The organism is Sphingomonas sp. CFBP 8765, from assembly GCF_014841445.1.
GTDB lineage: Bacteria > Pseudomonadota > Alphaproteobacteria > Sphingomonadales > Sphingomonadaceae > Sphingomonas > Sphingomonas aerolata.
Window position 1 is genome coordinate 509,115 of record NZ_JACYTY010000002.1, and the last position, 56,109, is coordinate 565,223.

52 protein-coding genes and 1 pseudogene (2 of these 53 running past the window's edge) are annotated in these 56,109 nt (G+C 67.9%); 23 read left to right on the forward strand and 30 right to left on the reverse strand.

The features are described from left to right. From IFT87_RS06970 to IFT87_RS06985, 4 genes are all read right to left on the reverse strand, one after another. Positions 1–345, reverse strand: partial view of a hypothetical protein gene (locus tag IFT87_RS06970; RefSeq protein ID WP_052380808.1) — the 5' end (the start) only. It extends 2,091 nt beyond the left edge of the window; the window shows 345 of its 2,436 coding nt (coding positions 1–345); it begins with the start codon at positions 343–345; its stop codon lies beyond the left edge, outside the window. Between the two features lie 53 nt (positions 346–398). Then, positions 399–1,703, reverse strand: a complete 1,305-nt coding sequence (gene pncB / locus IFT87_RS06975; RefSeq protein WP_037528844.1) for a nicotinate phosphoribosyltransferase — start codon at positions 1,701–1,703, stop codon at positions 399–401. A gap of 21 nt (positions 1,704–1,724) precedes the next feature. Continuing rightward, entirely contained in the window at positions 1,725–2,384 is a 660-nt protein-coding gene (locus IFT87_RS06980; protein WP_192007938.1) for a dTMP kinase, read from the reverse strand. Between the two features lie 142 nt (positions 2,385–2,526). Further along, on the reverse strand, positions 2,527–2,805 hold the full coding sequence (locus tag IFT87_RS06985; RefSeq protein WP_031439230.1) for a chorismate mutase: 279 nt from the start codon (positions 2,803–2,805) through the stop codon (positions 2,527–2,529). Positions 2,806–2,906: 101 nt separating this feature from the next. Here IFT87_RS06985 and IFT87_RS06990 point away from each other — a divergent pair, with 101 nt between their 5' ends. Further along, positions 2,907–3,935, forward strand: a complete 1,029-nt coding sequence (locus IFT87_RS06990) for a polyprenyl synthetase family protein (protein WP_192007939.1) — start codon at positions 2,907–2,909, stop codon at positions 3,933–3,935. A gap of 78 nt (positions 3,936–4,013) precedes the next feature. Here IFT87_RS06990 and IFT87_RS06995 read toward each other — a convergent pair whose 3' ends face one another. The 3 genes from IFT87_RS06995 to mutS all read right to left on the reverse strand — a co-directional run bounded on the left by IFT87_RS06995 (position 4,014) and on the right by mutS (position 8,149). Beyond that, a complete protein-coding gene (locus IFT87_RS06995) occupies positions 4,014–4,442 on the reverse strand; it encodes a glycine zipper 2TM domain-containing protein (protein WP_192007940.1) in 429 nt (142 codons plus the stop codon). Between the two features lie 52 nt (positions 4,443–4,494). Further along, complete coding sequence (locus tag IFT87_RS07000) at positions 4,495–5,478, reverse strand: cation diffusion facilitator family transporter (protein WP_192007941.1); 984 nt, start codon at positions 5,476–5,478, stop codon at positions 4,495–4,497. A 91-nt stretch (positions 5,479–5,569) separates the two neighbouring features. After that, on the reverse strand, positions 5,570–8,149 hold the full coding sequence (gene mutS, locus IFT87_RS07005; protein WP_192008184.1) for a DNA mismatch repair protein MutS: 2,580 nt from the start codon (positions 8,147–8,149) through the stop codon (positions 5,570–5,572). A gap of 151 nt (positions 8,150–8,300) precedes the next feature. On the opposite strand from mutS, the gene IFT87_RS07010 reads away from it, so the two are divergent. Then, positions 8,301–10,559, forward strand: a complete 2,259-nt coding sequence (locus IFT87_RS07010; RefSeq protein ID WP_031394701.1) for an NADP-dependent malic enzyme — start codon at positions 8,301–8,303, stop codon at positions 10,557–10,559. A gap of 161 nt (positions 10,560–10,720) precedes the next feature. On the opposite strand, the gene IFT87_RS07015 is transcribed toward IFT87_RS07010, so the two are convergent. Continuing rightward, positions 10,721–11,509 (reverse strand): SDR family oxidoreductase, encoded by a 789-nt coding sequence (locus IFT87_RS07015; RefSeq protein WP_159512323.1) that lies wholly within the window; start codon positions 11,507–11,509, stop codon positions 10,721–10,723. A gap of 344 nt (positions 11,510–11,853) precedes the next feature. Between IFT87_RS07015 and IFT87_RS07020 the strand changes: the two genes are divergently transcribed. Then, complete coding sequence (locus IFT87_RS07020; protein WP_192007942.1) at positions 11,854–12,468, forward strand: CHAP domain-containing protein; 615 nt, start codon at positions 11,854–11,856, stop codon at positions 12,466–12,468. Positions 12,469–12,481: 13 nt separating this feature from the next. Here the strand turns inward: IFT87_RS07020 and msrB are convergent, their stop codons facing one another. From msrB to IFT87_RS07040, 4 genes are all read right to left on the reverse strand, one after another. Then, positions 12,482–12,988: a peptide-methionine (R)-S-oxide reductase MsrB gene (msrB, locus tag IFT87_RS07025; RefSeq protein ID WP_192007943.1), complete on the reverse strand. Its 507-nt coding sequence runs from the start codon at positions 12,986–12,988 to the stop codon at positions 12,482–12,484. A 62-nt stretch (positions 12,989–13,050) separates the two neighbouring features. Next, on the reverse strand, positions 13,051–14,253 hold the full coding sequence (locus IFT87_RS07030; protein ID WP_342211141.1) for a cytochrome P450: 1,203 nt from the start codon (positions 14,251–14,253) through the stop codon (positions 13,051–13,053). Between the two features lie 142 nt (positions 14,254–14,395). Beyond that, the gene (locus IFT87_RS07035) at positions 14,396–15,628 is read right to left on the reverse strand and encodes an ABC transporter permease (protein ID WP_037528832.1); all 1,233 of its coding nucleotides are present in this window, start codon (positions 15,626–15,628) and stop codon (positions 14,396–14,398) included. Continuing rightward, on the reverse strand, positions 15,625–16,542 hold the full coding sequence (locus IFT87_RS07040; RefSeq protein ID WP_037528830.1) for an ABC transporter ATP-binding protein: 918 nt from the start codon (positions 16,540–16,542) through the stop codon (positions 15,625–15,627). The genes IFT87_RS07035 and IFT87_RS07040 overlap by 4 nt, the downstream gene beginning before the upstream one ends. Before the next feature lie 38 nt (positions 16,543–16,580). On the opposite strand from IFT87_RS07040, the gene queG reads away from it, so the two are divergent. After that, positions 16,581–17,732, forward strand: a complete 1,152-nt coding sequence (gene queG, locus IFT87_RS07045; RefSeq protein ID WP_037528828.1) for a tRNA epoxyqueuosine(34) reductase QueG — start codon at positions 16,581–16,583, stop codon at positions 17,730–17,732. A 125-nt stretch (positions 17,733–17,857) separates the two neighbouring features. Next, the gene (locus IFT87_RS07050; protein WP_249403233.1) at positions 17,858–18,844 is read left to right on the forward strand and encodes an MlaA family lipoprotein; all 987 of its coding nucleotides are present in this window, start codon (positions 17,858–17,860) and stop codon (positions 18,842–18,844) included. 5 nt (positions 18,845–18,849) lie between these two features. On the opposite strand, the gene IFT87_RS07055 is transcribed toward IFT87_RS07050, so the two are convergent. The 3 genes from IFT87_RS07055 to IFT87_RS07065 all read right to left on the reverse strand — a co-directional run bounded on the left by IFT87_RS07055 (position 18,850) and on the right by IFT87_RS07065 (position 20,568). Continuing rightward, the gene (locus IFT87_RS07055) at positions 18,850–19,191 is read right to left on the reverse strand and encodes a hypothetical protein (protein ID WP_192008188.1); all 342 of its coding nucleotides are present in this window, start codon (positions 19,189–19,191) and stop codon (positions 18,850–18,852) included. A 65-nt stretch (positions 19,192–19,256) separates the two neighbouring features. Further along, positions 19,257–19,955, reverse strand: coding sequence for an EI24 domain-containing protein (locus tag IFT87_RS07060; RefSeq protein WP_192007944.1), 699 nt, complete (start codon positions 19,953–19,955; stop codon positions 19,257–19,259). A gap of 49 nt (positions 19,956–20,004) precedes the next feature. Further along, positions 20,005–20,568: a helix-turn-helix domain-containing protein gene (locus IFT87_RS07065; RefSeq protein ID WP_031394722.1), complete on the reverse strand. Its 564-nt coding sequence runs from the start codon at positions 20,566–20,568 to the stop codon at positions 20,005–20,007. 144 nt (positions 20,569–20,712) lie between these two features. Between IFT87_RS07065 and IFT87_RS07070 the strand changes: the two are divergent. The 3 genes and pseudogenes from IFT87_RS07070 to IFT87_RS07080 all read left to right on the forward strand — a co-directional run. Next, a pseudogene (locus IFT87_RS07070) lies at positions 20,713–21,198 on the forward strand (DUF6456 domain-containing protein); the annotation flags it as partial. 73 nt (positions 21,199–21,271) lie between these two features. Next, positions 21,272–22,213, forward strand: coding sequence for a diaminopimelate epimerase (dapF, locus tag IFT87_RS07075; RefSeq protein WP_192007946.1), 942 nt, complete (start codon positions 21,272–21,274; stop codon positions 22,211–22,213). Positions 22,214–22,297: 84 nt separating this feature from the next. Then, on the forward strand, positions 22,298–22,852 hold the full coding sequence (locus IFT87_RS07080) for a fasciclin domain-containing protein (RefSeq protein WP_031395557.1): 555 nt from the start codon (positions 22,298–22,300) through the stop codon (positions 22,850–22,852). Positions 22,853–23,034: 182 nt separating this feature from the next. On the opposite strand, the gene IFT87_RS07085 is transcribed toward IFT87_RS07080, so the two are convergent. Then, positions 23,035–24,300: a NupC/NupG family nucleoside CNT transporter gene (locus tag IFT87_RS07085; RefSeq protein ID WP_031440507.1), complete on the reverse strand. Its 1,266-nt coding sequence runs from the start codon at positions 24,298–24,300 to the stop codon at positions 23,035–23,037. 174 nt (positions 24,301–24,474) lie between these two features. Here IFT87_RS07085 and IFT87_RS07090 point away from each other — a divergent pair, with 174 nt between their 5' ends. The 6 genes from IFT87_RS07090 (at position 24,475) to IFT87_RS07115 (ending at position 28,462) form a co-directional block, all read left to right on the forward strand. Next, positions 24,475–25,119, forward strand: a complete 645-nt coding sequence (locus IFT87_RS07090) for a queuosine precursor transporter (RefSeq protein WP_031440508.1) — start codon at positions 24,475–24,477, stop codon at positions 25,117–25,119. A gap of 132 nt (positions 25,120–25,251) precedes the next feature. Continuing rightward, positions 25,252–26,169 carry an acetylglutamate kinase gene (argB, locus tag IFT87_RS07095; protein ID WP_031440509.1) on the forward strand — a complete coding sequence of 306 codons (918 nt, stop codon included), beginning with the start codon at positions 25,252–25,254 and terminating at the stop codon, positions 26,167–26,169. Positions 26,170–26,348: 179 nt separating this feature from the next. After that, on the forward strand, positions 26,349–26,651 hold the full coding sequence (locus IFT87_RS07100; protein ID WP_031395935.1) for a YggT family protein: 303 nt from the start codon (positions 26,349–26,351) through the stop codon (positions 26,649–26,651). Further along, on the forward strand, positions 26,648–26,944 hold the full coding sequence (locus IFT87_RS07105; protein ID WP_192007947.1) for a DUF167 family protein: 297 nt from the start codon (positions 26,648–26,650) through the stop codon (positions 26,942–26,944). Before IFT87_RS07100 ends, IFT87_RS07105 begins: the two co-directional genes overlap by 4 nt. Before the next feature lie 10 nt (positions 26,945–26,954). Beyond that, the gene (gene folD / locus IFT87_RS07110; protein ID WP_037532630.1) at positions 26,955–27,845 is read left to right on the forward strand and encodes a bifunctional methylenetetrahydrofolate dehydrogenase/methenyltetrahydrofolate cyclohydrolase FolD; all 891 of its coding nucleotides are present in this window, start codon (positions 26,955–26,957) and stop codon (positions 27,843–27,845) included. Beyond that, positions 27,842–28,462 (forward strand): MarC family protein, encoded by a 621-nt coding sequence (locus IFT87_RS07115; protein WP_031440980.1) that lies wholly within the window; start codon positions 27,842–27,844, stop codon positions 28,460–28,462. Before folD ends, IFT87_RS07115 begins: the two co-directional genes overlap by 4 nt. A 1,263-nt stretch (positions 28,463–29,725) precedes the next feature. Here IFT87_RS07115 and IFT87_RS07120 read toward each other — a convergent pair. Then, entirely contained in the window at positions 29,726–31,516 is a 1,791-nt protein-coding gene (locus IFT87_RS07120; RefSeq protein WP_192007949.1) for an AcrB/AcrD/AcrF family protein, read from the reverse strand. Between the two features lie 112 nt (positions 31,517–31,628). On the opposite strand from IFT87_RS07120, the gene IFT87_RS07125 reads away from it, so the two are divergent. After that, positions 31,629–32,033 carry a GtrA family protein gene (locus IFT87_RS07125; protein ID WP_236701591.1) on the forward strand — a complete coding sequence of 135 codons (405 nt, stop codon included), beginning with the start codon at positions 31,629–31,631 and terminating at the stop codon, positions 32,031–32,033. A 16-nt stretch (positions 32,034–32,049) separates the two neighbouring features. Then, positions 32,050–32,778, forward strand: coding sequence for a class I SAM-dependent methyltransferase (locus IFT87_RS07130; RefSeq protein WP_056406929.1), 729 nt, complete (start codon positions 32,050–32,052; stop codon positions 32,776–32,778). 36 nt (positions 32,779–32,814) lie between these two features. Here the strand turns inward: IFT87_RS07130 and IFT87_RS07135 are convergent, their stop codons facing one another. The 4 genes from IFT87_RS07135 to IFT87_RS07150 all read right to left on the reverse strand — a co-directional run bounded on the left by IFT87_RS07135 (position 32,815) and on the right by IFT87_RS07150 (position 39,097). Continuing rightward, a complete protein-coding gene (locus IFT87_RS07135) occupies positions 32,815–33,054 on the reverse strand; it encodes a hypothetical protein (RefSeq protein ID WP_192007950.1) in 240 nt (79 codons plus the stop codon). Positions 33,055–33,698: 644 nt separating this feature from the next. Continuing rightward, a complete protein-coding gene (locus tag IFT87_RS07140; protein WP_192007951.1) occupies positions 33,699–34,691 on the reverse strand; it encodes a glycosyltransferase family 2 protein in 993 nt (330 codons plus the stop codon). 62 nt (positions 34,692–34,753) lie between these two features. Continuing rightward, entirely contained in the window at positions 34,754–36,565 is a 1,812-nt protein-coding gene (locus IFT87_RS07145; protein WP_192007952.1) for a DUF885 domain-containing protein, read from the reverse strand. Positions 36,566–36,976: 411 nt separating this feature from the next. Next, positions 36,977–39,097, reverse strand: coding sequence for a RelA/SpoT family protein (locus IFT87_RS07150; protein WP_192007953.1), 2,121 nt, complete (start codon positions 39,095–39,097; stop codon positions 36,977–36,979). Positions 39,098–39,333: 236 nt separating this feature from the next. Here IFT87_RS07150 and IFT87_RS07155 point away from each other — a divergent pair, with 236 nt between their 5' ends. Then, entirely contained in the window at positions 39,334–39,735 is a 402-nt protein-coding gene (locus IFT87_RS07155; protein ID WP_042467067.1) for a winged helix-turn-helix transcriptional regulator, read from the forward strand. Between the two features lie 4 nt (positions 39,736–39,739). Here IFT87_RS07155 and IFT87_RS07160 read toward each other — a convergent pair whose 3' ends face one another. Further along, positions 39,740–40,168, reverse strand: a complete 429-nt coding sequence (locus IFT87_RS07160; RefSeq protein ID WP_031440658.1) for an acyl-CoA thioesterase — start codon at positions 40,166–40,168, stop codon at positions 39,740–39,742. A 428-nt stretch (positions 40,169–40,596) separates the two neighbouring features. After that, on the reverse strand, positions 40,597–41,805 hold the full coding sequence (locus IFT87_RS07165; protein WP_166746410.1) for an LL-diaminopimelate aminotransferase: 1,209 nt from the start codon (positions 41,803–41,805) through the stop codon (positions 40,597–40,599). Positions 41,806–42,195: 390 nt separating this feature from the next. On the opposite strand from IFT87_RS07165, the gene IFT87_RS07170 reads away from it, so the two are divergent. From IFT87_RS07170 to clpS, 3 genes are all read left to right on the forward strand, one after another. Continuing rightward, a complete protein-coding gene (locus IFT87_RS07170; protein ID WP_192007955.1) occupies positions 42,196–43,953 on the forward strand; it encodes a PHA/PHB synthase family protein in 1,758 nt (585 codons plus the stop codon). 133 nt (positions 43,954–44,086) lie between these two features. Beyond that, positions 44,087–44,995: a phasin family protein gene (phaP, locus tag IFT87_RS07175; protein WP_249403263.1), complete on the forward strand. Its 909-nt coding sequence runs from the start codon at positions 44,087–44,089 to the stop codon at positions 44,993–44,995. A gap of 236 nt (positions 44,996–45,231) precedes the next feature. Further along, positions 45,232–45,618, forward strand: coding sequence for an ATP-dependent Clp protease adapter ClpS (gene clpS / locus IFT87_RS07180; protein WP_037530933.1), 387 nt, complete (start codon positions 45,232–45,234; stop codon positions 45,616–45,618). Between the two features lie 54 nt (positions 45,619–45,672). Here clpS and IFT87_RS07185 read toward each other — a convergent pair whose 3' ends face one another. After that, positions 45,673–46,461, reverse strand: a complete 789-nt coding sequence (locus IFT87_RS07185) for a Crp/Fnr family transcriptional regulator (RefSeq protein ID WP_081874263.1) — start codon at positions 46,459–46,461, stop codon at positions 45,673–45,675. 121 nt (positions 46,462–46,582) lie between these two features. Between IFT87_RS07185 and murA the strand changes: the two genes are divergently transcribed. Beyond that, complete coding sequence (murA, locus tag IFT87_RS07190; protein WP_031440515.1) at positions 46,583–47,866, forward strand: UDP-N-acetylglucosamine 1-carboxyvinyltransferase; 1,284 nt, start codon at positions 46,583–46,585, stop codon at positions 47,864–47,866. Between the two features lie 118 nt (positions 47,867–47,984). On the opposite strand, the gene IFT87_RS07195 is transcribed toward murA, so the two are convergent. The 6 genes from IFT87_RS07195 to lgt all read right to left on the reverse strand — a co-directional run bounded on the left by IFT87_RS07195 (position 47,985) and on the right by lgt (position 53,797). Next, entirely contained in the window at positions 47,985–48,503 is a 519-nt protein-coding gene (locus IFT87_RS07195) for a phosphoribosyltransferase (protein WP_031440516.1), read from the reverse strand. Between the two features lie 198 nt (positions 48,504–48,701). Beyond that, positions 48,702–50,045, reverse strand: a complete 1,344-nt coding sequence (locus IFT87_RS07200; protein ID WP_373928262.1) for a cystathionine gamma-synthase family protein — start codon at positions 50,043–50,045, stop codon at positions 48,702–48,704. A 76-nt stretch (positions 50,046–50,121) separates the two neighbouring features. After that, positions 50,122–50,892 carry a peptidoglycan editing factor PgeF gene (gene pgeF, locus IFT87_RS07205; RefSeq protein WP_192007958.1) on the reverse strand — a complete coding sequence of 257 codons (771 nt, stop codon included), beginning with the start codon at positions 50,890–50,892 and terminating at the stop codon, positions 50,122–50,124. A 302-nt stretch (positions 50,893–51,194) separates the two neighbouring features. Beyond that, positions 51,195–51,704 (reverse strand): GNAT family N-acetyltransferase, encoded by a 510-nt coding sequence (locus tag IFT87_RS07210; RefSeq protein WP_192007959.1) that lies wholly within the window; start codon positions 51,702–51,704, stop codon positions 51,195–51,197. Then, entirely contained in the window at positions 51,701–52,753 is a 1,053-nt protein-coding gene (locus IFT87_RS07215) for a class I SAM-dependent methyltransferase (protein WP_192007960.1), read from the reverse strand. The genes IFT87_RS07210 and IFT87_RS07215 overlap by 4 nt, the downstream gene beginning before the upstream one ends. A 135-nt stretch (positions 52,754–52,888) precedes the next feature. Further along, positions 52,889–53,797, reverse strand: coding sequence for a prolipoprotein diacylglyceryl transferase (gene lgt / locus IFT87_RS07220; RefSeq protein WP_426290286.1), 909 nt, complete (start codon positions 53,795–53,797; stop codon positions 52,889–52,891). Between the two features lie 94 nt (positions 53,798–53,891). Here lgt and IFT87_RS07225 point away from each other — a divergent pair, with 94 nt between their 5' ends. Both IFT87_RS07225 and IFT87_RS07230 read left to right on the forward strand, forming a co-directional pair. Next, a complete protein-coding gene (locus IFT87_RS07225) occupies positions 53,892–55,580 on the forward strand; it encodes a class I adenylate-forming enzyme family protein (protein WP_192007962.1) in 1,689 nt (562 codons plus the stop codon). Between the two features lie 345 nt (positions 55,581–55,925). Continuing rightward, positions 55,926–56,109, forward strand: the beginning of a protein-coding gene (locus tag IFT87_RS07230; protein ID WP_192007963.1) for a xanthine dehydrogenase family protein molybdopterin-binding subunit. 2,009 nt of this gene lie beyond the right edge of the window; the window shows 184 of its 2,193 coding nt (coding positions 1–184); its start codon is at positions 55,926–55,928; the stop codon falls past the right edge of the window.

Sequence of the window (56,109 nt, forward strand, 5' to 3'; positions counted from 1 at the left end):
AGTCTTTTTCTTCCGCTCCCACGTCTTGGCCTGCGTGAACCAGTTTTTGGGGGGCGGATTGGTCGCGCCGCGCAAGAATGCGGCCACCAGCAGGTAATGGACACCCTGATCACGGGGTAAATCCGCACTCACCGCGATCCGGTCGCCTTCGCTGAGATTGGGCACCTGCCCGATCGGCAACCTCGTCGCACCGTGCGTCACCATGACGTTCAGCGCCGGACCAGACAGGTCGAAGGCCGCGGGGTCAGCCTGTGCCGGGGTGAGCGGCAGCAGCGCGGCGAAGAGCAGCGCGATGCGTCCCGACCAGGTAATCGACGCGCCGAGGGGGAATCGCGAAACAGCCATGGGCGCTACCCGTGGCGGCAGGGCATGGCCATTTTAGGGCGGTGGCGCAGGGTCTAGACCGCGACCTTCGCGTTCGTGCGGCCCTCGTCGCCGAAGATTCGCAGGTACCGGGCAATCTCGCCCGGATCGCCGGTCGCCTTGGCCGGATTGTCCGACAGCTTGACCGCCGGGCGTCCATTGGCCTGCGTGACCTTGGCAACCAGCGAAATCGGCTCGAGTCCGGCCATGCCATCGGGGTCGCACCCTCGGAAGTCGTTGGTCAGATTGGTCCCCCAGCCAAAACTCATCCGCACCCGGCCGTGGAAATGCCGATAAGTCTCTTCGATCGTGTCGACATCCATGCCGTCCGAAAAGATCAGCAGTCTCGTTTTAGGGTCGCGACCCTGTGCCTTCCACCAGGCAATGATCGCTTCGCCACCGGCGATCGGGGGTGCACTGTCGGGGCGGAAGCCCGTCCAGTCGGCGACCCAGTCGGGCGCGTTCGCGAGGAACGCGCTCGTTCCGAACGCGTCGGGCAACGCGATCAGCAGATTGCCGCCATAATGGCGTCGCCAGTCATCGAGCACCCGGTAGGGCGCATCCGCTATCCCCCGGTCGTCGTCGGCCAGTGCGGCATAGACCATCGGCAATTCATGCGCGTTGGTGCCGATGGCTTCCAGATCGTTATCCATCGCCAGCAAGACGTTCGACGTGCCGATGAAACGGCTGCCAAGCCCTTCCTTAAGCGCCTCGACGCACCAGCGTTGCCACAGGAAGCCATGGCGGCGGCGCGTACCGAAGTCGGACAGGACCAGATCGGGCAGATCCCTCAGCCGTTCGACCTTGTCCCATAATTTGGCCTTCGCGCGCGCATAGATCACGTCGAGCGCGAAACGTCCGCGATCGCGTACCGCCACGCGTGCGCGCAATTCATTGATGATCGCAAGCGCGGGGATTTCCCACATCGTCGTTTCCGCCCAGCAGCCCTCGAACCGCAGCTCGAACTGTCCGTCGACGGTCCGCAGATCGTATTCGGGCAGCCGGAAGGCGGCAAGCCACTGCAGGAATTCGGACGCAAACATGCGATCCTGGCCATAGAAGCTGTTCCCAGCGAGCCAGATCAGCTCCTTCTTCCCGAACCGCACGGTACGCGCATGATCGAGTTGCGCGCGCAGTTCGCCTTCGTCGATGATGTCCGCCAGCCGCACGCTCGTCGTGCGGTTGATCAGGGTAAAGGTCGTCTGCACCTTGGGGTGAAGGTGACGGATCATCTGCAACATCAGCAGCTTGTAGAAGTCGGTATCGAGCAGGCTGCGGACGATCGGGTCGAGCCTGAACCCGTGATCGTAGGTACGCGTGGCAATATCGGTGACGGCCATGCCGATCTCCTTCCGGGGCGTTCAGCGCAGCAATGCAACGATATCGCGTGCAATGTCCGCTGGCAGTCGCGACGCGCCAGCTTCGACCGTCGATACGGTCGCCCAGCGGCCGAGCAGGCCTGCCGCCGCCATCGCGGCATAGTTGATGCGGACGCGGTCCTGGAGCCCGGTATCCGCTTCATACGCGTCGAACGCATCGTCGGTGTAAGAGCGCTTGCGCTTCTGGCGGATCAGCCCGCGCGCAATGTCAGCCGGCGTATCGAGATAGACGGACAGATCGGGCATCGGCAGGGCGAAGCTGCGCGTCTCGAGATCCGCAATCCAGGCCATCATCGTATCCGCCTCGTCGACCGGCACCTGCGCCGCCTGATACGCCATGTTCGACGCGATATAGCGGTCGAACACGACGACGTCGTTCGCCGCCATCGTTGCCATCAGGTGATCGCGCGATTCCATCCGGTCGAGCGCGTAGAGCACGGCGGCGGCCTTTGGTGACGTGCCGCGTGGCAGCGTGCCCGCGAGCATCGCCCCCAGCGCCCAGCCGCCGACCGTGTCCGGATAGCGCGGGAACGAAATGACCGCGGCGCTGCGTCCGGCGGCCTGCAACTGCTCGACGACCAGTGCGGAGGCCGTGGCCTTACCGGCGCCGTCGGCGCCTTCGATAGCGAGGAGGAAGCTCATCGCGCTCCCCTAACCGACCCGCGCGTGCAGGTCGATAAAGCTGTGCTGTAGCAAATTATACGGGGCCGTGCGGTCTGGCGGAGACGCCGCGCCGCCTTGGCGATGCCGTGCAGTGCTCAAGCTGCTGTCACCGCCCAGCGTGTCATTCGCAAAGTTTCTGGTGGTGGCGGATCACCTCGTCGATGATGAACCGTAAAAACTTTTCGGAGAATTCCGGATCGAGCTGGGCTTCCTCGGCGAGCCGACGCAACCGCGCAATCTGACGCTCTTCACGTCCGGGATCGGCGGCCGGCAGCCCGTGCTCCGCCTTGTGCCGGCCAACCGCCTGCGTCACCTTAAACCGCTCGGCAAGCATATGAATCAGTGCCGCATCGATGTTGTCGATGCTCTGGCGATAGCCGCTCAGCAGGTCGTCGGGCATCGTGTAACCTCCACCTATTGCCGTCGCCTGCCTTTTGGTGAGGGTTTGCCGAGCCGGCAAGGGTTGCTTTGCGAGGCGGTAGCCGTCAGAGGCACGGGCAGATGAGCGCCACCGTCCACCGCCTCGACTCCCCTCGTTCGAATCCCGGGCCACAGCCTTCGCTGGACCCGATGGTCAAGCTCGTCACCACCGACATGGACCAGGTCAATGCGGTGATCGTCGCGCGCATGACCTCCGATATTCCGTTGATCCCCGAATTGGCGGGTCATCTGATCGCGGGCGGGGGCAAGCGGATGCGCCCGATGCTGACGCTCGCGAGTGCACAGCTGCTGGACTATGCCGGGACGCAGCATCACCTGCTCGCGGCGGCCGTCGAATTCATCCACACCGCGACGTTGCTGCATGACGACGTCGTCGATGGCTCCGACCTGCGGCGTGGGAACCGCACCGCGAACATCATCTGGGGCAATCCTGCGAGCGTACTGGTCGGCGACTTCCTGTTCAGCCGCAGCTTCGAACTCATGGTCGAGGCGGGCAGCCTGAAGGCGCTCAAGATCCTCTCATCGACCAGCGCAGTCATCGCCGAGGGCGAGGTCAACCAGCTGACGGCGGCCCGCCGCGTCGATCTGGGCGAGGAGCGCTATCTCGACATCATCGGCGCGAAGACCGCGGCGCTGTTCGCTGCCGCCTGCCGAATCGCTGCCGTGGTGGCCGATCGGCCCGAGAATGAAGAGGCGGCACTCGACGCCTATGGCCGCAACCTCGGGATCGCCTTCCAGCTTGTCGACGACGCGATCGACTATGTCTCGGATGCGGATACGATGGGCAAGGATGCGGGCGACGATTTCCGCGAAGGCAAGATGACCCTGCCGGTGATCCTCGCTTATGCGCGCGGATCGGTCGAGGATCGTCAATTCTGGAAGGATGCGGTCGAGGGGCGTCGCGACACCGATGCCGACCTGCAGCATGCCGTGCGTCTGATCCGGGCAACCCGCGCGATCGACGACACGTTTGCGCGGGCGCGGCATTATGGTCAGCGGGCGATCGATTCGATTGCGGGCTTTGCCAATGGCGAGGCGAAGGACGCGATGATCGAGGCCGTCGAGTTTGCGGTGGCTCGCGCTTATTAAGTTCAACCGGCTGAGGCAGACACAATAACGGCGGCCGATCGCTCGGCCGCCGCATCTTCGTTTACCGAGCAAAAAAGCTCAGCGGCACTTGACGTTACCGCGGTCGACCGACCGTCCGAGCAGTGCGCCGCCACCGGCACCCGCCAGCGTTCCGAGCGTGCCGCCGCCGATCAGATTGGCAAGAACACCACCACCGAGCGCGCCGATCACAAGCCCGGTCGTGCCATCGTTGCGCTTGCAATAGGCCCGGCCATCGTTGCCGCGATAGATGCGATCATTGCGGCCGAGACGACGCTCGCGGTAATTGCCGTTCTGATAGCTGCGCGACGGATCCCAGTTGCGATCGTCACCGCGCCAGTTGCGGTCGTTGCCGCGGCGCGAATCATTCCCCCGGCGGTCGTCATGGCCCCGGCGGTCGTCATGACGCTGAGCAGCGGCTTCGACAGGCACCATTGCGGGGGCGACCACGGCGACGGACATCAGCGCGGCGATAACATACTTCTTCATCGGGTATTACTCCAGAACTATACTAGGATAACCCGCGCAACGCCCCAAAGGTTCATATCACCGCGTGGCGCGTCATCGAGCATGGCTGACCGTCGCCCGTCTCGACCTGCAACGTGGCATGGCCGATCCCGAAACGCTCCTGCAGCATCGTGCGGGTCGAGGTGAGGAACGGATCGCCGGGATGGCCGCCCGGCATGACGAGGTGCGCGGTCAGGACGGGCTCCGTCGTGCTCATCGGCCAGATGTGCAGATCATGGATCGCCGTCACGCCGGGCAGGGTGCATAGCGCCTCGTCGACCTGGTCGAATTCGATCCCGCGCGGTACCGCGGACAGCGCCATTTCGACGGTCTCGCGCAGCAATCCCCAGGTTTGCCAGAAGATCAGGACCGCGATGACGATGGAGACCGCCGGGTCGATCCAGGAGATCCCGGTCTGCCAGATCAGCACGCCCGCGATCACGACCCCCGCCGATACCAGCGCGTCCGCGGCCATGTGCAGATAGGCGCCACGGATGTTGACGTCCCCCTTGCGACCGCGCGCGAACATCCAGGCGGTGATCGCGTTCACCGCGATGCCGATCCCGGCCACCATCGATACGGTCAGGCCCGCCGTGGGCGTCGGATCTGCGAAACGCTGTGTCGCCTCGAGCAGGATCGCCCCGAGCGCGACGAGCAACAGCAGCGCATTGGTCAACGCCGCAAGGATCGTCGATCCCTTCAGCCCATAGGTAAAGCGCTTGGTCGGCTCGGTTCGCGCGAGCATCGTCCCGCCCCAGGCGACGACCAGGCCCAGCACATCGGAGAGATTATGCCCGGCGTCCGCGAGCAGCGAAACCGAGTTGATCCGCAATCCGACCAAGGCCTCGACCGCGACAAACGCCACGTTGAGTCCGATCCCGACCGCAAACGCGCGGTCGAACGATGCCGGAGCATGGCTGTGTGCATGTGCGTGCCCATGTCCTGCATGCCCGTGTGCATGCCCGTGCCCGTGTCCGCCCAAAGCCCATGCTCCAATGATTCGGCCGGCGCGTAGCATCCGTCTTGCATGTGATACTAGGACGCCGCGCGATGGGATTGCAGGCCGGGGGCAAGTATCGGCAATACAGTGGTTTTCGCCGGGTTTGCGCTCAGCCCTCGGTCGCGAGCGCCTTCAACCGGTAAAGCGCGCCGAGCGCGTCGCGCGGGCTCATCGCATCGATGTCGAGCTTCGCCAGGTCTTCGCGCAGCACGTCGCACGCCACCTCCTCGATCTGCGCGGCGGCCGCGAACAGCGGAAGATCATCCAGCCCCGCCGCCAGGCCGCCAGTTTTGGCACGCCCGGCTTCCAGCTTGGCAAGCACCGCTTTCGCCCGCTGCACGGTGACCGGCGGCATGCCGGCGAGGCGCGCGACGGCCAGACCGTAGCTGCGATCCGCCGGCCCGTCGGCGAGTTCGTGGAGCAGGACGAGTTCGCCCTTCCACTCGCGCGCGCGAACGTGATGCAGCGACAGCGCCTCGCAGCGTTCGGCAAGCCGGGTCAGCTCGTGATAATGCGTCGCGAACAGGCAGCGGCATCGATTGTCCTCGTGGATCGCCTCGACCACGGCCCAGGCGATCGCGAGGCCGTCATAGGTGGAGGTGCCGCGACCGACTTCGTCGAGGATCACGAAGCTGCGCGGCGTCGCCTGTGCGAGGATGGCGGCGGTTTCGACCATTTCGACCATGAAGGTCGAGCGGCCGCGCGCGAGATTGTCCGACGCGCCGACGCGACTGAACAATCGGTCGACGAGACCCAGCGTGGCCTTGGTCGCCGGCACATAGCTTCCGGCCTGCGCCAGGACCGCGATCAGTGCATTCTGGCGCAGGAAGGTCGATTTGCCGCCCATGTTCGGGCCCGTGACGAGCCACAGTCGCGAGGATTCCGACAGGTTGCAGTCGTTGGCGACGAACCGGTCGCCCGACTTGGCGACGGCGGCTTCGACTACCGGGTGTCGGCCTCCTTCGATCTCGAAACAGGCATGGTCGACCAGGATCGGGCGCGACCATTGCCCCTCGGCTGCGCGCTCGGCGAGACCGGCGGCGACATCGAGCCGGGCGAGCGCGTCGGCAGTCGCGGCGATCGCCTCGCGGCCGACGAGCGCCCGCGCGGTAAGATCCTCGAGATGGGCCGACTCCGCCGCCGTGGCATGCGCACCCGCCTGCGACACTTTCGTTGCGACATCGTGCAGCGCGGGCGTGTTGAAGCGTACGACACCTGCGAGGGTCTGGCGGTGCGTGAAACCGCTGTCGGGCTTCATCAGCGAATCGGCAGCTCGTGCAGGGACCTCGACATGATAGCCGAGCACGCCATTGTGGCGGATCTTGAGCGCGGACACGCCGGTCGAGGTGCGAAACTCGGCCTCCAGTGCGGCGATCGCGCGGCGTCCCCCAGCGCCGGTATCGCGCAGGTCGTCGAGAGCGGCGTCATATCCCGCCGCGATATACCCCCCGTCAGAGGCTTCGATCGGTGGCGATGGTACGAGCGCACGCTTGAGCAGGTCGATCAGGCTGCCATGCCCGCGCAACAGCGGTGCGACGTCGCTGAGCAGGCGCGGCGGATCGGTAAGTGCATCGAGCCGCTCCCCCAGGTTCCAGGCGCCGTCGAGACCGTCGCGCAACTGGCCAAGATCGCGCGGTGATCCTCGACCCGCGGCGAGGCGGCCGAGCGCCCGGCCGATGTCCGGCAGCGCGCGCAGCGTCGCGCGCAACCGTTCGCGCAGCGCCTGGTCGTCATGGAACAGCCGGACAAGGTCGAGCCGCGCGTCGATCGCGGCCTTGTCCATCAGGGGCGCTCCGAGATCGGCACCGAGAAGCCGCGCACCGGCACCGGTGACGGTACGATCGACCGCGTCGAGCAGGCTTCCCTTGCGGACGCCGCCGGTGGTGCAGGTCAGTTCGAGGCTTTCCCGCGTCGCGGCGTCGATCGCCATCACCTGTGCTGCCCGCCCGATTCGCGGCGGCCGCAGGAAGGGCAGCGCGCCCTTCGCATTATGTTCGAGATACGCGATCAGACCGCCCGCCGCGGCCAGTGCGGCCCGCCCGAACTGTCCGAAGCCGTCGAGGGTCGCGACGCCGTAGATCCGCTTGAGCCGTGCCTCGCCCGCACCGCTATCGAAATCGCTCCTGGGGCGCAGCGTCGTGGCGGCCTCTGCGAAACCGCTCGCCTCGGCGACGACGATCTCGGCCGCGGCAAGTCGCGCAAGTTCGGCCCCGATCGCGTCATCGGCGACGTCGATGACCTCGAACCGGCCGGTGGACACGTCGGCCGCGGCAATCGCGACGGATCCCCCGGCTTCACCGATCGCCACGCACCAATTGTCGCTGCGCGCGTCGAGCAAGGCTTCCTCGGTCAGCGTGCCCGCGGTCACGACGCGCACGATCGCGCGGGCGACCAGCGCCTTCGATCCGCCGCGCGCCTTCGCCTCAGCCGGACTCTCGACCTGTTCGGCGATCGCGACGCGGTGCCCGGCCTTGATCAGTCGCTGGAGATAGGCGGTGGCCGCGTGGACTGGTACGCCGCACATCGGGATCGGCTTGCCCTCATGCTCGCCGCGGGCGGTCAGCGCGATGTCGAGCACCGCCGCGGCGATGCGCGCATCGTCCATGAACAGCTCGAAAAAATCGCCCATGCGGTAGAACAGCAGGCAATCCTGCGCCTCGGCCTTGAGGCCGAGATACTGCGTCATCATCGGGGTAGCGGCGGGAGTGGACATCGGCGCGGGGTAGCGAAAACCGTCCGCACGTCCAATAGCACTGCGAAGGGTTCCCAAGGGGTGACGAACAGCCACGCGTTCCGTAAAGGCAGGGGCTCCCCCTGCAGATACCCCCGAGGCCCCGCTTATGTCCGACGACAATAATCTCCAGTTCTCCGAACGCGAAGCGCTGCTGTTCCATTCGGAAGGCCGTCCCGGGAAGCTCGAGATCATTGCGTCCAAACCGATGGCGACGCAGCGCGACCTCGCGCTCGCCTATTCGCCCGGCGTGGCGATTCCGGTGCAGGCGATCGCCGACGATCCCTCGACCGCCTATGACTATACCGCCAAGGGCAATCTGGTCGCGGTGATCTCGAACGGGACCGCGATCCTCGGCATGGGCAATCTCGGCGCGCTTGCGTCGAAGCCGGTGATGGAGGGCAAGGCGGTACTCTTCAAGCGCTTCGCCGACGTCGATTCGATCGACATCGAGCTGAAGACCGAGGATGTCGATCGCTTCATCGACGCGGTCGAGCTGATGGAGCCGACTTTCGGCGGCATCAACCTCGAGGACATCAAGGCGCCAGAATGCTTCATCATCGAGCAGACGCTGCGCGAGCGGATGAATATCCCCGTATTTCATGATGATCAGCACGGCACGGCGATCATCTGTGCAGCCGGGCTGATCAACGCCTGCCTCGTGACCGGGCGCAAGCTTGGCGACATCAAGCTGGTCGTCAACGGCGCGGGCGCGGCGGCGATCGCGTGCACCGAGCTGATGAAGGCGATGGGCGTACGGCCCGACAACGTCATCATGTGCGACCGTACCGGCGTGATCTACCAGGGTCGCGACGATGTGAACCAGTGGCAGTCGGCACATGCCACGACCAGCAGCGCGCGGACGCTGACCGAGGCGCTGGTCGGCGCGGACGTGTTCCTCGGCCTGTCGGCGGCAGGCGCGCTCAAGCCCGAGATGGTCAAGGACATGGCGGCCGCGCCGATCATCTTCGCGATGGCCAATCCCGAGCCCGAGATTCGCCCGGAACTGGCGATGGCTGCGCGCCCCGACGCGATCGTCGCGACGGGACGGTCGGATTATCCGAACCAGGTCAATAACGTGCTGTGCTTCCCGTTCATCTTCCGCGGTGCGCTCGACGTCCGCGCGACGGGGATCAACGACGCGATGAAGATCGCCGCAGCCAATGCGATCGCCGAGCTTGCGCGCGAGCGTGTGCCCGAGGAGGTCGCGCTGGCGTACGGCGTCAGCCACAGCTTCGGCCCTGCCTATATCATCCCTGCGCCGTTCGATCCGCGGCTGATGGAGGTCGTTCCCGTCGCGGTCGCCAAGGCGGCGATGGCATCGGGCGTCGCGACCAAGCCGATTCTCGACATCGAGGCGTATCGCCAGTCGCTGCGCGCACGTCTCAACCCGACCACCTCGGTGCTGTCGATGGCCTATGAGGGCGCGCGGGCGCATCCCAAGCGCGTGATCTTCGCCGAGGGCGAGGAAGAGGTCGTGCTGCGCGCGGCGATCGCGTTCAAGGAGGGCGGCTATGGCACCCCGGTGCTGGTCGGCCGCGACGACGTTCCGGACCGGTTGCGCGCGCTGGGCGTCACCGATCCCGAGAGCTTCGAGCTGCACAACAGCCGCGTCTCGCCGCTCGTGCCGAAGATGGTCGAGCTGCTCTATGCCCGGCTCCAGCGTCGCGGCTATCTGCGGCGCGACTGCGAGCGGATGGTGAACCAGGATCGCAACATCTTCGGTGCGCTGCTGCTGCAGCTCGGCGAAGGCGATGCGATGATCACCGGCATCACGCGCACGTACGGCGAGACGATGCGCCAGATCTACCGCGTGATCGATCCGGCCGCGGGCAAGACGCCGTTCGGCATCCACCTGCTCGTCGGGCAGAGCCACACGGTGTTCATCGCCGACACCACGGTGAATGAGCGCCCGACCGCCGAACAGCTCGCCGATTTCGCCGAGCAGACCGCAGCGGTCGCACGTCGCATGGGGCATGAGCCGCGCGTCGCGTTCCTGAGCTATTCGAACTTCGGCAATCCGAAGGGCGAGTGGCTCGACAATATCCGCGACGCGGTGACGGTTCTCGACGGCCGTCAGGTCGGATTCGAATATGAGGGCGAGATGGCGCCGGACGTGGCGCTCAACCCGAAGCAGCTGGCGAACTATCCGTTCGCGCGACTGTCCGGGCCGGCGAACGTGCTGATCATGCCGGGTCTTCAGTCGGCGCATATCTCGGCCAAGCTGCTGCGCGAGCTTGGTGGTGATTCGGTGATCGGGCCGATGCTGATCGGCATGGAGAAGCCGGTGCAGGTCGCGCCGATGACGAGCACGGCGAGCGAGCTGGTGACGCTGGCGGTGCTCGCCGCGGGTGGGATTGCTCGGTGAACTCTCCCTCTCCCCTTGGGGGAGAGGGAAGGGGCCCGCGGCACTTGCCGTGGGAAGGGTGAGGGGTTTGAGGCTCGGACGGTGAGTCCCAACTGTCCCTTACCCTCCCACCGCTGCGCGGCGGGCCCCTCCCTCTCCCCCGAGGGGAGAGGGGTTTGTGATCAAGCGTCGATGCTCGTGCCTAGCGAGGCGTGGACGAGGCCGCCGTCGACGGTGATGGTCTCGCCGATCACGTAATCGCCGGCGCGGCTGGCGAGGTAGATTGCGGCGCCGGCCATGTCTTCGTCGACGCCGACCCGCTTGGCCGGGATCCCTTGCGCGACAGCGTCGCCGTGATCGCGGGCGGCCTTGTTCATGTCGCTGGCGAACGCACCGGGGGCGATCGAGGTGACGTTGATCGAATCGGTCACGAGCCGCGCGGCCATGCGCTTGGTCAGATAGATCAGCGCTGATTTCGACGCGTGATAGCTGTAAGTTTCCCACGGGTTTAGGCGCTGGCCGTCGATCGAGGTGATGTTGATGACCTTGGCCGGCCGATCGCGCGATCCTGACGCCTTGAGCGCTGCGTGAAGCGCCTGGGTCAGGAAGAAGGGCGATTTGACGTTGAGGTCCATGACCTTGTCCCAGCCAACTTCCGAAAACTCCTCGAACGGCACGCCCCAGGCCGCACCCGCATTGTTGACGAGGATGTCGAGCCGGCTCTCATGCTCGGCGAACTGCGCCGCGAGCGCCTTGCAGCCGGCGACGGTCGAGACGTCCTGCGGCAGCGCGATGCAGTTGGGGCCAAGTTCGGCCGCCGCGGCTTCGCAGACATCCGCCTTGCGCGACGAGATATAGACCTTGGCGCCCTGTGCGATGAAGCCCGCCGCGATCATCTTGCCGATGCCGCGGCTGCCGCCGGTGATCAGCGCGACGCGGCCGTCGAGACGGAACAGGGTGGTCGTATCCATGCGGCATCCTCCAGAGATTTTTGCGACTGGTATCGCCGCGCTGCGTGCGTAGCAAACCCGTTTTTCGAATCGCCGTGGTTTGACGAGGTGGTGCGCCGTACTGTTAGCGCAAAGCCGGCCCTCCTGCGCTCTCTTGATGGGTGCGGGACTAACGATCCCGGCCCGCATGCGCGTGTCCGCTACATCGACGGCAGAGCATCGGAAAAGGGCGGCATAGTCGGCTAAAAAAGGGGCTCGTCGGCGCGGCAACACGCTTCGTCGGATATGGTTCCGCGACGCCTTTCAATTAAATCCGCACTCCCGTAGCCAGACTGTGACGAACGGGTTTTGACCGGGGGGTCTCGATGAATTTCAAGGCGTTAGCAGCGCGTTTTGCGCTGGTGGTATCGTGCGGCCTGATGACGGCCACACCGGCAGCGGCCCAGTTCTGGCAGTGCGTGACCTTTGCCCGCTCGGTGTCGGGCATCGAGATCCGTGGCAATGCGAACACCTGGTGGAGCCAGGCCGAGGGCCGTTACGAGCGTGGCCATGCACCAAAGGCCGGTGCCGTCCTTGCTTTCTCGCCCACCTCGCGGATGCGCGTCGGCCATGTCGCAATGGTCTCGAAGGTCGTCAGCGACCGCGAAGTGCTCTTGACCCATGCCAACTGGTCGCGCCGCGGTGCGATCGAAACCAATGTCCGCGCGATCGACGTGTCCGACGCGGGTGACTGGAGCATGGTCAAGGTCTGGTACGGGCCGCAGGGCGATCTCGGTACCTCGGCCTATCCGACCAAGGGCTTCATCTATTCAGGCCATGCACCGCGTGGCGACATGCTCGACGCCCCCGCCCAGCCGTCGCTCCAGATGGTCAGCGTGCCGAGCGCAACGCAGCGTGCCAACGCTGCTCAGCTCGCCACGGTGCAGCATGGCCCGACCGACCCGCGCGGCATCTTCACGCTCGTAAACGACGCGGGCTGAACCAGTTAAGCGATTACTGGGCCGCCATCGCCCGGAACGTCAGCGCATCGCCGTTCATGCAATAGCGCTTTCCCGTCGGCTTGGGGCCGTCGTCGAACACATGGCCGAGATGCCCGCCGCAGCGTCGGCAATGCACCTCGGTCCGCGCCATCCCGAGCGTCGAATCGACCCGGGTCCGCACGGCATTGGGCAAGGGCTGCCAGAAGCTCGGCCATCCCGTCCCGCTCTCGAACTTGGTCTTTGACGAAAAGGCGGGCAGCGCGCAGCCGGCACAGGAAAAGATCCCGGCGCGATGTTCGCCGTTGAGCGGGCTCGAATAGGGTCGCTCGGTTCCTTCCTTGCGCAGCACGTTATAGGCATCCGGCGACAGCTTCTTGCGCCACTGCGCGTCGCTCAGTGTGACCTCGAAGCGTTCGGCGGCCTGGGCGGACTGCGACGAGCAGCCCCAGAGGGCAAAGCCCGCCGCGCCGGCGCCGGCGAGCGTGAGGAACGTGCGGCGATCGGGCGATGTGTGTGTCATGGTCATGATATAAGTACGAACCTTGCCGCGAACAGGATGCGCGCGGAGGCGGGCGATGAAAGTCAGTAGCGGCTGATCTCGACCGGGAGCGAACGATAGCCGTGGACGAAACACGCGGCGACCCGGGTGGGGGCGCCGACCACGTTGATCCGCATTCGGCGCTTCGCCATTTCCTCGAGCAGGATCGCGAGCTGCATCTCGGCGAGCCTCGCCCCGACGCAACGGTGGATGCCGTGGCCGAAGGCGAGATGACGGCGCGCATTGGGACGGTCGACGCGGATCGCGTCGGCATCATCCCCGAACACGCTCTCGTCGCGATTCGCCGACAGATACCACAGGGCCAGCTTGTCGCCGGCCTTGATCGACTGGCCCTGCAGTTCGGTATCCTGCGTTGCGGTGCGCCGCATGTGCGCGAGCGGCGTCTGCCAGCGGAGGATCTCGCTCACGGCGTTGGGAATGAGCGCCGGATCCGCTTCGAGCATGGCGCGGGCGTCGGGAAATGCGTCGAGGCCATAGGCCAGCGCCGACATCGAGTTGCGGGTCGTGTCATTGCCCCCGACGATCAGGAGGATCAGGTTTCCGATGAATTCGTGATGCTCCATATGCGCCATCGCATCCGAATGGATCATCATCGAGATCAGGTCGGGGGTCGGCGGCCGGTCGATCTTGGCGTTCCAGAGAGTCTGGAAATAGGCCCCGCAATCAAACATATGCGCGAGCCGCTGCTTGCGCGTCTCCTCGTTCTTGACGAGTTCGATGTCGCCCGCCCAGTCCGACCACAAGGTCAGCTTGCGCCGATCCTCCCAGGGGAAGTCGAACAGGATGGCCAGCATCTGCGTCGTCAGTTCGATCGCGACGCGGTCCACCCAGTCGAACGGCGTGTTCCAGTCGAGCCCGTCGAGGATCTCCGCGGTGCGCCGGCGGATGTCGGGCGACATGCGGGTCATCTCGCTCGGCGTGAAGGCGGGCGCCACCGTGCGGCGCTGGCTGGTGTGGATCGGGCGATCGCGCGCGATGAACATCGGCATGCGAACGTCGCGATCGCGGTCAAAATCGGCGAGCGTGATGCCGCCGGCTTCGGAGGAGTAGAGGTCGGGCAGCGACTCGACCTCGACGATCCCCCGGTAGTTCGAGACCGACCAATAGGGGCCGTAATCCGAGCTCGCGACATGGTGGACCGGGGCATGCGCGCGAAGGTGGCGGAAGGGGGCGTGCCAGACATCGTCGCGGTAGAGGTCCGCGCGACTGACATCGAGCGGGTCGATCGGGGGTTTTCCGGCTGCCGCCCCGTTGGTTACGGGGCCGCCAAGCGGAGCCGTCGTGATGTCCCCTGCAAGCGTCGCCACCCATCACTCTCCTGTTTTCGGGCAGGAGACCAATTACTGACAGCGATGTCAACAACCTGTGTCAGTGCGGTTTCGCGCGGCGCCAGAAGGGCCGGGCGCTGCCCGACTGGAGCACGCCGCGGCGGAACAGTCGTGCGCCAACGACGATGAAGATCGTCACCCACAAGGCCTGCCAGGCCAAGGCGGCGACGTGCGGCCAGAGCTCGGGCGAATTGGCCGCGTGCCCGGCCATCGCGAAGGGCGAGGAGAGCGGGAAGAGCTCGGCGAGCGTCGCGATCCAGCTGCCGGGGCGCGAGACCGCGGCGGACGAGAGACCGAACATCGCGACCTGAAGGATCGTGATCGGCAGCGACAGCATCTGGATCTCGCGCATCGTCGAGGCCTGCGCGCCGACGCCGAGAAACACTGATCCCAGAAGCAAATAGGCCATGGTGAAATAGCCCGCGAAGAGCAGCGCGAACATCGGCCCGCCGACCGCGGGGCGGAGATCGCCGATCGCCGCCGCCGCGCCTGCGGGAAGCAATGTAGTGACCTGTCCGACGACGGTTCCCCAGAAGGCGACGAACAGCACCGCGACGCCGAACATGCCGATCAGCTTGCCGAAGAACACCGATTCGAGCGGGACCGCGGCGGCGAGCACCTCGATCACCTTGTTGTTGCGCTCCTCGGCCATCGTCCCGACGACCTGGCCGGAGAGGAACAGCGTCAGGAAGAAGATCCCGAACACCGCGAAGAACGCCGACTGATGCTGGCCGCCGACCGATCCGCGCGACCGCGTGATCCGGGTCTTGGTCACGTCGATGGGGGGCAGCGTGCCGCCCGCCTGTTGCGCCGCGAGCGTGGTCTGCGCGAGCGTCGCGAGATAGCCCGCGGCGCGGTCGCCGCGGGGACCATAGAGGATCTGCGGCGCCGCGAGCGGGCCGTAAAGCACTGCGGCGGCGTCGATATCGTTGCGATCGAAGGCGTTGCGCGCCTGTGCCGCAGGATCGGCGGCGGCGGCCGGCTGGGTGGTCAGGTCGGGCGGTCCCTCGCCTGGCCGGAAGATGCCGCGCAGCCGCGTGTCGGCCTCGGCCATCATACGCGACTCGGCGGCGGGGAGGATCGCGATGATCTGCGCCTTGTCCTGCGCGCCGTCGGTCACGCTGGCCGCGCCGAGCCCGCCGACCGCCCCGAAGGCGCCCATGATGAGCGGCGCGAACAGGAAGAGCAGGAAGATCGGGGTGAAGACGGTTGCGGTGAAATCGCGGCGGGCGATGGTGAAGGTCTGGCGCAGCGTGCGGCGGAAGCGGGTCATGGCTGCGCCTCCTGCTGGCCGACGATTCGCACGAACGCCTCGTGCAGCCCGGGGCGTTCGATCGAGAGCCCGGAAATGCCGTATCCCGCGTCGATCAGCCGGACCAGCAGCGTCTCGATCCCGCCGCCCGGCAGTTCGAACCGCCAGCCGTCGCGATCGGGCAGTGCGTCGGGGGGCAGCACGCCGCGGATCGCGGGGTCGGGACGGTGCGGGGTGTAGTGCACGCGCTGGGGCAGGACGCCGCGCGCGTCGTCGACGGTCCCCTCGAACCGGCGCTTGCCGCCGGCGATGATCGCCAGCCGGTCGCACAGCCGTTCCGCATGGCTCATGATATGCGTCGAGAACAGGATCGTCGCGCCGCGATCGCGCTCGACAAGGATAAGCTTTTCAAGACGTTCCTGATTGACCGGATCGAGCCCGGAAAAGGGTTCGTCGAGCACGAGCAGATCGGGCTGGTGGACGACCGAGCCGAGCAGCTGGACGAGCTGCGCCATGCCCTTCGACAATTTGCGGATCTTCTCGTCGACCGCATGGCCGAGCCCCGCCCCCTCCATCAGCGTGACCGCGCGCGCACGTCCGGTCTTCCAGTCGAGACCGCGCAGCGCGCCCATGAACGCGATCGCCTCGCGCGCCTTCATCGCGGGATAAAGTCCCCGTTCCTCCGGCAGATAGCCGACATGATCCGAGGCGTCGCGCGGGCTGTCGAAGCCCAGCAGCGTGCGGTGGCCTTCATCGGGCTCGATGATCCCGAGCAGCATGCGCAGCGTCGTGGTCTTGCCCGCGCCGTTCGGGCCGAGCACGCCGTAGATCGCGCCGGTCGGCACGGCGATGTCGACGCCGTCGACCACCCGCCGGTCGCCGAAGCGCTTGACCAGCCCGCTGGCCTTGACCGCCCATTCCTCGCCCACGCGCAAACTTCCTTCAAGCCGAGCGGCTGTGGTAGCGGGCGGACGTGCCCGACGACAAGCCATCCGACCTCGAATCGCGCGTGAAGGCCAAGGCGGCCGAACTGGGCTTTGCGGCGTGCGGGATCGCGCGCGCGGATGCGGCGCCGCTGGCGGGCGAACGGCTGCACCAGTGGCTGGCCGAAGGGCGGCATGGCGACATGATCTGGATGGAGGAGCGGCGCGATCAGCGGGCGAGCCCCGCCGGGCTGTGGCCCGCGGTGCGCAGTGTCATCGCGCTGGGCATGAGCTATGCGCCGAAGGACGATCCGCTGCGGCTGGCGGAGCAAGGCGAGGTCGGCCGGATCTCGGTCTATGCGCAGGGCGCGGATTATCACGACGTCATCAAGCGGCAGCTGAAGGCGCTCGGCCGGTGGCTCGCAAGCGACGCGGTCGGTGTCGAATATCCGTTCGATCTCAAGGTGTTCGTCGACACCGCCCCGGTGATGGAGAAGCCGCTCGCGGAGGCGGCGGGGCTGGGGTGGCAGGGCAAGCACACCAATCTGGTCAGCCGGAAAGAGGGCAGCTGGCTGTTCCTCGGTGCGATCTACACGACGCTCGAACTGAAGGGCGATGCCGCGGGTCGGGATCTGTGCGGGAGCTGTGACGCGTGCCAGCGCGCATGCCCGACCGATGCGTTTCCGGCGCCCTACAGGCTCGATGCGCGGCGTTGCATCTCGTATCTGACGATCGAGCATGCGGGGGTAATTCCTGAGGAATTCCGGGCGGGTATCGGCAACCGCATCTATGGCTGCGACGATTGCCTGGCGGTGTGCCCGTGGAACAAGTTCGCCGCCGCCGCGAACGCCAATCTCGCCTTTGCGCCGCGTGCCGAGTTGGTCGCGCCCGAGATCGCCGATCTGATCGCGCTCGACGATGCGGGATTCCGCCAGGTCTTTGCCGGATCGCCGATCAAGCGGATCGGGCGCGACAAGATGGTCCGCAACGCGTTGATCGCTGCGGGGAATAGTGGCGATCCGGCCTTGTCGGAGGGCGTCGCGGCGTTGCTGGGCGACCCGGCGCCGGTGGTCCGCGGGACGGCGGTGTGGGCGTTGTCGCGACTCGACGCGGTGCGATTCGCGGCCGAGAAGGCGGATCGTCGTGGCGGCGAAAATGACGACGGCGTCCGCGCGGAATGGGACCGGGCGAACTTAAGCTGACGCGGGCCAAGTGACGCGCGACAGGGGAAATTATTCACGAACGCCGGTGTAGGGGCGCGCATTCGAGACTTGCCTTGCGGGGGCAATGCGGACAGCGGTGGCGGTCCAAGGGGCGATGATTGCATATGTTGGCATTTTCCACTGCTACGATGGTCGCCGCGCTGGCGGTGCAGGCCGTCGACCCGCTGCCCGTCGCGCCGGTCCCGGTCGCGCCGTCGCCGGTGGTCGCGGACGAGCAGCGCGTGCCGGTATCGCCCGTCGTGCCGGTATCGCCGCCCGTGGTGCCCGTAGCGCCGGTTGCAGCGCCCCAGACCGCCCCGGTTCCCGCGCCCGTGCCCGCCGAGCCGAACGCGCAGAAGGACATCGTCGTCGTCGGGCAGACGCGCGATCCCGGCGATCCGTTGCGTGGCGTGAATGCGCAGGCGTTCGGCGCGACGCAGGCGGTCGACAGCGCGGTCGTGGGACCCGTGGCGCGGGTCTACAAGCGCAAGGTGCCGAGCCCGATCCGCAAGGGTATTCACAATTTTCTCTATAACTTGCGCGAGCCGATCGTGTTCGTGAACTTCCTGCTGCAGTTCAAGCCGGGCAAGGCGGCGGAGACGGTCGGGCGGTTCGTGATCAATTCGACGGTCGGCGCGGCGGGGGTCATCGACGTCGCCAAGAAGCGGCCGTTCCGGCTGCCGCGCCGGTCGAACGGCTTTGCCAACACATTGGGCTATCACGGCATCGGCAACGGGCCGTTCCTGTTCCTGCCGCTGGTCGGGCCGACGACGGTGCGCGACCTGATCGGCGGGACGCTCGACCGGTTGCTGCTGCCCACCGCGATCGGGTCGCCGTTCACCGATGCGAGCTACACGGTGCCGGCCGGCGTGCTCGGCGCGCTCGACCACCGCGCCGATTTCGACGAAACTCTCAAGTGTTTGCATGACGATGTGGGCGATCCCTATGCATCGTCGCGCGCCTTCTACCTGCACCGGCGACAGGCGGAGATCGATCATCTCCACCGCCGGCCACCGGCGCCGCCGCCCGAATGCCAGGCGGCGCTACCCGCGACGCGGATCCCAGTCGGCGCGGCGGGCGCGACCGAAACGGTGCCGCCGCCCGGGCCCTGAGCGGCTTACCGGCCGCCGTCGCGGCGGGTGAGCGCGGCGACGCAGCTGGCGCGGTCGATCGTGCTGCCGTCGAGCTCGCGCGCGTCGATATAGGTGACCTTGGGCTCGCCCGATCCGGCGGGGTAGAGATAGGCGTCGAGCACGCAAATTCCGCTCTGGAACTGGAGCTTGCGCGCCGCGCCCTCGCGGACATCGGCGTCGGGATCGCCGAACAGCCGGGTCAGCCCGGCCGCGGTCTGGCCGATCACGCGTTCGAGCCCGACACTGGTATAGGGGATGGCGGGGCGGCCGACCGGCGCGGTCGCGACGGGCGCGGCGCAGCCGGCGAGCGCGAGGCCGAGGGCCATCGCCAGGCCCGGGGCGGACCGCGAGATTACGAAGCCTTTCAACGCGTTGACACGTGATCTCGTCATCAGCTGGTCCCCCGGGCGCGCACCGCTGCGCGCGTCCCGTGATAAAAATGCGTCGCCATCGCCGCGCCCAGCACGGGGGCGGCGATGTTGAGGATCGGAACCACGAACAGCGCGGTGTTCGCAAGACCCAGCACGAAGCGTGACGCCCGCGTCGTCGCACGCCAGCCCCGCATCGCCGCGGCGTCCGTGTGGCGCGCCGCCACCATGTCGCCGAGATCGCGCCCGAGCAGCCAGCCATTGACCACGAAAAACGCCGCCGCGGTCCCGACCCCGGTGACGAGCAGGCCGATATAGACGGGCACCATCAACAGGTTGACGAGCAGCACGCGGAACGCCGAGCGCAATCCCATGGCGAGGCTGCGCGCGAACGGCACGGGCCGCGCGGTGGCGAGACGGGCGGGATAATGCCGCGCCTCGACCGCGGCGACGACATCGTCCGCGAAGATCCCGACGACCGCGATCGCGACCGCGCGAAACAGGATCCAGACCGCGAGGATGGTCAGGAACAACGCGACCGCGGCGGCGATCCCGGCCTGGTCGCTGCCGAGCCAAGCGGCGAAAATTGCCTTTGCGCCCAGCCACATGAGCAGGCCGAGCGCGGCGAAGACGAGCAGGGTCACCGCCATCGACTTGGCGAAGACGCGCAGCACCGGCGGATCGCCGAGCTGGCCGAGCGAGAGGAAGAAACCGCGGATCATGCGGCAGCGATGGCCCGCCGCCTCCGGGCCGTCAATGCGGGGCGGCGACTCAGAGCGTGCGGATCAGGCGGACCGCGCGGGCGATCCAGACGGGGCGCTCGATCTGCTGGGGCGCGGCATCGTCGCCAACCGGAATAAGCGTTGGGCTGCCGTCGGTTAGCGCGACCAGACGGCCAAAGGCGAAGCGGCCGGCGGGGCGGGGGACGAGCACGTCGCGGTAGAGCGCGCTCTCGAAGTCGTCGGGACCGAGCGTGGTGCACCAGAGCACGTCGCCCGTGCGGTAGTCGCCGACGCCGGCGGCCACCGTGACCGCGACCTGACCCGGCTCGACATGCGGCGGGGTGGCGAGGTTGGGGCGGGTAGGGGCTTGAATTCCGGTCGAATCCAGGATCGCGACGACGGGCAGATCGGCGCGTTCGGGCATCGTCACCAGATCGACCGCGGCGACGTCGAGCGCGGCGGCGATCCGGTTGAGCCAGCCGACCGAGACGGTCCGCGTCCCCGTCTCGAGCCGGCCGATCGTCTGCGCGGTTGTCGGGGGATCACAACGCCTTGCGACGTCGTCGAGCGTCAATCCCTTGGCGCGGCGGACGGCACGGATAGCAGTGATCATCGACAGGCTCCGTCGCTTGCACAAACCAGATAGGTTGGTTTCTCTTGCAATTTCTGGTCGAATATGGCAAGACAAACGGGACTCGGCAAATGGAAAGGGCGGCGTATGCAGGATCTGATCGAGGTCGCGATCGACGGGCGGGGCATGCGGCGGGAGCCTGACAGGGAAGGTGAGCGGGAAGCTGACAGGGTCGGTGAGCGGGAGGTGCAGCGGGAAGGTGTCGCGCGCGGCGGGCGGATCGGCGGGCGGAGCGTGACGGTCAATCGCGCGGAGTCGCCGCTGACCTGGCTGCGGTCGCGCGGGCTGATCGATGCGCGGCAGTTTGCGGCGGGCGAGCGGTTGCGCGCGGCGTACGAGACCGCGTCGATCGCGCCGAGCGTGACGATGCGCTGGACGCCGCGGGTCGATGGCGGCGGGCAGGATGCGCTCGACCGGACCGTCGCGCAGATCGCGGCGAAGCGGCGGTTCGACGCGGCGATCGCGGCGGCGGGGCCGGGGCTGGCGGATATAGCGTGGCGGGTGGTGTGCGCGGGCGAGGGGCTGCCCGCGGCGGAGCGCGCGCTGTCCTGGCCGGCGCGCGCGGGGCGGCTGGTGCTGACGCTCGCGCTCGACCGGCTGGCGACACATTATGAGGGCGGGGACGTTGGAGGACGCGAGGGGGCGGCGGCTCGCCTTTGCGCGGCGACGCGGGTAAGGGCGCGACATGCGCTTCGATCTGATCAAATGTCATGGCTCCGGCAACGATTTCCCGCTGATCGACGCGCGTGCGCTGTCGCTGGGCGATGCGGACTGGGCGCGGGTCGCGCGCGCGCTGGCGGATCGCGCGGGGCCGGTCGGCGGCGACGGGCTGCTGCTGCTGACCGCGGGTGACGAGGACGGGCGGGCATTCGGGATGCGGATGTTCAATTCGGACGGGAGCGAATCGGAGACGTGCCTCAACGGGCTGCGCTGTGTCGCGCGTGCGGGGTTCGCCGCAACCGGGCTGACGCGCGCGACCGCACGGCTGAAGACGAGCGATGCGCTGGTCGTGCGCGACGCGGAGATCGCGCCGGGCGTGTTCACGGTGCGCGAGACTGCGGGGCCGGCGTCGCTCGACGTGGCGGCGTGGCCGATGCATGTGGATGCGGACCAGATCGTCGAGGCGCCGCTGGCCGGACTTCCCTCGACGCGCGCGTTCACCGCGGTGGCGATGCCCAATCCGCATCTGGTGGCGTTCGTCGAGGCGGTCGACGATGCCGAGCTGGTCCGCGTCGGCGAGGCCTGCGAGGCGGCGCCCGACTGGCTGCCCAACCGCGCCAATGTGAGCTTTGTCGAGGTGCGCGGGACCGACCTGTTCGTCCGCACGCATGAGCGCGGGGTCGGGCTGACCGACAGTTGCGGCAGCGCGATGGCGGCGTCGACCTTTGCCGCGTGTCTGACGGGGCGGATCGCGTACGACACGCCGACGACGGTGTTCAACCGCGGCGGGCTGGTCCGCGCCGAGGCGGGGGCGGACGGCATGGTGACGCTGTCGGGCAATGCGACGGTCGAATGGACCGGGTCGGTGACGGTCGATCTCGAGTCCGGCGAACCGCGCGACCTGGTGATCGCGCGGCGGCATGAGGAAGAGATTGCCGCCTGGGAAACATTGCGCACCGGAATGTAAAAAAGCGTGTGCATCGTTGCGGCCGGGGTGGCCGTATCTTCGCCGCGGCAGCCGGATCATCGGCGCCGATCAGGAGAGACTGTCATGACCCCCCTGTTTCGTACCACGATCATTGCCGCCGCTGTCGCCGTCAGCGGCACCGCGCTGGTCGCCGCGCAGACCAACCCGATGGTCGGCGGCGCCGCGATGTACCCGACCAAGACGATCGTCGAGAATGCGGTCAATTCGAAGGATCACACGACGCTGGTCGCCGCGGTCAAGGCCGCCGACCTGGTCGAGACGCTGTCGGGACCGGGGCCGTTCACGGTCTTCGCGCCGACCAATGCCGCGTTTGCGAAGCTGCCCGCGGGGACGGTCGACACGCTGCTCAAGCCCGAGAACAAGGCGCAGCTGGCGGGCGTGCTGACCTATCATGTCGTGCCGGGGACGATCATGGCCGCCGACATCGCCGCCAAGGCGAAGGCGGATGGCGGGACTGCCAGCTACACCACCGTGCAGGGCGAGCCGCTGATGTTCATGAAGTCGGGCAGCGGCTGGGGCATCATGGACGGCAAGGGGCACAAGGGGCGGATCACGATCGCCGATGTGCGCCAGTCGAACGGGCTGATCCATGTGATCGATACGGTGATGCTGCCGTGAGGGGGTGAGGGTTCGAGCCTCACGTGCCCTCACCCTCCCACGCTTTGCGTGGGCCCCTCCCTCTCCCCCTGGGGGAGAGGGGTTTGGCTCTTCGTCATCCCGGGCTTGACCCGGGACCCAGGGTCACGGGCGTGTCGCCGCTTGGCTCTGGGTCCTGACTTTCGTCAGGATGACGGGGTTTTTTAGCTGATCAGGAGGCCGGCGAGGGCGGCGGACATGAGGTTCGCCAGGCTGCCGGCGGCGAGGGCGCGGAGGCCGAGTTTGGCGATCATCGGGCGCTGGTTGGGGGCGAGGCTGCCGGTCACCGCCATCTGGATCGCGATCGACGAGAAATTGGCGAAGCCGCACAGCGAGAAGGTGATCACCGCGATCGTCCGCGGGCTGAGCCCGGGTTGCGTGCCGAGCGAGATATAGGCGACGAATTCGTTCAGCACGATCTTCTGCCCGAACAGCCCGCCGGCGATCCCCGCCTCGCTCCACGGCACGTTCAAGAGGAACATGATCGGCGCGAAGACATAGCCGAGCAGCCCCTGGAAGCTCAGCCCGGGCAGCCCGATCATGTTGCCGAGCCCGCCGAGCAGGCCGTTGGCGAGCGCGACCAGCGCGACGAAGGCGAGCACCATCGCGCCGACCGCGACCGCGAGGCGGACGCCGGTCTGTGCGCCCTGCGCCGCGGCCATGATCAGGTTGGCGGGCTTTTCCTCGTCATGCGTCGCCTGCGGCATGGGTTCGCCCGCGGAGGATTCGCCGGGCAGGTCGCCGAGCGCGAGTTCGCCCTCGGGCGGCGTGACGCGGTCGGGCATAATGATCTTCGCCATCAGGATCCCGCCCGGTGCGGCCATGAAGCTGGCGGCGAGGAGATAGTCGATGCGGATGCCCATCGAGGCATAGGCCGCGAGGATCGTGCCCGCGACGCCCGCCATCCCGCTGGTCATCACCGTGAAGAGCTGCGCGGGGGTGAGGCCGGCGAGATAGGGGCGGATGACGAGCGGCGATTCGCTCTGACCGACGAAGATGTTCGCGGCCGCGCAGAGCGATTCGACCTTCGACACGCCGATCACCTTTTCGATGCCGCCGCCGACCCAGCGCACCACGAACTGCATGATGCCGAGATAATAGAGGATCGAGACGAGGCTGGCGAAGAAGATGATGACGGGGAGGGCGGCGATCGCGAAGCTCTGGCCGCCGATCTCGGGGGTCGCCATCTTGCCGAACAGGAATTCGGTGCCCTTTTGCGAATAGCCGAGCAGGTTGGCGACGCCGCCCGACATGCTGCCGAGCACGACCTTGCCGAAGCTCGAATAGAGCACGAGGATCGCGATGCCCGCCTGGAGCGCGAAGGCGGCGCCGACGATCCGCAGCCGGATCGCGCGGCGGTCGCTCGACAGCAGCACCGCGATGCCGAGGATGACGGCGATGCCTGCAAGGCCGATGATCAGTCTTTCCATGGACGCCCTGCGTTTTGGTACGGTGACACACGCGGCCCCCCGGCTGCGCAAGCGGCCGACATGACACGGGTACGCCGTGCTCGCCAGTCATTTGACGCCTGCACGCTTTCACGGCGCGGTTTCATGGGGGCTAGGCATTTGACGGCGCGCGGCATTTCGCTAGCGTCCGGCGCGATGACCACAGACCTTCCCGCGTTCCCGCGTTCGCTCTTCATTTTCTCTGTCCTCTATGGCGGCATGGTGTGCATCGCCGGCGTGCTGGGGGTGAAACAGGTCGCGCTCGGGCCGCTCGCGGTCGAGGCGGGGATCTTCGCGTTCCTGCTGCTGGTGGTGATCAGCAGCGCGATTTCGGAGCTGCACGGGCAGAAGACCGCGACGTTCCTGGTGCGGCTGGGGTTCATCCCCCTGCTGGTGTCCGCCGCGCTGATCCAGCTGGTGCTCGCGCTGCCGCATGATCCGGGGATGTACCCGCCCGCGGTCGACGCCTTCCCGGTCGTCGTCGGGCAGGGCGCACGGATGATGATGGCGGGGCTGATCTCCTACGGGATCTCGCAGACGCTCAACGTGCTGATCTTCGCGCGGCTGGCGGGGCCGGTCGGGGGCGAGGGGCGGCTGGTGTGGCTGCGCGGCATGATCGCGAGCATCGTGTCGCAGGTGATCGACACGGTGCTGTTCATCACCATCTCGTTCCTTGGTGCGCGGCCGATCGTCGAGCTGATGGCGGGGCAGATGCTGACCAAGGTGGTGCTGTCGGTGGTGCTGGTGCCGTTTGCGATTACCTTCTTCGTGCGGCTGGGGCGGCGGCTGGACCGGGTTTGACCGGGCCGGCCACCTGATGTGTCCCCGCGAAGGCGGGGACCCAGACTGGGCTCCCGCCTTCGCGGGAGAACAGGGAGGCAGGCGGGGCCCCGGCGGCTTTCACTCCCTCCCTCAACTGGCTAAGGGGGCGGGATGACCGATCATACGCCCGATCCCGCCCTGCTCGCCAAGGCCGAGACGCTGACCGAGGCGCTGCCCTATCTGCAGCGTTATGCCGGCAAGACCTTCGTCGTGAAATATGGCGGGCACGCGATGGGCGACCCCGAGCTGCAGCGCGATTTCGCCGAGGACATGGTGCTGCTGAAGGCGGTCGGGATCAATCCGGTCGTGGTGCATGGCGGCGGGCCGCAGATCGGCTCGATGCTGAAGCGGCTGGGGGTCGAATCGCGGTTCGTCGACGGCCTGCGCGTGACCGACAAGGAGACCGCGCAGATCGCCGAAATGGTGCTGGCGGGATCGATCAACAAGGAAATCGTCGGCTGGATCGGCCAGGCGGGCGGCCGCGCGGTCGGGATTTCGGGGAAGGATGCCGGCCTCGTCCTCGCGCAGAAGGTCGGGCACGGCCGCGAGCCGGACAAGCTGCAGGGGATCGAACGGCATGTCGATCTGGGGTTCGTCGGCGAGCCGATCGCGGTCGACCGGACGATCCTCGACACGCTGATCGCCGCGGACATCATCCCGGTGATCGCGCCGATCGGGATCGGTGCGGACGGGCATACCTACAACATCAACGCCGACACGATGGCGGGCGCGATCGCCGCCGCGATGGGCGCGGCGCGGTTCTTCCTGCTGACCGACGTGGTCGGCGTGCTCGACAAGCAGGGCGAATTGCTGACCGATCTTGATCCGGCGAAGATCGCCGAGCTGCGCGCCGACGGGACGATCACCGGGGGGATGATCCCCAAGCTCGAGACGTGTGTCGCGGCGGTCGGATCGGGCGTCGACGCGGCGGTGATCATCGACGGGCGCGTGCCGCATGCGATGCTGCTGGAGATTTTCACGCGGCAGGGGGCCGGGACGCTGGTGAGTGCGCGGGGTGGGGCGCGGTAGGGGTTTTTCTGCCGTCATCCCGGGCTTGACCTGGGATCCAGGGTCACGGGCCGTGGTGCTGCTTGGCTCTGGGTCCTGACTTTCGTCAGGATGACGGAAGGGGGTTGTTTGGAGGCGGCGGGGTTCTCGTTGTCGGTCCGCTGCCTTATATAAGGCATACACCAGCGGAGACCCTTGCCTTGCTCGCCCTTCTTCAGATCGTCCAGTTGCTGCTCAACCTCGTCTGGTGGGTCATCATGATCCAGGCGGTGATGTCGTGGCTCATCGCGTTCAACATCATCAACACGCAGAGCAATGTCGTCCGGTCGGTATGGGAGGCGCTGCAGCGGATCACCGAGCCGCTCTATCGGCCGATCCGGCGGATCCTGCCCGATTTCGGCACGCTCGACCTGTCGCCGCTCGTCGTGCTGCTGATCCTCTACATTCTGACCAACATCGTCGTGCCGAACATCGCACAGAGCCTGCTCGCCCCCGGGCTGTGAGCGAAGCGGCCGCCTGGCGTGCGGTGGACGGCGGTCTGGCGATCGCGGTCCGCGTGACGCCGCGCGGCGGGCGGGATGCGCTGGCGGCGGGGACGCGGGAGCATCTGGCCGCAAGACTGGCGGCGGCGCCGGTCGATGGCGCCGCGAATGCCGCGCTGATCGCGCTGGTCGCCAAGAGTTTCGGCGTGCCCAAGCGCGCGGTGACTATCGTCGCGGGCGAGACCGCGCGGCTGAAACGGCTGCATGTCGCGGGCGACACGCCTGCGCTGGCGGAAATCGCCGCCGCGCTTTAGGACGGCGGGCATGAGTGCGACCATCATCGACGGCAAGGCCTTCGCCGCCGGCCTCAGGGCCCGTATCGCCACCGGCGTCACCGCCTTTGCCGCAGCGGCGGGCCGCGCGCCCGGGCTCGCGGTCGTGCTGGTCGGCGAGGACCCCGCGTCCAACGTCTATGTCCGGTCGAAGGGCAAGGCGACGCGCGAGGCGGGGATGGTGAGCGTCGAGCACCGGCTGCCCGCCGATGTCGGGGCCGAGGCGCTCCTCGCGCTGGTCGCGGACCTGAACGCCGATCCGACGATCGACGGGATCCTCGTCCAGCTGCCGCTGCCCAAGCATATCGACGAGCAGGCGGTGATCGCGGCGATCGATCCCGACAAGGATGTCGACGGCTTCCACCCGATCAATGCGGGGCGGCTGGCGACGGGGTCGGCGGGGTTCGTGCCGTGCACGCCGCTCGGCTGCGTGATGCTGCTCAAAAGCGTCGTGCCGAACCTGAGCGGGATGGAGGCGGTGGTCGTCGGCCGGTCGAACATCGTCGGCAAGCCGATGGCGCAATTACTGCTGCGCGAGAGCTGCACGGTGACCGTCGTGCACAGCCGGACACGCGACGTGCGCGCGCATGTCGGCGCCGCGGACATCGTCGTCGCCGCGGTCGGGATCCCGGAGATGATCAAGGGCGACTGGCTGAAGCCCGGGGCGACCGTTATCGACGTCGGCATCAACCGCACAGAGGCGGGGCTGGTCGGCGATGTCGATTTCGCGAGCGCGGTCACGCTCGCGGGCGCGATCACGCCGGTGCCGGGCGGCGTCGGGCCGATGACGATCGCGTGCCTGTTGCGCAATACGCTGGTGTCCGCCGGGCGGCGCGAGGGCGTGGCGATCGACGAGGCGGCGCTCGACCGGGCCGGCGCATGATCGAGCTCTATATCTCGTCGCTGATCACCTTCTTCGTGGTGATCGATCCGCCGGGCTGCGCGCCGATCTATGCCGGGCTGTCGGCGAGCGCGTCGGCGGCGCAGAAACGCGCGATGGCGTTCCGCGCGGTCGGCGTGTCGGCGGCGATCCTGTTCGTGTTCGCGCTGTTCGGCGAGGCGTTGCTCAAGGGGCTGGGGATCAGCCTGGCGAGCTTCCGGATCGCGGGCGGGATCATGCTGTTCCTGATCGCGCTCGAAATGGTGTTCGAAAAGCGCACCGAACGCCGGGAGGACCGCGCCGCCAAGGTGGCGAGCGATCCCGAAGCCGACGACGTGTCGATCTTCCCGATGGCGATGCCGATGATCGCGGGGCCGGGTTCGATCGCGTCGGTGATGCTGCTGATGAGCCGCAACAGCGGGATCGAGCGCTCGGCAGTGGTGCTGGCGGCGATGGTGACGATCCTGTTGCTGACGCTCGTCGCGCTGCTCGCGGCGGGGCCGATCATGCGGATCCTGGGCGCGAAGATCGAGGCGGTGATCACGCGGCTGCTCGGCGTGCTGCTGGCGGCGCTGGCGGTGCAGTTCGTGCTCGATGGGTTGTCGGTGGTGTTGCGGTAGGTTGGGGTCGGCGTGCGCGGTGCGCCGGTTGCCGTCATCCTGACGAAAGTCAGGATCCAGAGCCAAAACCGATACCGCACGTAACTCTGGATCCTGACTTTCGTCAGGATGACGGGGGGTGAGGTGACGGTGTCGCCGCCCCTGCTACGTCATCCCCGCGGAGGCGGGGATCCATAGGCTATGCGTTTGCCGATGACTCGCAGCCTTTGCCAGTCTGGATCCCAGCCTTTGCGGGGATGACGGGCTAGGTAGGTGCGCGTCCGCCCTTCTTCGTCATCCCGGGCTTGACCCGGGACCCAGGGTTTCGGGCGGTGGTGCTGTTTGGCTCTGGGTCCTGACTTTCGTCAGGATGACGGGGAGGGGGTGACGGTGTGGCAGCCCCTGCTACGTCATCCCCGCGGAGGCGGGGATCCATAGGCTAGGCGGCTGTTGATGACTCGCAGCGGTTGCCGGTCTGGATCCCCGCCTTCGCGGAGATGACGGGTTAGGTTAGGTTCGCGTCCGCCCTTCTTCGTCATCCCGGTCTTTACCCGGGACCCGGGGTTGCGGGCGGTGGTGCTGTTTGGCTCTGGGTCCTGACTTTCGTCAGGATGACGGGGGGGTGAGGTGACGGCGTGGCCGCCCATGTCCGTCATCCCCGCGGAGGCGGGGATCCATAGGCTATGCGGTTGTTGATGAACCGCAGCGGTTGCCGGTCTGGATCCCCGCCTTCGCGGGGATGACGGGCTAGGTAGGTGCGCGTCCGCCCTTCTTCGTCATCCCGGGCTTGACCCGGGACCCAGGGTTTCGGGCGGTGGTGCTGTTTGGCTCTGGGTCCTGACTTTCGTCAGGATGACGGGGAGGGGGTGACGGTGTGGCAGCCCCTGCTACGTCATCCCCGCGGAGGCGGGGATCCATAGGCTAGGCGGCTGTTGATGACTCGCAGCGGTTGCCGGTCTGGATCCCCGCCTTCGCGGAGATGACGGGTTAGGTTAGGTTCGCGTCCGCCCTTCTTCGTCATCCCGGGCTTGACCCGGGACCTAGGGTTACGGGCGGTGGTGCTGTTTGGCTCTGGGTCCTGACTTTCGTCAGGATGACGGGGGGAGGGGTGACGGTGTGCCCACCCCTGGTACGTCATCCCCGCGGAGGCGGGGATCCATAGTCTATGCGTTTGCCGATGACTCGCAGCCTTTGCCAGTCTGGATCCCCGCCTTCGCGGGGATGACGGTTGGTGGCGGGGATGACGGTGCGCGTGCGCGTGCGTCGTGCGGGGGTGCCTGGGCCTCAGTCGACCTTGAAGAGGCGGAGCGGGGAGTTGCGGGGGAGGGGGAGCGGGGTGAGCCACGCCGGGACCTCATTCTTTGCCATCCGTGCGTAGAAGCCGTTGGGGCTGCGGGCCTTGTAGTTGGTCGACTCCGCCGCGTTGGGGCAGAGCAGCAGCATGGTCGCGCCGTGGCGCTTGATGATCGCGTGGGCTTCGTCGGGGGTGCGGCCGAAGGCGTGCTGGACGTCGAGGATCGCGGCGCCGTTGCGGTGATAGGGGCCGGCGATCGCGTTGTGGTGCGTGATCGTGATCAGCCGCGGGCCCATGTCGACGAAGGTGAAGATCGTCTGCGCGGGGTATTTGTTGAGCGCGAGCAGCACGGTGGTGCGCAGGCAGTTGCCGGTCGCCATGTTGACGCGCTTCTCATAGCCCTTGGGCTTGCCCACGGGGACGTACTTCAGCGCGATGCCGACGAAGAAGCCCGAGACGATCACCAGCGCGCCCGCGGTGCCGAGCACGCGCACCAGCATCGAGCGGTGGCCGAGCAGCCGGGGGACGATCACCCAGGCGAGCGCGACGCCGCCGGGGACTGCGAGCATCTGCGCGGCGGGACCCGCGCGGACCTGCCACAACAGCATCAGCACCGCGAAGGTGATGAACAGCGCGACCGCGACCCAGCCGATCGCGCTCGGGCGGCGGCGTGCGCGCCATGCGGCGAACAGCGCGCCGAGCAGGCCGATCACCGGTAGCGTCGCGATCGCGACGCCGGTGCGCCAGCTGTGCTTGTAGATCGGTTTCGCCTCACGGACATTGTTCAGCCAGTTGCGCTGAAGCTCGGGCGAGACACCCTCGGGCCGGGCGAGGCATTGCGGGAACATCAGCGCGAAGCCGATGACGATCGCCGCACCCGCCGCGACCGCGAGCGCGAGACGCACCCCGCGTGACGCAGGGCCGAAGCGCGCGAGCAGGAAGAGGAGCATTCCGGCGGCGATCATCACGCTGAGCCACACGGGGGTCAGCGCGTCGCAGCGCATCGCCTGGTTCGCGTTCGACGCGAACAGCGCGAAACCGAGCGTGCTGCCGCCACCCAGCGTCAGCGCATAGACGGCGAGCCGCGGCGCCTCGGCGCGGTCCCAGACCCAGCGCAGCGCGATGATCGCGCCGGCCATTGCGGCATAGGGGAGGAGTTCGAGCCCGATCGACAGCGACACCGCGCTCGCGATCCCGACGAGCGCGCCGCCACGCCGCGCGCGCGGGTCGCACAGGCCGGCGAGCGTGAGGCTGAGCATCGCGAGCTGCCAGCCGTGATGGTCGATGCGTTCGGGCATGTACATCAGCATCGTCGCGGTCGCGCCGACGAGGAACAGGATCGCGAGCGGCCAGGCGAGCGGATGGATCAGCCGCCGCACGGTCGCGCCGATGCCGAGCATCGCGATCGACAGCGGCAGCAACGGCGCGATCCCGCAGGCGAGCCGTTCGGCCCAGCTGTTGCTGGTGAACAGGCGGAAGAAGAGGATGAGGCCGGCGATCGGCAGGTCGACGATCCGGCTCCAGTGGATGTCGAAGCCGGCGGGCGGGTTCATCCGGTACTGGCGCAGGTCGTACCAGCCCTGGCCGTCCAGCCATGCGCGGACCTGCATCAGGCGCATATTGTCGTCGGTATCGCCGAGCGACAACCAGCGGACCTGACCCCAGCGGTCGGCCAGCGACCAGGCGGCGACGCCGAGCCATGCCAGCAGCGTCAACGCGACCCAGTGGCGATCGAGCAGGTCGCGCCCCCGCTGCCATGGGGACTGGTGGGGCTGATCCAAAACGCTTTCCTCCTGACCGCGCGCGGACTAATGCGCGGGGCGTGACGTTGAGCGCCGCTGTATCGACGCGCGTGTAAAGAACAAGGCGGGCATGCAGGCGATCAGGCGACAGATGGACCAGATGCGGGCGAGCGGCGTGCTCGGCCAGCTCTTCCGCTTCGGGATTGCGGGCGGGCTGTCGAGCGTGATCTATTCGCTCGTCTATCTGCCGTTGACCAAATTCGTGTTTCCGCCCGAGCAGGCGGTCGCGGCGGTGCCGTTCGCCTTTGCGGTGGCGGTGACCGCGGGCTATTTCCTGCACAGCCGGTGGAGCTTCAAGGGACATGCCGCCGAGCCGGGCGGGGCGAAACACGTCAAGTTCGTGCTGGTGCAGGGTACGGGCCTCGCGCTCAACGCGCTGATCACCTGGGTCGGGACCGCGTTCCTGCATCTGCATCCGTGGGTGCCGCTCGTCCCTGCGGTGTTCCTTGCCGCGATCGTGACGTTCGTGCTCAACCGCTTCTGGGTATTCTCTTGATTATGGCCGATTGCTGATGGACCGCATCGTTTACGACCGGATGGCCGCGCATGATTCCACGCATTGGTGGTACCGCGCGCGCCGCGACATCCTGGCGGATTATCTGACGCGCTATGGCGGTCTGCCGGCGGATGCGAAGATCCTCGAGATAGGCTGCGGGACGGGGCACAACCTGCCGATGCTGGCGGGGTTCGGCGAGATCGACGCGATCGAGATCGATCCGGCGGCGCGCGAGATCGCGAGCGCCAGGCTCGGCAAGCCGGTCGGGGCGGCGCCTTTGCCGGAGCTGCCGGGGGTGCCGCGCGGGCATTACGACCTGATCGCGGTGCTCGATGTGGTCGAACATATCGCGGACGACGTCGCGGCGCTGAAGGCGATGGCGCAGTGCCTCGCGCCCGGCGGCAAGATCCTGATCGCGGTCCCGGCGCACCAGTGGCTGTGGAGCGCGCACGATACGGTCAACCATCACCATCGCCGCTATTCGAAGGCGACGCTGAAGACGGCGATCGCGGCGGCGGGGCTGAAGCCCGACAAGCTCGGCTATTTCAATTCGCTGCTGTTCCCGCTGGCGGCGGCGGCGCGGATCGCCGGGCGGCTGTCGGGCCGCGACGACAGCGACGATTCCCCGCCCGCCAAGCCGCTGAATGCGCTGTTCGAGCGGATCTTCCGGCTGGAGCGGCATCTGGTCGGGCGGGTGCCGATGACGCCGGGGGTGTCGATCGTGACGCTGGCGGTGCCGGGGTAGGGGGTGGCGAGCGCGATATTGTGTCTGCGCTCTCCATCACTGTTGCTGGTCCGGTGATTGCCGATATTTGTCCGGGATCGGACGGACGAACGCCGCCAGGACGCACCCGACGATCAGCGCACCGAGCTTGACCAGGTCGAAAGCGTCGCCGTTTTGCACGGTCTCGATCAGGCCGGTCAGGGCGAGCCAACCGATCGCGAACGATAGAAATGGCGTCATGGCCATACGCAGCCGCGGGGGCAGCCTGTTCGCCAACCGTGCTGTTACCGTCGCCATCCCAATCTCCTCTGCGCGAAGACATGTCACGATGGTCTTCTGTCCGCAATCTGGCCAGGCGCCGCCCCATGTTCGTTCGCCCTGAACTTAGTCGAAGGGTGGGTGTCGGGGGGCGGTGCTTCGACTTCGCTCAGCACGAACGGGGGTGGGGGCGGTGGTGCGGTTGGTTGTGGTTCGCACGCGACGTCTCTCCAATTCCTCCCCGGCGGAGGCCGGGGTCCAGTTGGGGGACGGTGCTGACGGCGGTTGCGCTTCGTTACTCTGGCCTTCCCAGCTGGGCCCCGGCCTTCGCCGGGGTGGGGCTCAGGTGTAGGGTGCGTGCCGGGGGGTGCTTCGACTTCGCTCAGCACGAACGGAGGTTTGGGGCGGTGGTGCGGTTGGGTGTGGTTCGCACGTGACGTCTCTCCAATTCCTCCTCGGCGGAGGCCGGGGTCCAGTTGGCGGACGGTGCTGACGGGCGTTGCGCTTCGTTACTCTGGCTTTCCCACCTGGGCCCCGGCCTTCGCCGGGGTGGGGGCTCAGGTGTAGGGTGCGTGTCGGGTGGTGCTTCGGCTGCGCTCAGCACGAACGGGGACTTTGCGAGCCGGTGCTTGCGGGGTGGGGCCCCACCCCAACCCCTCCCCTGAAGGGGAGGGGCTTTTTGTCTAGTTGAGGGGGGTTTCTGTGGGTTCGGCGCGGAAGCCCAGCGTGGCTTTGCCCTGGATGGGGCCGGCGATGTCGGCGACGATGTAGAGGGGGCGGCGTTTGGATTCTACATACAGCCGGCCGAGATATTCGCCGATCATGCCGAGCACGAACATCTGCACCGCGCCCAGAAACACCGTCACCAGCATCGTCGAGGTCCAGCCCTGCACCGCGCTGCCCGAGAGCCAGCCGATCGCGATGTAGACGAACAGCAGCAGCGAGACGCCGGTGAGTGCGAGGCCGGCATGGCTGGCGAAGCGCAACGGGGCGGTCGAGAAGCCGGTGACCGCGTCGAAGGCGAGCCGCATCATCTTGGCGAGCGGATAATTGGTCTCGCCCGCATGCCGCTCGGCGCGGTCATAAGCGAAGGGCACCTGGCGGAAGCCGATCCAGGCGACCATGCCGCGGATGAAGCGCGCCTGTTCGGGCAGCGACAGGAACGCATCCAATGCGCGCCGGCTCATCAGCCGGAAATCGCCGGTGTCGACCGGGATCGGCGTGTCGGTCATCTTGGTCAGCAGCCGGTAGAAGGCGGCGGCGGTGGCTTTCTTGAAGACCGTCTCGCCCGCGCGCTGGCGGCGGACCGCGTAGACGACGTCGGCCTGCTGCTCGGCCATCGCGGCGCGCATCTGGGGGAGGAGCTCGGGGGGATCCTGGAGATCGGCGTCGATGATCAGGATCTGCTCGCCCGCGCACAGATCGAGCCCGGCGGTGAGCGCGAGCTGATGCCCGTGGTTGCGCGACAGGTTGATCGCGACGAGCCGGGGATCGGCGGCGGCGAGACGCTGCATCACCGACCAGCTTTCGTCGCGCGAGCCGTCGTTGATCAGGACGATCTCGTAATCCTCGCCGACCGCGCTCTGCGCCGCGCCCGATATGCGCGCGTGGAGGAGGTCGAGGCAGGCGGCCTCGTTGTAGCAGGGGACGACGACGGAGAGCGCGGGACGGTGCATCCCCGCTCTCTAGCCGCCCCCGCGCGCGGCGTCATCGTTTGTTCTTGGGGAAGGATTATGCGTCAGGCCTTGGCCAGCGCGGTGGCGCGGGCTTCGACGAGGCGTTCGAGGATCGTGAGGGGGACGGCGCCGTCGCGCAGCACCTCGTGGAACTGCTTCACGTCGAACCTGTCGCCCAAAATCCTCTTCGCGGTGTCGCGGGCGCGGAGCCAGCTGATGTGGCCGAGCTTGTAGCTGCAGGCCTGGCCGGGCATCGTGCAGTAACGCTCGATCTCGCGCTGCGAGCGGGGGCGGGCGAAGCCGACGGTGTCGACGAAATAGTCGGTCGCCTGTTCGCGCGTCCAGCGCTTGGCGTGGAGGCCGGTGTCGGCGACGAGGCGCGCGGCGCGGAAGAGGAAGGACTGGAGATAGCCGGCGCGTTCGATCGGGCCGGCATAGCCCCCGAGCTCGTCGGCGAGCTGTTCGGCGTAGAGCGCCCAGCCCTCGACATAGGCGCCGAAGAACGAGAATTTGCGCAGCAGCGGCGTGTCGAGCCCGGCGACGAGGCTGAGCTGGAGATGATGCCCCGGCACGCCCTCGTGATAGGTGAGCGAGGGCAAAGTGTATTTGGGCCAGTCGGCGACGCTTTTCAGGTTGATGAAGTAGATGGCGGGGCGCGAGCCGTCGAGCGCGGCGAGCCGGTAATAGCCGTTCGAGGCGCCGTCCTGGATATCGGTCGGGACCGCGCGGATCTGGAGCAGGGCAGACGGCGGGTTTATGAACGCCTGGGGGAGCTTGGCCTGCATCGCGGCGAGCCCGGTGTTGAGCCCGGCGATGAGGTCGGTGCGGCCGGCGGGCGTGTCGGGATAGAGCTGTGCCGGGGTGGCGTTGAAGGCGGCGAGGCGTGCGCCGATGCTGCCCTTGGTCAGGCCTTGCGCCTTGAGGATGGTGTCGAGTTCGGCGCCGATCTGCGCGACCTGGTCGAGGCCGAGCTTGTGGACCTCGTCGGGGGTGAAGTTGGTGGTGGTCGCCTGGGCGAGCGCGGCGGCGTAGATCGCGTCGCCGCCGGGGACCGCCCAGAGACCGGCCTCGGCGCGGGCCGTGGTGCGGAGCTGCTTGACCAGCGCGATCTGGCGGTCGAGCGCGGGATAGACCTTGTCCGTCACGAGCGCGGTGGCGCGGCGGTCCCAGTCGCCGGTCAGCCCGGCGGCCCTGGTGCGCGTCGCGACCGAGGTGACGAGGCCGCTCTGCGCGGGCGCGGGCGCGCGCAGCGCCGCCATCTGGCCGAGCGCGAGGTCGAGCGAGAAGCCGGGGGCGACGAGGTCGCGTTTCGCACGCTCGGCCTGCGTCGCGGTGTCGCCGTCGAGCGCGGTCGCGAATGCGTCGAGGCGCGCGCAATAGGCGTCGGCGTCGGCGGCGGTCCTGATGACGTGCGCGCTGTCGAGGAAGTCGGGGACGTCGAAATAGGCGCCGTCCTGCTGGCTGATGACATAGGGGTTGGTGGGGGAGCCGAGCCCGAATTTTTCGGCGGCGGTGCGCTGCTGGTTTTGCGAATAGAGCACGACCTCGCGGTTGAGGCGGCCGGCGTCGGAGAGCGTGGCAGGGGCGACGGACTCGATCTGCGCGATCGTGCGGGTGGTGCGCGCGAGGTTCGCCCTGACCGCGCCGGGGGTGTAATCGCCGAGCCGGCTTTTCAGCGCGGCGTTCGCGCCCTTGTCGAGCCCGAGCTGGGTGGCGAATTCGGGGGCGTATTTGAGGTTCGCGTCGAAGATCGAGGTGAGAAGCGCGTCGAGCTTCGCGTCGCCGGGGGTGGCGCCCGCGGCGAGGGCTGCGCGCGGGACGAGGGCGAGCGTGGCGAGCATGCTCGCGGACGAGAGGAAGGCGCGACGGTTCATGTGATGGGTCCCCCGGGGTGTTGCGGGGGATAGTAGCCGGGGAATTGTGCGGGGCAAGCGGGGGGGGGGGGCGTGTGGGGGGTGCGGGGCGTGTCCTGCCGCGTCGTCATTCCCGCGGAGGCGGGGATCCATAGCCTATGCGGGTGCTGCCGGATCGCCGGCGGTCGCCCGTCTGGATCCCCGCCTGCGCGGGGATGACGGGGGAGGGGTGTGGGCTCCCTTCCGTCATCCCGGGCTTGACCCGGGACCCAGGGTTGCGGGTGGTGGTGCTGCTTGGCTCTGGGTCCCGACTTTCGTCGGGATGACGGAAAGGGGGGAGGATGGGACGGAGGACGAAACGGGGGGCGATGGAAAGCGGGATGGCGGGGACGGGGGCCGGGGACGGCGCGGGCGGTGGTGGGCTGCTGCCCGCTACACGCGTTCGACGGTGTTGACGGCGTCGGCGGCGCGGAGGCCGGCCATGAGGCGCATGAGTTGCTGGATGTCGTGGACCTCGACGTCGATCTCGTTGGTGTGGAAGCTCGTGTCGCGCGTGTCGAGGCGGAGGTTGATGATGTTGGCCATGTGCGTGCCGATGATCGACGCGACCACGCCGAGCGAGCCGGGCTCGTTCTTGACCATCACCGAGATGCGCGCGACCGCGCCTTCGGTCTTTTCGCCCCAGGCGACGTCGACCCAGTCGGTCTCGTTCTCGGTCCGCTCGGCGAGTTCGGCGAGCACGCGGCAGTCGATCGCGTGGACCTCGATCCCCGCATCGGGACGGCGCAGCCCGACGATGCGGTCGCCGGGCACGGGGTGGCAGCAGGTGGCGAGGTCATAGGCGACGCCCGGGGTCAGCCCCTTGATCGAGATCGCGCTCGACTGCGGGGCGACCGCATGGCCGAGATCGGCGCCGGTCGAGCCCGGCATCAGCGCCTCCATCACCTGTTCGTCGGACACGGTGCGGCGCGCGATTGCGACCATCAGCGCGCCCTCGTCGGCGAATTTGAGCCGCTTGAGTGCGGGCTCGGTCGCGTCGGGGCCGATCGGGGCTGGGAGGCGCGAGGCGATGTCGTCGAACAGCGTGCGGCCGAGCGCCTCCTGCTCGACGCGCTCCTTGTGGCGCAGATGGCGGCGGATCGCGGCGAGCGCCTTGCCGGTGGTCGCGACGTTGAGCCAGTGCGGTTGCGGCGACTGGCCCTTCGAACGCAGGATCTGCACCTGGTTGCCGTTTTCGATCACGGTCGAGAGCGGCACGACGCGGCCGTCGATCTTCGCGCCGACCGCCTGGTCGCCGAGATCGGTGTGGACCGCATAGGCGAAGTCGATCGGCGTCGCGCCCTTGGGCAGCTGGATCAGCTCGCCCTTGGGGGTGAAGGCGAAGATGCGGTCGGCGTACATCGCCATCCGCGTGTGTTCGAGCAGCTCCTCGGGGCTTTCGGCGGTGTCGAGGATCTCGACCAGGTCGCGGATCCAGCTGACCTGATGCTCGCCGCCGCCGATCGTCTGGCCGCCGCTCTTCTGCTTGTAGGCCCAGTGCGCGGCGAGGCCGAATTCGGCCTGGGCGTGCATCGCCTCGGTCCGGATCTGGATCTCGATACGCGCATTGTCGGCATGGATCACGCTGGTGTGGAGCGAGCGATAGCCGTTGCGCTTGGGCGTCGAGATGTAATCCTTGAACCGGCCGGGCACCATCGGCCAGCGCTGGTGGATGATGCCGAGCGCGGCGTAGCAGTCCGCCTCGGTCGGGACGATCGCGCGGAACGCCATCACGTCGGACAATTGTTCGAAATTGATGTGCCGTTCGGACATCTTGCGGAAGATCGAATAGGGATGCTTCTCGCGCCCCGCGACCTCCGCCTCGATGCCGGCGCGCGACAGCACGAGTTTGAGCCCCGATGCGATCTTGGCGATGCGGTTGCCGTCGCCGTCCTTCAGCTGTTCGAGCCGGCGGTTGATCGATTCGGAAGCTTCGGGTTCGATCTGTTCGAAGGCGAGCGTCTGCATCTCGCGCATGAACTCGTACATGCCGATCCGCTCGGCGAGCGGCGCGTAGATGTCCATCGTCTCCTTGGCGATGCGACGGCGCTTCTCGGGCTTGGCGATGTGATGCAGCGTGCGCATGTTGTGCAGCCGGTCGGCGAGCTTCACCAGCAGCACGCGGATGTCGTCGGACATGGCGAGCAGGAACTTGCGCAGGTTCTCGGCGGCGCGCTCGTTCTCGGTCTGCGCCTCGATCTTGCTGAGCTTGGTGACGCCGTCGACCAGCCGCGCGACCGACGGGCCGAACAGCCGCCTGATCTCCTCGGGCGTGGCGACGGTATCCTCGATCGTGTCGTGGAGGATCGCGGTGGCGATCGTCTCGTCATCGAGATGCAGATCGGTGAGGATGCCCGCCACCTCGATCGGATGGCTGAAATAGGGATCGCCGCTCGCACGCTTCTGCGACCCGTGCGCCTGCATCGAAAACACATAGGCGCGGTTCAGCAGGGCCTCGTCGGCATCGGGATCGTAATCGAGGACTCGATCGACGAGTTCATATTGGCGCAACACCCGACATAGATGGGGCCGCAGCGTATTGCTTTGCAACCAAAAGCGTCCGGTCACCGTGATAGACGCACTCGATGAGCGCATCGCGCGGCGGAATGCTATAGGCTAGACCGGGGTCGGGGGGAGCCGGGACGATGGGAATTTCGGGGGGGATTTCGCGGGGAATTTCGCGGGGAATTTCGCGGGGGATTTTGCGCGAGCCGCTGCGCGAATGCAGCCTGCCGGCGGCACTCGAGGCGATGGGGGAGCGCTGGTCGTTCCTGATCCTGCGCGCGGCGTTCAACGGGCTGCATCATTTCGAGGAATTCCAGGCCGAGCTCGGCATCGCGCGCAACATCCTGGCGAACCGGCTCGCGCGGCTGGTCGAGCACGGGATCCTCGCGCGGCGGCCCTTGCCCGAGGATCGCCGCAAGATCGCCTATGGCCTGACCGAGAAGGGTTTCGCGCTGCTGCCGACGATGATCGCGCTCCGGCAATGGGGCGAGCGGTGGGAGACGCGGATCCCGGCCTTCCCGATCCTGGTCGATGCGCGCGACCGGCAGCCGATCGAACAGGTCGCGGTGCGCGCGCATGACGGCCGCGTGCTGGGCCGGGGCGAGCTGATCTGGGCGCTGCCGGGGGAGATCGGCGCGACGGACTGAGCGGTCAGGCGGGGGTGGCGAGCCGCGCGATATGGTCGCGGATCGCGGGCGGCAGGGGTGCGGGGCGGCCGGTCGCGAGATCGACATGGACGCTGACCATCATGATCACCGTGTGGAGCGCGCCGGTTTCGGCATGCGTCAGCTCGATCCGCTTGGTGAGGCTCGACGTGCCGACCCGCTCGATCCGGACATGCGCCGCGATCGTGTCGCCGAGGCGGAAGGGCGCGAGATAGTCGATCTCGGTGCGGCGGACGTTGAATTCGGTGTCGTCCCAGCCGGGCACCGCGGCGGCGATCCCGCTCCAGTCCCAGAAGTCGGTGATCGCGACATCGGCATATTCGAGATAGCGCGAGTTGAAGACGATCTTCTGCCCGTCGATCTCGGCGTAGCGGACGCGCAGGGTGGTGGAGAAGGCGAAGCCGGGGCGGGTCATGGCTTGGGGGGATGGCTGGGGCGGGGGGTGGCGTCAACCTTTCGGGGGGCGCGGCTTCCTCCTTCGTCATCCTGGACTTGATCCAGGATCCAGAGCCGCGGGCGGGGCGCTACTTGGCTCTGGATCCTGACTTTCGTCAGGATGACGGGGTGGATGTTCGTCCAAACCGTCAGCCGGGGCGGGCGGGGGCATGGCCACCCGCTCCGTCATCCCCGCGGAGGCGGGGATCCATAGTCTATGCGGGTGCGGCTGGACTCGCGGGCGTCCGCCAGTCTGGATCCCCGCCTGCGCGGGGATGACGGTTTGGGGTGGGGGTGCTGCTCTTCCCGCCGTCATCCTGGACTTAATCCGGGACCCAGAGCCGCGGGCGGGGTGCTGCTTGGCTCTGGGTCCTGACGTTCGTCAGGATGACGGGGGTCGGCGACGGGTCAGCCGGCGCCCTGGGCGGGGGTGTTGACGCCCATGCTCTGGAGGTAGCGTTTCACGTTGCGCGCGGCCTGGCGGAGGCGTTGTTCGTTTTCGACCATCGCGATGCGGACATAGCCCTCGCCATTTTCGCCATAGCCGACGCCGGGCGCGACCGCGACATGCGCGTGGGTGAGGAGCTGCTTGGTGAATTCGAGGCTGCCGAGATGCGCGAGCGCGGGCGGCAAGGGCGCCCAGGCGAACATCGAGGCGCGCGGCGAGGGGATGTCCCAGCCGGCGCGGCCGAAGCTTTCGACGAGCACGTCCCGGCGCTTGTGATAGAGCTCGCGGTTGCGCGCGACGATGTCCTGCGGGCCGTTCAGCGCGGCGCAGGCGGCGGCCTGGATCGGGGTGAAGGCGCCGTAGTCGAGATAGCTCTTCACCCGGGCCATCGCCGCGATCAGCGTCTTGTTGCCGACCGCGAAGCCGATCCGCCAGCCCGCCATCGAATAGGTCTTGCTGAGCGAGGTGAACTCGATCGCGATGTCCTTGGCGCCCTTGACCTGGAGGATCGAGGGGGTCGGATTGCCGTCATAATAGAGCTCGGAATAGGCGAGGTCGGAGATGATCCAGACCTTGTTCTCCTTCGCCCAGGCGACGAGCCGTTCGTAGAAGGCGAGGTCGACCGCCTCCGCGGTCGGGTTGGACGGATAGTTGACGACGAGGATCGACGGGCGCGGCACGGTGAACGCCATCGCGCGCTCGAGGCTCTCGAAATAGGCGTCGTCGGGGGTGGTCGGCACCGCGCGGATCGTCGCGCCGGCGATGATGAAGCCGAAGGTGTGGATCGGATAGGAGGGGTTGGGCGCGAGCACGACGTCGCCGGGCGCGGTGATCGCGGTGGCGAGGCTGGCGAGCCCTTCCTTCGAGCCCATCGTCACGACGACCTCGGTCTCGGGATCGACGTCGACGCCGAAGCGGCGGCCATAGTAATTGGCCTGCGCCTTGCGGAGACCGGGAATGCCGCGCGACTGCGAATAGCCGTGCGCGCCGGGCTTGCTGGCGACCTCGACGAGCTTGGCGATGACGTGCTCGGGGGGCGGCAGGTCGGGATTGCCCATGCCGAGATCGATGATGTCCTCGCCGCCCGCCCGCGCCGCTGCCCGCATCGCGTTCACTTCGGCGATGACATAGGGTGGCAGGCGTTTGATGCGGTAGAAATCGTCGGACATGATCGGCCCCGAGCTGGAGGAAGGGGTGCTGTACCGTATGCCGCGGGGGGCGTCATCCACCGCGTTTCGGTTCTGGCGGGAAAGGTGGGGGGTGCCTGCCCTTCTTCGTCATCCCGGGCTCGACCCGGGACCCAGGGTGGCGGGCGTGTGCGCTGCTTGGCTCTGGGTCCTGACTTTCGTCAGGATGACGGATGGGGGTGGGGGCGTGCCCGCCCTTTGTCATCCCCGCGGAGGCGGGGATCCATCGTCTATGCGTTTGCCGATGAGACGCGGCGTTTGCCAGTCTGGATCCCCGCCTTCGCGGGGATGACGGAAGAGGGCGGGAGGGTTGCTCGGTGCTTTCGTCGGGTGGGGGAGTGGGTTAGGCTTGGGCAAAAGGAGAGGTTGCCCATGTCCGAGACGCCGGGGATTGCCGCACCGACGCTGGCCGAGCTGCAGCACTGGACCTGGGTGATGGGGCGGGCGCAGCAGATGATGATGGCGCAGGGGCTCGATGCGATCACCGCGCCGCTCGACGCGACGGTGCCGGAGGCGATGGTGGTGCCGGGGTTCAACGATCCGGCGACGCTTTCGCGGGTGCGCGATTTCTGGCGGGACGGCTTTGCGCTGTGGCAGCAGATGCTGGTGCCCGCGGGGGGCGGCGCGGCGCCGCAGCCCGAGCCCGGGCCCGCGACCGACAAGCGATTCAAGGCGGCGCAGTGGCGCGAGCCCGTGTTCGACCTAATCCGGCAGAGCTACCAGACGATCGGCGACCAGATGCTGCGCAGCGTCGACGCGGTCGAGGGGCTGGAGCCGCGGCAGAAGGAGCAGCTGCGCTTTGCGACGCGCGGCTTCGTCGACGCGATGAGCCCGACCAATTTCGCGCTGACCAATCCCGAGGTGATCGAGAAGACGATCGAGACGCGCGGCGCCAACCTGTTGCAGGGGCTGCAGAACATGATGGCGGACATCGGCCGCGGGCAGCTCAGCCACACCGCGCAGGGCAGTTTCGAGCTAGGCCGCAACCTGGCGATGACGCCGGGCAAGGTCGTGCTGCGCACGCCGCTCTACGAGCTGATCCACTATGCGCCGACCACCGAGCGGGTGCAGGCGACCCCGCTGGTGATCTTTCCGCCGTGGATCAACCGCTTCTACATCCTCGACCTGAACCCCGAGAAGAGCTTCATCCGCTGGGCGGTCGAGCAGGGCCTGAGCGTCTTCATGGTGTCGTGGAAGTCCGCGGATGCGAGCATGAAGGACGTGATCTGGGACGATTATGTCGCCGCGCAGATCGAGGCGATCGAGACGGTGCGGAGCCTGCTCGAGGTGCCCGCGGTGCATACGATCGGCTATTGCGTGGCGGGGACGACGCTGGCCGCGACGCTGGCGGTGCTGAGCGCGCGGGGGCAGGCGGACCGCGTCGCGAGCGCGACGTTCTTTACGGCGCAGGTCGATTTCGCGGATGCGGGCGAGCTCGCGCATTTCATCGACGACGAGCAGATCGCGCTGCTCGGCACGCTGTCGCCCGAGGGGTTTCTCGACGGGCGCTACATGGCGGCGACGTTCAACCTGCTGCGCGGGCGCGACCTGATCTGGAACTACGTCACCAACAACTATCTGCTCGGCAAGGACTATGTGCCGTTCGACCTGCTCCACTGGAATGGCGATACGACCAATCTGCCGGCGAAATGGCACAAGGCCTATCTGACCGACCTGTACCGCGACAATTTGCTGGTCGAGCCGGGGGCGATGGTGGTGGACGGCACGCCGGTCGACCTCAGTTGCGTGACGACGCCCGCCTATGTCCAGGCGGGGCGCGAGGATCATATCGCACCGGCGGCGAGCGTGTGGAAGCTGACGACCGCGCTGTCGGGGCCGGTCCGCTTCGTGCTGGCGGGGTCGGGGCATATCGCGGGCGTGGTCAACCCGCCCGCCGCGGGGAAATATCAATATTGGACGCTGGATCCGGCCAGCACCGAAACGCCGGCGAGCCTCGACGCGTTCGTCGCCGCGGCGGTCGAGACCAAGGGGAGCTGGTGGCCCGACTGGGTCGCGTGGCTGCGCGCGATGGGGGACGAAACGGTCGCGGCGACGGGGGCGCGGATCCCTGGCGAAGGGGCGCTGCCCGCGCTTGGCGAGTCGCCGGGAGACTATGTGCGGATGCGGTGAGCACAGGCCGCCTCGAGCGCCCGTTAACCAACACGTTGAATCGGGGAATATATTGCACTGCACAATGACGATTGTCGGGGCATTGCAACTGTGATATATTGCGACGCAACACGATAAGGCGGGGGCAGATGTGATGCGGGGGTCTGGTTCGAAGTCGGGCGATCGCGGGACGGTCAAATCCGTCGCGCCGGCGCGAGCCAAGCGAGTCGCCAAGCCCGTCGCGCTCCCCCCGGCCGAGATGGTCGCGGCGGTTGAGACGGCCCCGGTTGTCGAGACGACTCCGATCATCGAGCCTACTCCGGCAGCCGTGCAAGCCCTCGAAATCGCAGCTCCCGAAACCGCGCCCGTCGCGCCTCCCGAGCCTGTGCCCGAGATGGCTGTCGCCGCGGTCGAGGGGGCGGCGGGGATCGCTGCGGCGGACATCGCTGCGCAGCCCGTGAGCCTTGACGAGCCGCAGCCCGCCGCGTCCGACGACGCGCAGCCTGTGAGCACCGACGAGGTGCCGCCCGCCGTGACCGGCGTCGCGGTGCCGCTTGCAACACCCGTTTCGACACCAGCAGACATCGTCGTTCCCGTCGGAGCGGCGCGTACAGGAAAGGATGGCATGATGAATTTCGACACCGGCACGATCGAAAAGACCCAGGCAATGTTCGCCGACCTCTCGACCCGCGCGAAGGGCGCGATGGAGAAGAGCGCGGCCGCGTTCGAGGACGCCAATGCCTTCGCCAAGGGCAATATCGAGGCGATCGTCGAATCGTCGAAGATCGCCGCCAAGGGCGCCGAGACGCTGGGGCATGAGGTTTCGGCCTATGCCAAGGCGTCGTTCGAGGGCGCGACCGAGGCGATGAAGACGCTCGCCGCGGCCAAGTCGCCGACCGAGTTCATGAAGCTGCAGGGCGATTACATGCGCACCGCGTTCGACACGCTGATCGCGGACAGCGCGCGTTCGACCGAGATGATGATGAAGATGGCGGGCGAGATCACGCAGCCTTTGTCCAACCGGGTCGCGATCGCGACCGAGAAGATGAAGATCGCCAACTGAGCCGATGACCGGGGTCGGCGCTACGCGTCGTCTCCGGCCGGATGCGAGACGGGAGGGGCAGGCAGGGGATCCCTTGCCTGCCCCTTTTGCGTGGCGCTTGTGCCCAGCCCTTTTGCCGAGCCCTTTTGCCGGGCCTCATAGGTTGCCCTTTTAGCGGGCGGGGCTTGCTCTTCGACCATCAGGTGCCATATTTTCACGTCATGGCGCTGACACCGAAAATACTGGTTCCGATGACGATGACCGAGCGACGCTATACCCGTGTTGAAGACGGCATCCGTGCCGAAGACGGGAATTCCGACGGCACCGGGGATTCCGGCGGCAACGACCGGGGCAATGTCGGCATCGCGACCAAGACGCGGTCGCGCACCAAGCAGCCGACGCCGTACCGCGTGCTGATGCTCAACGACGATTATACGCCGATGGAATTCGTCGTGCTGTGCCTGCAGCGCTTCTTCCGCATGGACATGGAGGCGGCGACGCGGGTGATGCTGCACGTCCACCAGAAGGGCGTCGGCGTGTGCGGGACGTTCAGCTACGAGGTCGCCGAGACCAAGGTCAGCCAGGTGATGGATTTCGCGCAGCAGAACCAGCACCCGCTGCAGTGCACGCTCGAAAAGGCCTGATCGCGCGGCTTTGAGCGCGCGTCGGGCGCTGGGCCCCCCGCCGGGCCAGACCGGTCAGCGCGCGGGCGGAAGCCAGCGCAGGTCGAGACCGTCGAACCGGTTCACATAATTGGCGGCGCGCAGCAGCGCGGTCTCGTCGGTAAACGACACGCGGCCAGCACCGCGCGCGATCAGCCCGTCCTCCTCGAGCTGACGGAGCATGCGGTTGACATGGACCGCGGTCAGCCCGGTCGCGTCGCCGATCTCCTCCTGCGTGAGCGGCAGCGCGAAATCGGTGGTCGCGGCCTGTCCGGTCAGCCGGATGCGGTTGCGGATCTCGAGCAGCAGCGCGGCGACGCGGACCTTGGCGGAGGTCCGGCCGAGCGCGGCGAGCCGGTCGGTCAGCGCGACCTTTTCCATCTGGTTCATCACCATGATGACCGCGGCGAGCCGCGGATGTTCGGTCAGCAGCCCCGCCATCAGCGTCCGGTCGAACGGGCAGACGGTCAGGTCGGTCATCGCGACGATCGTCTCGGGCGAGTCGCGGTAGACCAGAGCCGAGACCGCGAGCATGTCGCCGGGAAACAGGAAGCGCAGGATCTGGCGGCTGCCGTCGTCGAGCAGGACATAGCTCATCGCCATGCCGCGCTGGAGGATGAAGAGCTCGGCCATCGGGTCGTGCTCGCGCAACAGGATCGTGCCGCGACGCAGGTCGCGCGGGCGCTCCTCGAGGCGCGTCAGTGCCGTCGTCTCGCTCTCGGTCAAGGTGATGTAATCGCCGAGACGTTCGGCGAAGCAGCTGTGCGGCACTGTGATCGGCTCCCCGTCGTTGCTCCACAGAGCAAACCCCCCGATTTTACGCATTAAAGTCGATCAATAGGGCCGGTATGAGCCGCATTTGGTTGACCGCCATGCGCGCCTGCGGACGCAGGCCCGCCACGCGGCCGGGCTTGCGCGGATCGTGCGGGGCGATAGACAGCCGGGGATGGACCGTATTCTCATCCGCGGCGGCAACCGCCTGACCGGGCGCCTGCCCATTTCCGGCGCGAAGAACGCCGCGCTCACGCTGATGCCCTGCGCATTGCTGACCGAGGAGCCGCTGACGCTGCGCAATTTGCCGCGGCTGGCCGACGTCGACGGGTTCGGGCATCTGCTCAACCAGCTGGGCGCGTCGACCGCGATCCAGGGGACGCGGCCCGAGGATTTCGGGCGGGTGATGACGATCCGCGCGGGCAACCTGACCTCGACCGAGGCGCCCTACGACATCGTGCGGAAAATGCGTGCGTCGATCCTCGTGCTCGGGCCGCTGCTCGGGCGCGGCGGCGAGGCGACGGTGTCGCTGCCCGGCGGCTGCGCGATCGGCAACCGGCCGATCGACCTGCACCTGCGCGCGCTCGAGGCGATCGGCGCCGAGCTGGAGATGGCGGCGGGCTATGTGAAGGCGACCGCGCCCGGCGGGCGGCTGACCGGTGGGCGCTACCGCTTCCCGATCGTGTCGGTCGGCGCGACCGAGAATGTCGTGATGGCGGCGGTGCTCGCGCGCGGGACCAGCGTGATCGAGAATGCGGCGCGCGAACCCGAGATCGTCGACCTGTGCCGCTGCCTCGTCGCGATGGGCGCGTCGATCGACGGGATCGGCACCGAGACGCTGACGATCGAGGGTCGCGACCGGCTGCACGGCGCGACCTATGCGGTGATGCCCGACCGGATCGAGGCGGGCAGCTATGCCTGCGCGGCGGCGATCACCGGCGGCGACCTCGAGCTGACCGGCGTGACCGCGTCGGACATGGGCGCGACGCTCGACGCGCTGGTCGAGGCGGGGGTGAGCGTGACCCCGACCAAGGACGGCATCCGCGTCGCGTCGGACGGGCATCTCCAGCCGCTGACGCTGTCGACCGCGCCCTATCCGGGCTTTGCGACCGACATGCAGGCGCAGTTCATGGCGATGCTGTGCAAGGCGGACGGCGCGAGCGTGCTGACCGAGACGATCTTCGAGAACCGCTACATGCACGTGCCCGAGCTGGCGCGGATGGGCGCGGACATCCAGGTGCGCGGCCGCACCGCGGTGGTGCGCGGCGTCGACAAGCTGGTCGGCGCGCCGGTGATGGCGACCGACCTGCGCGCGTCGATGAGCCTGATTTTGGCGGGGCTCGCGGCGGATGGCGAGACGTCGGTCGGGCGGGTGTATCATCTCGACCGGGGGTATGAGCGGCTCGAGGAGAAGCTCAGCGCGGTCGGTGCGGATATCGAGCGGGCCAGCGACGGGTGAGGCTCTTTCCGCCGTCATCCTGACGAAAGTCAGGATCCAGAGCCATTAAGCGCGGCGTCTGTAACTCTGGATCCTGACTTTCGTCAGGATGACGGGAAGGGGTGGCGGGTGCCGCGCGTCAGGCGATGCGGTCGGGGACTTCGGCGGCGTCGTGTTCGATCGTGGTGGCGGGGGCGACGGCTTCCCAGGGGAAGACGAACCAGTCCTTGGTGTCGCGGCGGTCGATCGTGCGCGCGGTGTAATCGATGCGTTCGGCGGAGCTGAGATTGTCGATCAAAGTCGCGAAGCGGATCGCGCCGGGGGTCGCACCCGCGGCGGCGAGCGCGGTGCGCAGATGGGTGATCGTGCGGCCCGAATCGTTGATGTCGTCGAGGAAGAGCAGGCGTTCGCCCGACTGGGTGCGCGCGGCGAGCTTGACGAGCGGCTGGTCGGCGAAATCCTCGACCTGGCTCGAATAGTCGACCGAGAGCGTCGGGAGGCCGATCGCGTGGCTGAGGAAGACCGCGGGGACGAGGCCGCCGCGGCCGATGCCGATGATGAAATCGGGGGTCCAGTCGGCGTCCGCGCGCAGCTGTGCGGCGAGGGTGTGGATCGCGGCGACGAAGTCGTCCTGCGGGATGGGGGTGAAGATCGGCATCCGTTGCGCTTTAACGGGTGGGGGGCGCTGGGGCCAGATCGGATCGGGTACGGGTTCGGCGGGGGCGGGTTTGCCGGGCTCTGGATCCTGACTTTCGTCAGGATGACGGGGGAAGGCGGGGCGCCCGGTCCGGGTGTTTCCCCGCGAAGGCGGGGACCCAGTCTGGGCTCCCGCCTTCGCGGGAGAACAAGGTTAGGCTCAGATCGCTTCGAGCGCCTGGGTGAAGTCGGCGATCAGGTCGTCGGCATCCTCGACGCCGATCGAGATGCGCACCAGATTGTCGGTGATGCCCAAAGCCTGTTTGCGGGCGTCGGGGACCGAGAGGTGCGTCATGCCGGCGGGGTGGCTGGCGAGCGTTTCAGTGCCGCCGAGCGAGACCGCGAGTTTGGCGATCTTGAGCGCGTCGAGAAAGGCGAAGCTCTCGCGCTCGCCGCCCTTGAGGTAGAGCGAGAAGGTCGAGCCGCCGCCGGTGCAGTGGCGGCGATAGATGTCGGCCTGACGCTCGGCGCCGGGTTCGTCGGCGAGGAAGCCGAGATAGCCGACGCGCTCGACCTTGGGGTGATGACGCAGATAGGCGCAGACCTTGGCGGCGTTCTCGCCCGCGCGGCTCATGCGGAGCTCGAGCGTCTCGAGACTGCGCAGCAGCATCCATGCGGTGTTGGGATCGGTGATCGTGCCGATCGTGTTGCGCATCGTCCGGATCGTGTTGATGTGCGCCTTGGTGCCGAGCACGCCGCCCGCGACGAGATCCGAATGGCCGCCGACATATTTGGTCAGCGAATAGACGACGATGTCCGCGCCGTGCTTGAGCGGCTGGAACCAGAGGGGCCCCAGGAAGGTGTTGTCGATCGCGATCGGCGGCTTCTCGTCACCAAAGATCGCGTCGCGGCTGGCGGCGACCGCCTCGACATCGACCAGCGCGTTGGTCGGGTTGGCGGGGCTTTCGAGATAGATGAGCGCGACATTGCCGGTCGCGGCCTCGGTCATCACTGCGTCGATCTCCTCGCGCGTGGCGCCGGCGGGGAAGTCGAGCCACTTGACCCCGAACTTGCCGAGCACGCGGCCGATCAGCGTCTCGGTCGCGGCGTAGAGCGGTCCCGAATGGACGATCGTGTCGCCGGGCTTGACCATCGCGAGGAAGAGCGTGGCGATCGCGGACATGCCGGACGAGAAGGCGAGCGCGTCCTCGGCCTCTTCCCAGACGCCGAGGCGATCCTCGAGGATCTCCTGGTTGGGGCCGTTGAAGCGCGAATAGACGAGGCCCTCGGCACCGCCCGGACGCTTGCCGGTGACGCCCTCGAAATGGCGCTTGCCCGCGGCGGCATTGGGGAAGACGAAGGTCGAGGTGAGGAAGATCGGGGGCTTGAGCGAGCCTTCCGACAGCGACGGGTCATAACCATGGCCCATCATCAGCGTCGAGGGTTTCAGCTTGCGGCCGCCGATCTTCTCGACCTCGGGCTTGGGGGCGACGCGCGCGGCGACGCCGGTCAGGTCGGCTTCGGTCTCGGCGGGCATGCCGGTGGGGGTCGGGGTATCGGACATTCTGGGCTCCTGCATGACCCGTCTGGTGCGGGCCGATGCGGCGAGCCTAGCGATGCGCAGCCGCTTTGGGGAGGCGTCAGAGGCCGATGATACTGATCTGGCGACCATAAGTGGGTTCGCCGCGATGGGTCGCGCGGCGATAGCTGAAGAAGGCGTCGTCTTCGGTGTAGGTGTCGCGGCCGAGCGCCTCGACCCGGCCGACCCCCGCGGCGGCGAGCCGGTTGACGACATAGGCCTCGAGATCGAACTGGTAATGGTCGGTGCGGGCATCCGCGAAGAAGCGTTCGTTTTCGGGATCGGCCTCGCAGAAGCGGCGGAGGAAGCCGGTGTCGACCTCGTAGCTGGCGCGCGCGATGCACGGGCCGACCGCGGCGACGATCCGGTCGCGGCGTGCGCCGATTGCCTCCATCGCGAGCAGGGTGGCGTCGGTGACGCCGCCGAGCGCGCCCTGCCAGCCGGCATGCGCGGCGCCGACGATCCCCGCCTCGCTGTCGGCAAAGAGGACGGGCGCGCAGTCCGCGGTGAGGATGCCGAGCGCGAGCCCGGGGCGGTCGGTGACGAGCGCGTCGGCGCGCGGGCGGAATGTGTCGTCGACGGGCGCGGTGATCGTCACCGCCTCGGCCGAGTGGATCTGGTATAGGCCGACGAGTTGTGCGCCGGGGAGGACGGCGTCGGTTGCGCGGCGGCGATTCTCGGCGATCGCGGCGGGGGAATCGTCGGAGCCGGTGCCGGTGTTGAGGCTGGCGTAAGGGCCGGTGGAGATGCCGCCGGTGCGGGTGAGGAAGCCGTGGGGGAAGGGGGTGAGCGATTTTGCGCGGATGGGGGTGGGGGCGGTGGTGTCAGTCATGCGCGTGTGTCCTGCTTAAGCTCTGGCACCACCCCGGCGGAGGCCGGGGTCCAGTTGGGGGACGGTCGTGACGGGGGGCGGTGTTTCATTACCGGGGACGTTCCAATTGGGCCCCGGCCTTCGCCGGGGTGGAGGTTGGGGGCGGGGCTGCACGGATTTCCTGGTTGAATTCCGGCACCACCCCGGCGGAGGCCGGGGTCCAGTTGGGGGACGGTAGTAACGGGGGGCGGCGTTTCATTAGCTGGGCCTTCCCAACTGGGCCCCGGCCTTCGCCGGGGTGGAGGTTGGGGCGGCGCGCCGCGTCACAGCACCAGGCGCATGATGCGGTCGTCGTCCGCCTTCTCGCCGACCATGAAGACGTAGCGGCCGATCTCGGTGAAGCCGTAGCGCTGGTAGAAGCGGTGGGCGCGGTGGTTGTCGACATAGACGCTGAGGATCATCTCGGTCCGGGCGTCGGCGCGCGCGGTGGCGAGCGCCCAGTCCATCAGCGCGGGGCCGACGCCGGCGCCGTGCTGGTCGGCGCGGACATAGAGCTGGTAGAGCTCGACCGCGGTGGCGGGCCAGTCGCCGGGGAAGGCGACCGGGCCGGTCTTGGCGAAGCCGACGATCGCACCCTCGTCGAGCGCGACATGGATGCGGAAGGCGGGGTCGCCGATCTGCGACGGCAGGCCCTGCGGCCCGAACGCCTGGTCGAGGAAGGCGGCGAGATCCTGCGGGCGGTAGAGCGTGCCGAACGTCTCGGTGAACGACGCGCGCGCCATCGCGGCGAGCGCGGGGCCGTCGGCGGGGACCGCGTCGCGATAGGTGATCATGCGAAGGCGGCCGGGTTGGGCCAGCCGGGCGACGTGATCGCGAGCGCTTTGAAGAGCGACCCCATGTCGTCCATCAGCCGGCGGCGGTCGGCGGCGAGCGCCTCGGCGCGGTCGGGCGAGGCCTTGGCGAGTGCGGACGTGCGCGTGTCGATGCCGAGCCCGCCGAGCAGGTCGCGCTGTGCGACGGGGCCCCAGGCGACCGCGCCATCGGCCTGCGCGGCGGCGGCGAGCGTGGTGAAATCGACATGCGCGGTCAGGTCGTGCTCGCCCGGTGCCTCGAACGGGTTGGCGAAGGCGTGCGCGCGGACCGCCTGGAGCGTGTCGCCGAGCGCGGGGCCTTCATAGCCGTAGTCGATCGCGAGCAGCGCGCCGCCCTGCGCGACGAGGCGTTTCGCGAGCGCGCGGACGATGCCGACCGCGGCGGGGGCGGTCTCAAGGATCGATCCGGCGGGCGCGTCGCGGAAGGGCTCGGGGATGACGGCGTCGGGAAGCGGCTTGCCCGCGATAGGGAGGAACAGCAGGTCCTGCGCGGCGACGAGGCGTTCGTGCCAGGCGTCCTCGCGTTTGAGCAACTGGCGGATCGGCAGCGCGTCGAAGAATTCGTTGGCGACGACGATCAGGGGGCGATCGGTCGGCAGCGTGTCGATGGCGTCGTGCCAGGTCGCGGCAGGGACGCGCTCGGCCTGCGCGGTGCGGAGCGCGGGGCTGGTCTCGACGAAATGAACGGGGGGCGTCAGGCCGGCCTTGGCCATGGCGCGGAGCGCGTCGGCGGCGAGCGTGCCGCGGCCGGGGCCGAGCTCGACCCAGGCGATGTCCGGGCGGCCGGCGCGGTCCCACAGGTCGGCGCACCACAGGCCGAGGAGCTCGCCGAACATCTGGCTGATTTCGGGCGCGGTGGTGAAGTCGCCGGTCGCGCCGAGCGGGTCGCGGGTCGCGTAATACTGCGCGTTGGCGGCGGCCATGTACTGCGCGACGGGGACGGGGCCGGCGAGCGTGATCGCGCGGGCGAGGCGTTCGGGGAGGGCGGTGTCGGGGGTGGTGTCAGTCATCGTAAAGCTCTCTACCTCCCCGGCGGAGGCCGGGGCCCAGTTGGGCGGTCGATGTAACGACGCGCACCGCCCGTCACGCGGGACGTTCCAACTGGGCCCCGGCCTCCGCCGGGGTGGGGGTGAGGGTGGTGTCCGTTACGCGACGCTCTGCGAGCCGGCGATGGATTCGACGCGGATGCGGCGGCGGGCGGCGGTGAGGATCAGGAAGAGGCCGCCGAGGATCATCGGGACGCAGAGCCACTGGCCCATGTGGAGCCCGGTCTTCTCGGCAAAGGCGCGCAGCTGCGAATCGGGTTCGCGGAAGAATTCGACGGTGAAGCGCGCGAGCCCGTAGCCGAGCACGAACAGCCCGACGAGCTTGCCCGGATCATAACGCGCCTTGGTCTTCCAGAAAGCGAACCAGAGCAGCGCGAACAGCGCGAGCCCCTCGAGCCCCGCCTCGTAAAGCTGGCTCGGATGGCGGGCGGGTTCGATCATGCCGAAGGGGACGGTGCGCGCGAAGACGATGCCCCAGGCGACGTCGGTCGGCTTGCCCCAGAGCTCGCCGTTGACGAAGTTGGCGAGCCGCCCGAAGAACAGCCCGAACGGCACGCAGCAGGCGATATAATCGTGGACGCGCAGCCAGTTGAGCTTGTGCTTGCGTGCGAACAGGATCAGCCCGAGCGACACGCCGATGACGCCGCCGTGGAACGACATGCCGCCGTCCCAGAGCCGGAGGATGCGCAACGGGCGCAGGATCATCTCGGGCGCGTAGAACAGCACATAGCCGAGCCGCCCGCCGAGGATGATGCCGAGCGTCGCGTAGAAGACGAGGTCGTCGGCATGACGCCGCGCCATCGGTGCGCCGGGCTGGGCGAGCAGTTTCAGCAGATACCACCAGCCGAGCAGGATCCCGCCGATATAGGCAAGGCTGTACCAGCGCAGCGTGAAGAAGCCGATCGAGAAGACGTCGGGGTGGAGCCCCAAATCCTCGAACCGGATATGTTGGCCCGTAGCGGGGCTAGGCAGGCCGCCGGCTACGGCGGCTAAGGTCGACAGGATCAATGGCTTTTCCCCACGCGTTCGCGCCTGCATAATGAGCGGTGACGATAAGACCAAGGCGATAAGACCGGGGTCGTCGTAGCAATGGGAGAGCGAGATGCGGACCGAGCTAGACGCGGCGATGGATTCGACGATGGCGGCGCTGACCGCGCCCGGGGGGATGCTCGGGCTCGGATCGATCGAGCGGTTCGGCGTGACGATGCCGACGATCGCCGTCGCGCCGCCCGCGCTCAACGCCTATTTCGCGCATTATGCCGGCGAGCACCGCGACCAGGTGTTCCTGGTCGCAGGCGACGAGCGGCTGACCTTCGCCGAGGTCGAGGACGCCGCCGAGCGCGTCGCCTGCGCGCTGGTGTCCGCGCACGGCATCCAGCGCGGCGACCGGATCGGCATCGCGATGCGCAATTCGCCGTCGTGGATCGTGCTGTACATGGGCATCATCATGGCCGGCGGGGTCGCGACTTTGCTGAACGGCTGGTGGCAGTCGGACGAGCTGGAGGCGGCGATCCGCGACGTCGACTGCAACATGGTGTTCGCCGATCCGCCGCGCGTGAAGCGGCTGGCGCAGATCGCCGGGCTGGCGACGCCGGTGATCGGGATCGACGATACGCTGCCGCTGCGAATCGCGCTCGACGTGCTGCTGAAGGAGGACCCGGTCGGCGTCGCGCTGCCGCCGCTGGGGCCCGACGACCATGCGACGATCCTGTTCACGAGCGGGTCGACCGGCCAGTCGAAGGGCGCGCTGTGCGATCACCGCGCGATCATCCAGGCGATCTTCAACTATCTGGGGCAGGCGATGATGATGCTCGGCATCGCCACCGCGCAGGGCAATCCGCCGGTCGGCCAGCCGGTCACGCTGCTGACGATCCCGCTGTTCCACATCACCGGCGAGGTGCCGGTGTTCCTGCAGAGCTTCGCGATGGGGCGCAAGCTGGTGCTGATGCCCAAATGGGATGCGCGCGAGGCGATGCGGCTGATCGAGGCGGAGGGCGTGACCTATTTCGTCGGCGTGCCGCTGATGAGCTTCGAGATCCTCAACCACCCCGATCGCGGCGACTATGACCTGTCGACGGTGACCGACTTCGCCGCAGGGGGCGCGCCGCGGCCGGTCGAGCATGTCCGGCGGCTGGGCGAGGAGATGGGCGGCAGCGCGCCGCTGATCGGTTACGGGCTGACCGAGACCAATGCGGTGGGGACGGGCAACTGGCGGAGCAATTATATTGCCAAGCCCAATTCGGCGGGGCGGGCGAGCGCGCCGCTGGTCGATCTGGCGATCCTCGACGATGACGGCCGCAAGCTAGACGTCGGCGTGCGCGGCGAGGTGGGCATCCGCAGCGTGTGCAACTTCAAGGAATATTGGAACCGGCCCGAGGCGACCGCGGCGGCGTTCACCGCGGACGGCTATTTCCGGACGGGGGATATCGGGTTTCTCGACGAGGACGGCTATCTGTTCATCGTCGACCGCAAGAAGGACATCATCATCCGCGGCGGCGAGAATATCTCGTGCCAGGAGGTCGAGGCGGCGCTGTACCAGAACCCCGCGGTGGCGGAGGCGGCGGTGTTCGGGCTGGCGGACGAGCGGTTCGGCGAGGTGCCGGGCGCGGTCGTGGTGCTGCAGGAGGGCGAGACGCTGACGCCGGACGATCTGTGCGCGTTCCTCCACCAGCATATCGCGGCGTTCAAGGTGCCGCAGCGGGTCTGGATCGCCGACGCGCCGCTGCCGCGGCTGGGGACGGAGAAGATCGACAAGGTGACGATCCGGGAGCGGTATCGGGGGATGGTTTGAGGGGGGTGCGGCTGGGATAGCTCGCTTCTTCCCGTCATCCTGACGAACGTCAGGACCCAGGGCCCAGCGGCGGTGCGTTTTGGTACTCTGGATCCTGACTTTCGTCAGGATGACGGGAGTGGGTGGGCGTGCGCGTGCCTCACGTCTGCTCGTCATCCTGACGAAAGTCAGGATCCAGAGCCAAGCAGCGTTGCGTCCTGTTACTCTGGGTCCCGACTTTCGTCGGGATGACGGAAGGGGGGATGACGGAAGGGGGGATGACGGGTGGGGGCTGGGGCGCGCTGCCCCTCATCCGGCGGTTTGCGGCGCCTTCACCGCGGGGAGGAGACGGGGTAGGGGCGCGGGATGATCAGCAGGCGGGGGATTTTGGCGGGGGGCGGCGTGGGGATCGGGCTGGTCGTCGCCTGGGGGCTGTGGCCGCGTGACTATGCACCGACGCTGGTCGCGGATCCGGGGGAGAGTGCGTTCGGGGCGTGGCTGAAGATCGGCAGCGACGGGCATGTGACCGTCGCGGTGCCGCAGGCCGAAC

Bases quoted from the DNA above. Each gene is read 5' to 3' on its own strand.
- folD (WP_037532630.1), top strand. From the start codon at position 26,955: ATGAGTGCGACCATCATCGACGGCAAGGCCTTCGCCGCCGGCCTCAGG.
- clpS (WP_037530933.1), top strand. From the start codon at position 45,232: ATGACCGAGCGACGCTATACCCGTGTTGAAGACGGCATCCGTGCCGAA.
- IFT87_RS06985 (WP_031439230.1), bottom strand. From the start codon at position 2,805: ATGCCCGACGACCTGCTGAGCGGCTATCGCCAGAGCATCGACAACATC.
- pncB (WP_037528844.1), bottom strand. From the start codon at position 1,703: ATGGCCGTCACCGATATTGCCACGCGTACCTACGATCACGGGTTCAGG.
- murA (WP_031440515.1), top strand. From the start codon at position 46,583: ATGGACCGTATTCTCATCCGCGGCGGCAACCGCCTGACCGGGCGCCTG.
- msrB (WP_192007943.1), bottom strand. From the start codon at position 12,988: ATGACACACACATCGCCCGATCGCCGCACGTTCCTCACGCTCGCCGGC.
- IFT87_RS07140 (WP_192007951.1), bottom strand. From the start codon at position 34,691: ATGCACCGTCCCGCGCTCTCCGTCGTCGTCCCCTGCTACAACGAGGCC.
- argB (WP_031440509.1), top strand. From the start codon at position 25,252: ATGACCGATCATACGCCCGATCCCGCCCTGCTCGCCAAGGCCGAGACG.
- IFT87_RS06990 (WP_192007939.1), top strand. From the start codon at position 2,907: ATGAGCGCCACCGTCCACCGCCTCGACTCCCCTCGTTCGAATCCCGGG.
- IFT87_RS07065 (WP_031394722.1), bottom strand. From the start codon at position 20,568: ATGATCACTGCTATCCGTGCCGTCCGCCGCGCCAAGGGATTGACGCTC.
- phaP (WP_249403263.1), top strand. From the start codon at position 44,087: ATGCGGGGGTCTGGTTCGAAGTCGGGCGATCGCGGGACGGTCAAATCC.
- dapF (WP_192007946.1), top strand. From the start codon at position 21,272: ATGCGCTTCGATCTGATCAAATGTCATGGCTCCGGCAACGATTTCCCG.
- IFT87_RS07115 (WP_031440980.1), top strand. From the start codon at position 27,842: ATGATCGAGCTCTATATCTCGTCGCTGATCACCTTCTTCGTGGTGATC.
- IFT87_RS07155 (WP_042467067.1), top strand. From the start codon at position 39,334: ATGGGGGAGCGCTGGTCGTTCCTGATCCTGCGCGCGGCGTTCAACGGG.
- IFT87_RS07000 (WP_192007941.1), bottom strand. From the start codon at position 5,478: ATGCTACGCGCCGGCCGAATCATTGGAGCATGGGCTTTGGGCGGACAC.
- IFT87_RS07010 (WP_031394701.1), top strand. From the start codon at position 8,301: ATGTCCGACGACAATAATCTCCAGTTCTCCGAACGCGAAGCGCTGCTG.
- IFT87_RS07135 (WP_192007950.1), bottom strand. From the start codon at position 33,054: ATGGCGACGGTAACAGCACGGTTGGCGAACAGGCTGCCCCCGCGGCTG.
- IFT87_RS07165 (WP_166746410.1), bottom strand. From the start codon at position 41,805: ATGTCCGACGATTTCTACCGCATCAAACGCCTGCCACCCTATGTCATC.
- IFT87_RS07020 (WP_192007942.1), top strand. From the start codon at position 11,854: ATGAATTTCAAGGCGTTAGCAGCGCGTTTTGCGCTGGTGGTATCGTGC.
- IFT87_RS07080 (WP_031395557.1), top strand. From the start codon at position 22,298: ATGACCCCCCTGTTTCGTACCACGATCATTGCCGCCGCTGTCGCCGTC.
- IFT87_RS06980 (WP_192007938.1), bottom strand. From the start codon at position 2,384: ATGAGCTTCCTCCTCGCTATCGAAGGCGCCGACGGCGCCGGTAAGGCC.
- IFT87_RS07085 (WP_031440507.1), bottom strand. From the start codon at position 24,300: ATGGAAAGACTGATCATCGGCCTTGCAGGCATCGCCGTCATCCTCGGC.
- IFT87_RS07090 (WP_031440508.1), top strand. From the start codon at position 24,475: ATGACCACAGACCTTCCCGCGTTCCCGCGTTCGCTCTTCATTTTCTCT.
- IFT87_RS07145 (WP_192007952.1), bottom strand. From the start codon at position 36,565: ATGAACCGTCGCGCCTTCCTCTCGTCCGCGAGCATGCTCGCCACGCTC.
- IFT87_RS07130 (WP_056406929.1), top strand. From the start codon at position 32,050: ATGGACCGCATCGTTTACGACCGGATGGCCGCGCATGATTCCACGCAT.
- IFT87_RS07060 (WP_192007944.1), bottom strand. From the start codon at position 19,955: ATGATCCGCGGTTTCTTCCTCTCGCTCGGCCAGCTCGGCGATCCGCCG.
- IFT87_RS07200 (WP_373928262.1), bottom strand. From the start codon at position 50,045: ATGTCCGATACCCCGACCCCCACCGGCATGCCCGCCGAGACCGAAGCC.
- IFT87_RS07215 (WP_192007960.1), bottom strand. From the start codon at position 52,753: ATGACTGACACCACCCCCGACACCGCCCTCCCCGAACGCCTCGCCCGC.
- IFT87_RS07055 (WP_192008188.1), bottom strand. From the start codon at position 19,191: ATGGCCCTCGGCCTCGCGCTCGCCGGCTGCGCCGCGCCCGTCGCGACC.
- IFT87_RS07195 (WP_031440516.1), bottom strand. From the start codon at position 48,503: ATGCCGATCTTCACCCCCATCCCGCAGGACGACTTCGTCGCCGCGATC.
- IFT87_RS07050 (WP_249403233.1), top strand. From the start codon at position 17,858: ATGTTGGCATTTTCCACTGCTACGATGGTCGCCGCGCTGGCGGTGCAG.
- IFT87_RS07170 (WP_192007955.1), top strand. From the start codon at position 42,196: ATGTCCGAGACGCCGGGGATTGCCGCACCGACGCTGGCCGAGCTGCAG.
- pgeF (WP_192007958.1), bottom strand. From the start codon at position 50,892: ATGACTGACACCACCGCCCCCACCCCCATCCGCGCAAAATCGCTCACC.
- IFT87_RS07185 (WP_081874263.1), bottom strand. From the start codon at position 46,461: ATGCGTAAAATCGGGGGGTTTGCTCTGTGGAGCAACGACGGGGAGCCG.
- IFT87_RS06995 (WP_192007940.1), bottom strand. From the start codon at position 4,442: ATGAAGAAGTATGTTATCGCCGCGCTGATGTCCGTCGCCGTGGTCGCC.
- IFT87_RS07160 (WP_031440658.1), bottom strand. From the start codon at position 40,168: ATGACCCGCCCCGGCTTCGCCTTCTCCACCACCCTGCGCGTCCGCTAC.
- IFT87_RS07225 (WP_192007962.1), top strand. From the start codon at position 53,892: ATGCGGACCGAGCTAGACGCGGCGATGGATTCGACGATGGCGGCGCTG.
- IFT87_RS07035 (WP_037528832.1), bottom strand. From the start codon at position 15,628: ATGACCCGCTTCCGCCGCACGCTGCGCCAGACCTTCACCATCGCCCGC.
- IFT87_RS07125 (WP_236701591.1), top strand. From the start codon at position 31,629: ATGGACCAGATGCGGGCGAGCGGCGTGCTCGGCCAGCTCTTCCGCTTC.
- mutS (WP_192008184.1), bottom strand. From the start codon at position 8,149: ATGATGACGCAGTATCTCGGCCTCAAGGCCGAGGCGCAGGATTGCCTG.
- IFT87_RS07015 (WP_159512323.1), bottom strand. From the start codon at position 11,509: ATGGATACGACCACCCTGTTCCGTCTCGACGGCCGCGTCGCGCTGATC.
- IFT87_RS07210 (WP_192007959.1), bottom strand. From the start codon at position 51,704: ATGATCACCTATCGCGACGCGGTCCCCGCCGACGGCCCCGCGCTCGCC.